General features: G+C 72.1%; 47 protein-coding genes, 1 tRNA gene and 1 riboswitch (1 of these 49 only partly in view). Of the genes, 22 read left to right on the plus strand and 26 right to left on the minus strand.

Going from position 1 to position 57,671, the window contains the following annotated elements:
• Window positions 1-280 carry the 5' end (the start) of an ABC-F family ATP-binding cassette domain-containing protein gene (locus ASF17_RS12210; protein WP_055800150.1) on the minus strand. Its footprint begins 1,436 nt before the window's first position, so only the first 280 of its 1,716 coding nucleotides appear in the window; its start codon is at window positions 278-280; its stop codon lies beyond the left edge, outside the window.
• 198 nt (window positions 281-478) lie between these two features.
• Here ASF17_RS12210 and ASF17_RS12215 point away from each other — a divergent pair, with 198 nt between their 5' ends.
• A complete protein-coding gene (locus ASF17_RS12215; protein ID WP_055800154.1) occupies window positions 479-925 on the plus strand; it encodes a hypothetical protein in 447 nt (148 codons plus the stop codon).
• An 18-nt stretch (window positions 926-943) separates the two neighbouring features.
• Here the strand turns inward: ASF17_RS12215 and ASF17_RS12220 are convergent, their stop codons facing one another.
• From ASF17_RS12220 to ASF17_RS12240, 5 genes are all read right to left on the minus strand, one after another.
• A complete protein-coding gene (locus ASF17_RS12220; RefSeq protein WP_055800157.1) occupies window positions 944-1,744 on the minus strand; it encodes a hypothetical protein in 801 nt (266 codons plus the stop codon).
• A gap of 103 nt (window positions 1,745-1,847) precedes the next feature.
• Entirely contained in the window at window positions 1,848-2,246 is a 399-nt protein-coding gene (locus ASF17_RS12225; RefSeq protein ID WP_055800160.1) for a hypothetical protein, read from the minus strand.
• A gap of 850 nt (window positions 2,247-3,096) precedes the next feature.
• Window positions 3,097-3,498, minus strand: coding sequence for a hypothetical protein (locus ASF17_RS12230; protein WP_156357415.1), 402 nt, complete (start codon window positions 3,496-3,498; stop codon window positions 3,097-3,099).
• Between the two features lie 9 nt (window positions 3,499-3,507).
• On the minus strand, window positions 3,508-9,036 hold the full coding sequence (locus tag ASF17_RS12235) for a DUF6531 domain-containing protein (protein ID WP_055800166.1): 5,529 nt from the start codon (window positions 9,034-9,036) through the stop codon (window positions 3,508-3,510).
• Window positions 9,037-9,190: 154 nt separating this feature from the next.
• Window positions 9,191-9,472, minus strand: a complete 282-nt coding sequence (locus ASF17_RS12240) for a hypothetical protein (protein WP_055800168.1) — start codon at window positions 9,470-9,472, stop codon at window positions 9,191-9,193.
• A 292-nt stretch (window positions 9,473-9,764) separates the two neighbouring features.
• Here ASF17_RS12240 and ASF17_RS15880 point away from each other — a divergent pair, with 292 nt between their 5' ends.
• The 3 genes from ASF17_RS15880 (at window position 9,765) to ASF17_RS12255 (ending at window position 18,668) form a co-directional block, all read left to right on the plus strand.
• Entirely contained in the window at window positions 9,765-12,776 is a 3,012-nt protein-coding gene (locus tag ASF17_RS15880) for a hypothetical protein (RefSeq protein WP_200913479.1), read from the plus strand.
• Complete coding sequence (locus ASF17_RS12250; protein WP_055800174.1) at window positions 12,773-14,254, plus strand: hypothetical protein; 1,482 nt, start codon at window positions 12,773-12,775, stop codon at window positions 14,252-14,254. Before ASF17_RS15880 ends, ASF17_RS12250 begins: the two co-directional genes overlap by 4 nt.
• A 79-nt stretch (window positions 14,255-14,333) precedes the next feature.
• Entirely contained in the window at window positions 14,334-18,668 is a 4,335-nt protein-coding gene (locus ASF17_RS12255) for an FtsK/SpoIIIE domain-containing protein (RefSeq protein ID WP_055800177.1), read from the plus strand.
• Between the two features lie 159 nt (window positions 18,669-18,827).
• Here the strand turns inward: ASF17_RS12255 and ASF17_RS12260 are convergent, their stop codons facing one another.
• Window positions 18,828-20,852, minus strand: coding sequence for a protein kinase domain-containing protein (locus ASF17_RS12260; protein WP_055800180.1), 2,025 nt, complete (start codon window positions 20,850-20,852; stop codon window positions 18,828-18,830).
• A gap of 189 nt (window positions 20,853-21,041) precedes the next feature.
• Between ASF17_RS12260 and ASF17_RS12265 the strand changes: the two genes are divergently transcribed.
• Window positions 21,042-21,224, plus strand: a complete 183-nt coding sequence (locus ASF17_RS12265) for a PspC domain-containing protein (RefSeq protein WP_055800183.1) — start codon at window positions 21,042-21,044, stop codon at window positions 21,222-21,224.
• 12 nt (window positions 21,225-21,236) lie between these two features.
• On the opposite strand, the gene ASF17_RS12270 is transcribed toward ASF17_RS12265, so the two are convergent.
• Window positions 21,237-21,794: a DUF2017 family protein gene (locus ASF17_RS12270; RefSeq protein ID WP_055800186.1), complete on the minus strand. Its 558-nt coding sequence runs from the start codon at window positions 21,792-21,794 to the stop codon at window positions 21,237-21,239.
• Entirely contained in the window at window positions 21,791-22,096 is a 306-nt protein-coding gene (gene clpS / locus ASF17_RS12275; protein ID WP_055800189.1) for an ATP-dependent Clp protease adapter ClpS, read from the minus strand. Before clpS ends, ASF17_RS12270 begins: the two co-directional genes overlap by 4 nt.
• An 80-nt stretch (window positions 22,097-22,176) precedes the next feature.
• Window positions 22,177-22,262: riboswitch (ZMP/ZTP riboswitch) on the plus strand.
• A gap of 38 nt (window positions 22,263-22,300) precedes the next feature.
• Between clpS and glyA the strand changes: the two genes are divergently transcribed.
• Window positions 22,301-23,578, plus strand: a complete 1,278-nt coding sequence (gene glyA / locus ASF17_RS12280; protein WP_055800192.1) for a serine hydroxymethyltransferase — start codon at window positions 22,301-22,303, stop codon at window positions 23,576-23,578.
• 122 nt (window positions 23,579-23,700) lie between these two features.
• Entirely contained in the window at window positions 23,701-24,591 is an 891-nt protein-coding gene (locus ASF17_RS12285; RefSeq protein WP_055800809.1) for a bifunctional methylenetetrahydrofolate dehydrogenase/methenyltetrahydrofolate cyclohydrolase, read from the plus strand.
• A gap of 322 nt (window positions 24,592-24,913) precedes the next feature.
• On the opposite strand, the gene galK is transcribed toward ASF17_RS12285, so the two are convergent.
• Window positions 24,914-26,119 (minus strand): galactokinase, encoded by a 1,206-nt coding sequence (galK, locus tag ASF17_RS12290; RefSeq protein WP_055800196.1) that lies wholly within the window; start codon window positions 26,117-26,119, stop codon window positions 24,914-24,916.
• Window positions 26,116-27,219: a galactose-1-phosphate uridylyltransferase gene (galT, locus tag ASF17_RS12295; RefSeq protein ID WP_055800199.1), complete on the minus strand. Its 1,104-nt coding sequence runs from the start codon at window positions 27,217-27,219 to the stop codon at window positions 26,116-26,118. Before galT ends, galK begins: the two co-directional genes overlap by 4 nt.
• Before the next feature lie 79 nt (window positions 27,220-27,298).
• On the opposite strand from galT, the gene ASF17_RS12300 reads away from it, so the two are divergent.
• Entirely contained in the window at window positions 27,299-28,207 is a 909-nt protein-coding gene (locus ASF17_RS12300) for a DeoR/GlpR family DNA-binding transcription regulator (protein WP_235476596.1), read from the plus strand.
• A complete protein-coding gene (locus tag ASF17_RS12305) occupies window positions 28,204-29,172 on the plus strand; it encodes an aldose 1-epimerase family protein (protein ID WP_082475329.1) in 969 nt (322 codons plus the stop codon). The genes ASF17_RS12300 and ASF17_RS12305 overlap by 4 nt, the downstream gene beginning before the upstream one ends.
• 275 nt (window positions 29,173-29,447) lie before the next feature.
• Here the strand turns inward: ASF17_RS12305 and ASF17_RS12310 are convergent.
• Window positions 29,448-29,523 (minus strand) — tRNA-Lys (locus ASF17_RS12310).
• 117 nt (window positions 29,524-29,640) lie between these two features.
• On the opposite strand from ASF17_RS12310, the gene ASF17_RS12315 reads away from it, so the two are divergent.
• From ASF17_RS12315 to ASF17_RS12325, 3 genes are all read left to right on the plus strand, one after another.
• The gene (locus tag ASF17_RS12315; protein WP_055800202.1) at window positions 29,641-30,270 is read left to right on the plus strand and encodes a hypothetical protein; all 630 of its coding nucleotides are present in this window, start codon (window positions 29,641-29,643) and stop codon (window positions 30,268-30,270) included.
• Between the two features lie 635 nt (window positions 30,271-30,905).
• Complete coding sequence (locus ASF17_RS12320; RefSeq protein WP_082475330.1) at window positions 30,906-31,499, plus strand: sigma-70 family RNA polymerase sigma factor; 594 nt, start codon at window positions 30,906-30,908, stop codon at window positions 31,497-31,499.
• On the plus strand, window positions 31,496-32,374 hold the full coding sequence (locus tag ASF17_RS12325; protein WP_082475331.1) for an anti-sigma factor: 879 nt from the start codon (window positions 31,496-31,498) through the stop codon (window positions 32,372-32,374). The genes ASF17_RS12320 and ASF17_RS12325 overlap by 4 nt, the downstream gene beginning before the upstream one ends.
• A 160-nt stretch (window positions 32,375-32,534) precedes the next feature.
• Here the strand turns inward: ASF17_RS12325 and pstB are convergent, their stop codons facing one another.
• From pstB to ASF17_RS12370, 9 genes are all read right to left on the minus strand, one after another.
• Window positions 32,535-33,314 (minus strand): phosphate ABC transporter ATP-binding protein PstB, encoded by a 780-nt coding sequence (gene pstB, locus ASF17_RS12330; RefSeq protein ID WP_055800203.1) that lies wholly within the window; start codon window positions 33,312-33,314, stop codon window positions 32,535-32,537.
• A gap of 23 nt (window positions 33,315-33,337) precedes the next feature.
• A complete protein-coding gene (pstA, locus tag ASF17_RS12335; protein ID WP_055800206.1) occupies window positions 33,338-34,444 on the minus strand; it encodes a phosphate ABC transporter permease PstA in 1,107 nt (368 codons plus the stop codon).
• Complete coding sequence (gene pstC / locus ASF17_RS12340) at window positions 34,444-35,406, minus strand: phosphate ABC transporter permease subunit PstC (protein ID WP_055800210.1); 963 nt, start codon at window positions 35,404-35,406, stop codon at window positions 34,444-34,446. Before pstC ends, pstA begins: the two co-directional genes overlap by 1 nt.
• A gap of 107 nt (window positions 35,407-35,513) precedes the next feature.
• Window positions 35,514-36,608: a phosphate ABC transporter substrate-binding protein PstS gene (locus tag ASF17_RS12345; RefSeq protein WP_055800215.1), complete on the minus strand. Its 1,095-nt coding sequence runs from the start codon at window positions 36,606-36,608 to the stop codon at window positions 35,514-35,516.
• A 266-nt stretch (window positions 36,609-36,874) separates the two neighbouring features.
• On the minus strand, window positions 36,875-37,816 hold the full coding sequence (locus ASF17_RS12350) for an NUDIX hydrolase (protein WP_055800218.1): 942 nt from the start codon (window positions 37,814-37,816) through the stop codon (window positions 36,875-36,877).
• Window positions 37,813-39,981 (minus strand): RNA degradosome polyphosphate kinase, encoded by a 2,169-nt coding sequence (locus tag ASF17_RS12355; RefSeq protein WP_055800221.1) that lies wholly within the window; start codon window positions 39,979-39,981, stop codon window positions 37,813-37,815. Before ASF17_RS12355 ends, ASF17_RS12350 begins: the two co-directional genes overlap by 4 nt.
• Window positions 39,982-40,158: 177 nt before the next feature.
• Window positions 40,159-40,377: a hypothetical protein gene (locus ASF17_RS12360; RefSeq protein WP_200913480.1), complete on the minus strand. Its 219-nt coding sequence runs from the start codon at window positions 40,375-40,377 to the stop codon at window positions 40,159-40,161.
• Between the two features lie 179 nt (window positions 40,378-40,556).
• Window positions 40,557-41,885: a glycosyltransferase gene (locus tag ASF17_RS12365; protein WP_200913481.1), complete on the minus strand. Its 1,329-nt coding sequence runs from the start codon at window positions 41,883-41,885 to the stop codon at window positions 40,557-40,559.
• Window positions 41,882-42,961: a hypothetical protein gene (locus ASF17_RS12370; RefSeq protein WP_055800223.1), complete on the minus strand. Its 1,080-nt coding sequence runs from the start codon at window positions 42,959-42,961 to the stop codon at window positions 41,882-41,884. The genes ASF17_RS12365 and ASF17_RS12370 overlap by 4 nt, the downstream gene beginning before the upstream one ends.
• A 111-nt stretch (window positions 42,962-43,072) precedes the next feature.
• Between ASF17_RS12370 and ASF17_RS12375 the strand changes: the two genes are divergently transcribed.
• The 3 genes from ASF17_RS12375 to ASF17_RS16030 are packed head-to-tail and all read left to right on the plus strand — an operon-like array spanning window position 43,073 to window position 47,435.
• Window positions 43,073-44,242 (plus strand): glycosyltransferase, encoded by a 1,170-nt coding sequence (locus tag ASF17_RS12375; protein ID WP_156357418.1) that lies wholly within the window; start codon window positions 43,073-43,075, stop codon window positions 44,240-44,242.
• Window positions 44,239-45,444, plus strand: coding sequence for a glycosyltransferase (locus tag ASF17_RS12380; protein ID WP_156357419.1), 1,206 nt, complete (start codon window positions 44,239-44,241; stop codon window positions 45,442-45,444). Before ASF17_RS12375 ends, ASF17_RS12380 begins: the two co-directional genes overlap by 4 nt.
• Complete coding sequence (locus ASF17_RS16030) at window positions 45,441-47,435, plus strand: glycosyltransferase (protein WP_235476598.1); 1,995 nt, start codon at window positions 45,441-45,443, stop codon at window positions 47,433-47,435. The genes ASF17_RS12380 and ASF17_RS16030 overlap by 4 nt, the downstream gene beginning before the upstream one ends.
• A gap of 22 nt (window positions 47,436-47,457) precedes the next feature.
• Here ASF17_RS16030 and mshD read toward each other — a convergent pair whose 3' ends face one another.
• Entirely contained in the window at window positions 47,458-48,324 is an 867-nt protein-coding gene (gene mshD / locus ASF17_RS12395; protein ID WP_055800229.1) for a mycothiol synthase, read from the minus strand.
• Between the two features lies 1 nt (window position 48,325).
• Window positions 48,326-49,006, minus strand: a complete 681-nt coding sequence (locus tag ASF17_RS12400) for a winged helix-turn-helix domain-containing protein (protein ID WP_055800233.1) — start codon at window positions 49,004-49,006, stop codon at window positions 48,326-48,328.
• Window positions 49,007-49,105: 99 nt separating this feature from the next.
• Between ASF17_RS12400 and ASF17_RS12405 the strand changes: the two genes are divergently transcribed.
• The 4 genes from ASF17_RS12405 (at window position 49,106) to ASF17_RS12420 (ending at window position 52,583) form a co-directional block, all read left to right on the plus strand.
• A complete protein-coding gene (locus ASF17_RS12405) occupies window positions 49,106-49,399 on the plus strand; it encodes a hypothetical protein (protein WP_082475332.1) in 294 nt (97 codons plus the stop codon).
• Between the two features lie 182 nt (window positions 49,400-49,581).
• On the plus strand, window positions 49,582-50,217 hold the full coding sequence (locus ASF17_RS12410; RefSeq protein WP_055800235.1) for an FABP family protein: 636 nt from the start codon (window positions 49,582-49,584) through the stop codon (window positions 50,215-50,217).
• On the plus strand, window positions 50,210-51,445 hold the full coding sequence (gene ygfZ / locus ASF17_RS12415; RefSeq protein ID WP_055800239.1) for a CAF17-like 4Fe-4S cluster assembly/insertion protein YgfZ: 1,236 nt from the start codon (window positions 50,210-50,212) through the stop codon (window positions 51,443-51,445). Before ASF17_RS12410 ends, ygfZ begins: the two co-directional genes overlap by 8 nt.
• 7 nt (window positions 51,446-51,452) lie before the next feature.
• Window positions 51,453-52,583, plus strand: a complete 1,131-nt coding sequence (locus tag ASF17_RS12420; RefSeq protein ID WP_156357420.1) for an FUSC family protein — start codon at window positions 51,453-51,455, stop codon at window positions 52,581-52,583.
• A gap of 55 nt (window positions 52,584-52,638) precedes the next feature.
• On the opposite strand, the gene ASF17_RS12425 is transcribed toward ASF17_RS12420, so the two are convergent.
• Complete coding sequence (locus ASF17_RS12425; RefSeq protein ID WP_055800243.1) at window positions 52,639-53,415, minus strand: class I SAM-dependent methyltransferase; 777 nt, start codon at window positions 53,413-53,415, stop codon at window positions 52,639-52,641.
• Between the two features lie 41 nt (window positions 53,416-53,456).
• Between ASF17_RS12425 and ASF17_RS12430 the strand changes: the two genes are divergently transcribed.
• Entirely contained in the window at window positions 53,457-54,200 is a 744-nt protein-coding gene (locus ASF17_RS12430) for a phosphoglyceromutase (RefSeq protein ID WP_055800246.1), read from the plus strand.
• Window positions 54,201-54,278: 78 nt separating this feature from the next.
• Here the strand turns inward: ASF17_RS12430 and ASF17_RS12435 are convergent, their stop codons facing one another.
• Together ASF17_RS12435 and phoU are read right to left on the minus strand one after the other, a co-directional pair.
• The gene (locus ASF17_RS12435; RefSeq protein WP_055800249.1) at window positions 54,279-54,812 is read right to left on the minus strand and encodes an AAA family ATPase; all 534 of its coding nucleotides are present in this window, start codon (window positions 54,810-54,812) and stop codon (window positions 54,279-54,281) included.
• 117 nt (window positions 54,813-54,929) lie between these two features.
• The gene (phoU, locus tag ASF17_RS12440) at window positions 54,930-55,583 is read right to left on the minus strand and encodes a phosphate signaling complex protein PhoU (protein ID WP_055800254.1); all 654 of its coding nucleotides are present in this window, start codon (window positions 55,581-55,583) and stop codon (window positions 54,930-54,932) included.
• 195 nt (window positions 55,584-55,778) lie between these two features.
• Between phoU and ASF17_RS12445 the strand changes: the two genes are divergently transcribed.
• Both ASF17_RS12445 and ASF17_RS12450 read left to right on the plus strand, forming a co-directional pair.
• Window positions 55,779-56,987, plus strand: a complete 1,209-nt coding sequence (locus ASF17_RS12445) for a sensor histidine kinase (RefSeq protein ID WP_055800256.1) — start codon at window positions 55,779-55,781, stop codon at window positions 56,985-56,987.
• On the plus strand, window positions 56,984-57,667 hold the full coding sequence (locus ASF17_RS12450) for a response regulator transcription factor (protein ID WP_055800259.1): 684 nt from the start codon (window positions 56,984-56,986) through the stop codon (window positions 57,665-57,667). The genes ASF17_RS12445 and ASF17_RS12450 overlap by 4 nt, the downstream gene beginning before the upstream one ends.
• Window positions 57,668-57,671 lie beyond the last annotated feature (4 nt).

Raw genomic sequence — 57,671 nt, forward strand, 5'->3', positions numbered from 1 at the left:
CGGTGCGGCGACCGATGTACTGGGCGACGGTCTCGCCGGGGATTCGCTCGTGCTCCTGCGGGAGCCAGCCGACGAAGGCGTCGCCCGGGTTGAGGGTGATGGTGCCGCCCTGCGGCTCGTCGACGCCGGCGAGGAGGCGCAGCAGGGTCGACTTGCCGGCCCCGTTCACGCCCACCACGCCCACGACGTCTCCCGGTGCGACCGTGAGGTCGAGGTCGTCGAACAGGGTGCGGTGGCCGTGGCCGCCGGCCAGGCCCTTGGCCACGAGTGAAGCGCTCATCGGGCCATTCTCGCGTACCGGCCGGGGTGTGCGGGTGGGGCCGTCGACGTGACGCTTCCCGGGCGGTCCCGGCCGGTCGGGTACCCGTTCGCGTCACCTGGATGCAGGAGGCGCGGGGACGTGGGCCGCGCCTCCTCGGCTTGGTAGCGTCGGGGCACGCGAGGGCCGGATGTCGGCGCCTCGAGTCAGGGGGATGACGTGTTCGGACTGTTCCGCAAGCGTGACGACGACGAGCGCGCGGTGCTCGTCGAGCCGTGGCCGCGCATTCCGGTGGCCCCGTGGGCGGGGGGCGGGGCGACGGCCGAGGCGGCCGCGCTGGCGATGCCGTCGAAGCGGCGGCCGAGCGTGCCGGGGGTGGTGTTCACGGTGCCCGAGGGGAGGGCTGGGGTGCCGTTGGCGGACGTGCTGAGCTTCATGGAGGACGAGACGATGGTGCTCGACACGACGCACGGGCCGTCGTTCTACGCGGTGTGGACGCAGGCGTGGCCGAAGAAGTCCGGCACGGGGGTGGGGGACATGCTGGAGGGTGAGGCTCCGGGTGGGCTGGCGTTCCTGTCCGCAGCCGTCGAAGCGCCGCCCACCGTCGTACTGCGCGACGCGGAGCTGGCGTCGTTCAGGGCGTGGGTCGCGGCACTGCCGTCGTGACCGCCAGGTGCGTCGCTCTCAGCGGCGGGTGCTCGGAGCCCAGGGGGCCGAGGGGGACGGTTCGCCGGTGCGGCTGAAGTGGACGGCGGCCTCGGTGGTGCGATCGAGCAGCACGGCGGTGGAGGGGTTGGCCGGGATCGGCTGACCGGGCCCGGGGGCGACGATCGGGTCGATGATCTCGTACCAGGGGCCGGTGCCGACGTCGCCGGCGTGGAGCACCGCGATGGGGACGTCGCCCGGTCGGAGGATGTCGAGACCCGCGGTGCCGCGGCGCAGCTCGATGCTGGTGGGGATGTTGCCCTTCGGCCCCTTGATGACGGTGCGGAGACGCTTCTCGGAGGGGTCGAGCACTTCGAACTGCTCACGCCCCATGCGCCACAGCAGCACGGTGCGACCGGGCACGCTCGCGGGGTCGGTGGGCAGGATGACATCCTCGCGCGCCTCCTTACGGGCTCTGATGGCGGTGCCGAAGGTGTGGCCGAAGAAAGCCGCGCCGGCGAAGGCGAGGACGATCCAGATGTTCGGGGCGCCCGACGAGATCATCGAGACGCTGGCGACGGCCGTCAGCGTGATCGGCATGATCGCGGCGCGAACGCGGTCGCGAAGAGCGCCGAGGAGGAGCGAGGCGACCATCACCACGAGGCTGAGGCTGATCGCGAGACCCGTGTTCGCCCCCGCGAGCAGGGGAGCGGCGAGACCCAGCACGAAGGCCGCCGGCGCGAGGATGCGACGTGTCGAGGACGGCATCGCGACCGCACTGGTCGACGACAGCCGGCGGGGCTTCGTCTCGGCGGGCGCGGCGGTGCGGTCTGTGCTCATGGAGTCCCCCTGTGCCGGCGATCGGCTGCTCGGTGGACATCCTGGCACGAACCGGTCTGTCGGCGACCGCATCAGGAGACGGCCGAGAGGCGGCGGCCGTCGGTCACGATACGAGAGCGCCCCCGGAGATGAGGTAGTCCCGAGCCATGAAGAACTGGGCACCCACGAAGAAGGCCAGGAACGGCACGAAGATCGCGATGAGGAAGACGCGTTCCTTGGGGGGCAGCGGCTGATCCTCAGCCTTCCTGGTCTGCCACCACAGTGTCAGGAGCAGGGCGGGGGCGGCGAACAGCGCGAAGATCGGGATCTGCCACTCGTTGGAGACCCGCGTGTAGGAGATCGTCGTGTCGAGGGGTACCTGACTGAGGACGAAGCCAGCGACGACGAGATCGACCAGTACTCCTGCGGCGAGGAGACGCCGCAGCACGACGGCGGTCCTGCCGCCGAGCGGCTTCGTCGCCTCGAAGGCTGCTCCGTCGTCACGGGCGCAGTCGTCGTCCACGGAATGATCTCCTGTTTTCATCTTGGGAATTTTGTCGGGCGCGTTACTGTCCTTGCTTGGCTGCAATGAGTACAAGATTATCCCAGGGGCGCGCCTCTTGTTCCCGAACGAGAACATCAGTGATTCCCGTACGAGACACGTCGGTGAAGTCTCAGGTATAGCTCAATTGACTTCGCAGGACTTCTCTAGTGGATGCGAATCATCAGAGTTCTCGAGGATCGACGAGATCGCAACAGCAATCCTCTTATTGCGTCTTTGTACGGTGTGAGCGCGTTGCTTAGTTTTTGTGATGGCCATCTCGTGCGACTATTCGTCGTGATCGAATCGATGCGCTAGACCATGTCTCGTTCAACAGGCCGTCGACGGCGAAGGTGCGTACCGACAGAGTTGCCGCTACGTCAGGATAACGAACCACTGACTACGAGGATCGACGCCTATCGACCATGATTAGATATCTCAGGTGCGAGCCGAAAACAGTGCCAGCCAGGGTTCCGAAAAGCCAAGCTATCTGACCGGTTGCCCAGGGTCCAGGGAGCCAATTCATAAGACTCAAGATGCTGAGTAGGCCGAGTAACATAACGGGATAAGCCCATTTCATTTTCAGCAGTGTAAAAATGAGCGAGCTGAAGACGACTCCTGCGAATAGCGCCCCGACGACAATGGCTAAGACAGAAAAAGTCCTGAAACCCCCGACCATGAAGACCAGCACGATACCAGCGAGACACATGGCGCAGGCAAAAGTCAGTCGGCCTCGTGATTGTTGCTGACCGAGATCATCACTCATTTTTCACGGCTCAGAATCTCCATAGGTCGAAGACCCCGGTCGAATACGACCCTCGGATGCTGACGTTTATCGGGGATCGAGGGGCGAGTTCTTGCCTCGAACGACTTTCTTCGCGACGCTGGCTCGCGACCAGGGCCATGCGTACCCGCCTACGATGCCCCCGGCTATGAAGCCGAAGATCCAGGCGTACTGGACGGATCCGATGATGTCCTGGTTCGCGACGATGACGATCAGAACCACCGGAACGAGTACGAGCAGACCGAGGCCGATCGCTCTGTTCCGGGGCGGGAAGCCGAAGAGGAGCAGGCCGTAAACGAGGCCGGCGACCAACGTGATGACGGTTGCGAGCACGCCTGCGCCCGCGACCGCTGTGCTGACCCACACTCCGAGCACAAGGCCTACGACGGCCAACACGGCCGCCACCGCGTTGATCGGTCGCTTCGACTGTCTTGATGCCGCCATCGTCATCACCGTTCTCTAGTCGACGGTCAAGCCGACACTGTCGCGGAACACATCCACCCCGCCTCCCACGACCGTACCGCCGACAGCGGATCCGAAGAGACCGGCCGTGTTGTGCGCCCCGAGGTTGAGCGCTCCAGTCAACGACCTCGGGCTGAAGTAGGGCATCTGCGCAAGCGTGTTGACCCCGTGTTGGCCGGGAATCACACGGTCGAGTGGCAGGGCTGAGAGCCCAGATCCCACGACTCCGTTCACGGCGACCTCGAGAGGGTTCACGTCCTCGCCTGCCACGATGCTCTGCACCGCTGTACCCGCAGACGACCCCACGCCGGAGAGAACGACCGTGCTCGCCGTCGCCACACCACTGGTTGCCGTATGGCCCAGATTGCGAGCGATCGTGCCACCTGCCGGTCCTGCCAGTCCGCCGACTGAGCCAGACACGCCTCCACCGACGATCGCACCCGCGAAGTCCCAACCGTTCTCGATCCGCCCGCCATGGCTGGCCAGATAGGTGGCGCCACCGCCGACCGCGCCGACTCCGCCGTTGGCCGCGACGTTGACTGCCACGGCTCGTCCGGCCTGAGCCGCAGGAGCCGATGCCATCGCTGCCTTGCCGAAGGCACCCGCCGCGCCTCCAGCGCCCCCGAGCACACCTCCTATGGCCGCGTCCGTGGCGACCTTGCCCCAGTCGACTTCTCCTGTCTGAGCCTTCTGCGAGACGACTGAGACACCACCGCCGATGAAAGCACCGGATGCCGCGCCGATCAAGGCCATGCCGACAGGGCCGCCGACACCGGTGAACATGAGACCGACGCCGACAGCGATCGCAGCTCCCGCGGCGACGTACTCCCAGTTCTCGCCCCACCAGTCGCCCGCATCCGCCAGTGCGCCCTGGTTCGCTTTCGCGTAGGCGTCGAGGTCCGCGTCCGTCGCCGGGCGAAGCCCGAGCGGGTCGAGAGCATGCAGCGGGTCGTTGCCCGCATACGAGTACGGGTTCCCGGCCCACCCCGCACCCAGCACGGGCGTCAGCGGATCGGTCGACAGGAAGCCTCGAGTCGAGGGGTCGTAGACCCGCGCCCCGAGCCAGTCGAGGCCGGCGACCGCGAGGCCACCCGACGCGGACAGCTCCACACCGGCAGGCAACTCGAGACCCGGGATTCCCGACGAGGTGCGAAGCGCCTCCCACGGATCAGTGACATCCGTCGCCCGCGCACCCCGCCAGGTCGGCTCCAGCGGCGAACCGCCGACGGTCGTGGCCCCACCGGGCATCGTCACGACCGATGCGTCACCGATCGACACGAGCGACGGCACAGCACTGGCGGTGTCCCACCAGGTGTCGACATCGTCGATGGTGGCGAGCTCGCCGAGCACATCCACCCAGAGACTCGTCTGCGAGACGATGCCCCCGTCGCGGTCCCGGACGGTGATCGCCGTGGGCCAGCCGAGGTCGCTCCAGGCGTACTCGGTGAACGAGCCGTCGGTGTCGATCCGGCGGATCCGACGACCGAGACCGTCGTGCACATACTCGACGGAGGCGACCACGACCGTGTCGAGGGCGTCCGTCGACGACCCGACCCGCGCCTCCTCGGAGACCAGCTGACCCGCTGCGTCGTACCGGAAGGTGCGCACTCGACCGTCGACGAGCTCATGCGTCAGTCGGCCGGCGGCGTCGTACGACCAGGTGGAGGTGCGGCCGTCACGCTCGAGTCCGATGAGCTGGCAGGCGGCGTCGTAGGCGTAGTCGACCCGTCCGTCGACGGTGTCGAGGGCGACGATGCGGGCGTCGTCGTCGCGGATGATCCGAGTCGTCGACGAGCCCTCGGGAGTCGTGCTCGTGTGTCGGGAGAGATGCCCCTCCGCGTAGTCCCAGGTCTGGAGGTCGCCATCGGTCGTGGCCTCGACGACCCGACCAGCGGCGTCGTACGAGACGTGCGCGCCGTCCTGTCCGTCGCGGACGACGGAGACCACGCGACCCGCGGCGTCACGCCGATAGTCGAGACGGCTGCCATCGGGATCGATGCGCGCGGTGCGTCGGCCGTCGGCGTCGTACTCCCACGAGACCGCCTCGCTGCCGCGGGCACGGCGGATGAGGAGCCCCCGCCGGTCGAACGTCAGCTCGTGCTCGACGTCGACCCCGTCGGAGCGCGTGTGATCGGTCACCACGATCGTCCGCGAGAACGCGTCGCGACTGAACGACGACCGCAGTCGTCCGTCGACGCTCATGCCCGAGGGGTTCCCTGCAGCGTCGTGGGTCCACGTGGTGGTCGTGCCGGTGGGGTCCTGCTGCGAGACCTGGCGGCCCGCAGCGTCGTACGCGGCGGTCGTCGCCCGGCCCAGGGGGTCCGTGACGGCGACGATGCGGTCGGCGGCGTCGTACTCGCGCCGTGTCTCGCGGCCGAGCGGGTCGGTGATGGAGACGACGCGTCCGCGCACGTCGTACTCGAAGCGGGTCACGCCGCCGAGACCGTTGATCGCCTCGATCAGCTGACCGGCCGCGTCGTAGCGGAAGCGACGGCGACCGTAGCGGGTGTCCTGGGTGCCGATGAGGCGCCCGGCTGCGTCGTAGTCGAACCGCGCCTGTCCGTGACCCGGGGTCGACCTGCTGACAACACGCCCCACGGCGTCGTACCGGACGCGCTCGACGTCGCCGGTCGGCAGCGTGCGCGCGACGACCCGCGAGTCGGCGTCGTAGGTCAGAGTGGTGCGCGCGCCGAGGGGGTCGATGCTCGCCGAGGCGCGACCACACGAGTCGTACTCGTAGGTCGTCCGGGCTCCCGAGGGGCTGACGACCGCGATCACGCGCCCGCCGGCGTCGCGCTCGAGGCGCGTCAGACCGCCCTCGCCGTCGACCAGCTCGACCGGCCGGCCGCAGCGGTCGTACGTCGTCAGCTCCGCCGAGCCGTCGGCGGCCTCGGTCGCCACCGGGCGCCCGAACTCGTCGAAACGGAGGGTCGTGGTGCCGAACGCATCACGCAGGGTGCCGGTGCCGTCTGCGCGGTCGACCCGCGCCTCCTGCCGGACACCCGTCGGGTCGACGGTCGCGGTGAGCGCACCGGTGACGTCGTACTCGCGGGTCCAGTCGTGACCCGCGGGGTCGGTGATGGTCCGGAGGCGCGAGAGACCGTCGTGCGCGAACGCCCACGACGAGCCGTCGGGCAGCTCCAAAGCCGAGACGTCGCCCTGGTCGTCGAAGCGACGCGACACGACGCGACCGAGCGGATCGGTCGTGGTCTCGAGGTCGCCGTGCGGGCCGTAGCCGAACTCGGTCCGCGCGCCCAGCGGATCGACGATCGCCGTCACCCGGGCACCCGCGCCGTGCTCGAAGCGCCAGATGGCGCCGTCGGCGTCGCGACGCGAGACCAGCAGCCCCGCGGCGTCGTAGGTGTAGGTCGTGCGAGCTCCCGACGGGCTGACCGCCGCCGACGGCCGACCGGCGTGGTCGCGCTCGATGCGCGCGACGTCGCCGACCGCGTTCTCCGTGGCGACCAGGTCGCCGAACTCGTCGTAGTGGCAGCGGACGACGACGCCGGTCGGATCGACGACGCTCTCGAGCAGTCCGTCACGCCAGCGCATCAGCGTGCGGCCGCCCTCGGGGTCGACCAGCGCCGACGGGTTGCGCTCGGCGTCGTCGGCGTACTCGTACTCGACGACGGCGCCCGACTCGGTCACGACGGTGGTGACGCGGTCGCGGGCGTCGTAGCCGTAGGTCAGATCGGCGCCCGACGGGGTCACGGTGCGGATCTTGCGCCCGCGCTCGTCGAAGCCGTTGACCGTGATGGAGCCGTCGCGCTCGGTGACCGAGACGAGGTTCCCGCTGGGGTCGTAGCTCATCGACTGGCGCCGGTCGTCGGAGTCGACGACGCCGACGAGCCGCCCCCGGGAGTCGGCGATGTAGGTGTTCGAGCGGCTGCCGTCGACGTCGGAGACGACCGTCACCCGACCCGGCAGATACGCGAAGCGCACCGTGCGGCCGTGCGGCGACACCTGCAGCGTCACACGCCCCTGCTCGTCGTACGTGTTGAGGGCCTCGACCACGCCGGAGGCGCTGGTCACCCTCTCGACGAGACCCGCGTCGTTCCAGTCGTACCGTCGCGTGCCCACCTCGTTCGCGGCGCCGGTCAGGCGGCCGGCCGAGTCGTACGAGTACTCGACCCGGCGACCGTCGGAGGCGGTGAGGGTCGCGACCCGACCGTCGACGTAGTCGATGTCGATCGTGCGACCACGCGCGTGGGTCAGGCGCGACGGGAGTCCGTCGGGGGCGCGGGTGACCCGGACGACCGTGCCCGCGCCTCCTCCGCTCGCCAGCCAGACGCCCGCGGGGGAGAACGCCCACCAGCCGCCGGTGTTGTCGCGAACCACGAGGAGGGTCTCGGCACCCGTGTCGCCGAGTCCGGGCAGGGTCGACGCGACCTCGGCCGCGAGCCAGAAGTTCTCGCCGACGGCGCGATCCCACGAGCTGCCGAGCCGGGGGAACGTGACGACACGGCCGTCGTCCATCGTGAAGGCGGCGCCCTCGTCGTCGAGGGCGAGACCGAGCTCGAGCACGGAGCCCCAGCCAAGGCCGAACGGACCGACGTGGTCGTCGAGCGAGTTGTAGGTGCGCGAGACCCGCAACGAGGAGGCGGCACCCGCGAAGGCGAGATCGACCTCGGTCTCGAGGAAGTTGCCCGTGGTGGTGTTGACCGGGTCCATCGTGAAGCCGGTCGTGGGCGGCGACCCCCAGCCCTGGGCGGGAGGGACGACGAGGTCGTCGCGCTGACCCTGGACCCCGGCGGCCTGGAGCGCGGAGGCGAGCGCGGAGTCGGCGACGGTCGAGACGACCCCGGAGCCGCCGGCGGCCTCGAAGGCGGCGGCGACCGTGTTCGCCCACGCGACGTCGGTGGCGTTGGCGTTCAGCCAGGTGGTGAAGCTCGCGACGACGCCGTCGGCCTGGATCACGCCCCACTGGCAGTCGGACGCGAAGTCGGCGAGCTTGCCCGAGAGCGTGGAGGGGCGGCCGGTCAGCTCGCCGTCGAGGGCGGCGCTGCCCGTCGCGAAAGAGCGCAGGTCGTCGGGCCTCGCCGACGAGGTCCCGCCACCGCCGCCGCCCGAACCGGGGGCGGGCGTCTCGCGCGTTCCGACGTTGGCGTCCTGCGGCTCGAGCCGGGGTACCGGTTCGGGCTGCTCGCGGGGCATCTCCTCGCCACCGAAGAGGTCGTCGCGCCGCTCTTCGAGCCAGTTGCGGTCGTCCTGACGCTGCTTCCACTCGCGTGCCTTGCGGCGGCGGTCGTTCTCCTGCTCGGCCGCCTCCTTCAGCTCGCCCGCGAAGTCGGCGATCGCCCGGAAGCTCGTGGCGAGGGCGCTGGCGCCCGTCGCCGCCGTCGCCGCGTTCGCGGTGAAGAGCTCGGAGAAGAGCCCGCGGAACTCCTGAGACGCGGTCGTGACGAGCGACGAGCGAGACCCGCTCTGCCCCTCGATGTCGGACGCCGCGTCGTTGAACGCGGTGATGAGCGCATCGGCCGTGCCGTCGTCGAACGGTACGGGCTCGTTTCCACCAGGATCTGCCATGGGACTTCCTCCCCCTCAGGAGTTCTTGTGATGCTGCTGTCGTCGCCCCGCGCGGTTCAGCCGCACGACGGCCCCCCGGGCGACGAGTGACCGTCGCCCGACGCGAACGCCCCCGCCGCCCCGTGATCGAGGAGGCGGGGGCGTTCGGGTGCTGCTACGCGCCGCCGCCGGCGGAGAAGATGTCCTGCGAGATCTTGTCGAGCTGCGTGCGGAGCTGCTCGAGCTCGGTCTTGGCCTTGTCGAGGGCGGCCTTGGTCTCGGGCCAGGTCGACCCGCGGAAGGTCGCGGCCAGGGGGCCGTCCCAGACGTTGGGGTCGGACAGGATGCGGCCCTGAGCGTCGAGCTGCGAGATCTGGTCGGTGAAACCGCCGTTGACGATCGACTGGACCTGGCGGATGGCGGTCTTGGCCTGCTCGGTGGAAAGTACGCGTGACATGAGTGATGTCCCCTTCATCTGGATGTAGCCCCCGTGCGAGACGCCCCCGGGGCTCGAACATGACGAGACTATCCCGTCGCGACCAGGATGCACCCGTCGTGACCGATCTGTCGGTCCCCATTCGGGGGCCGTGGGCCCCGGGGAGCACCGATCCGTCTGTCGTCCGGTCGTCGGGGACCCTGTTGGGGGTCATCGCCGCCGTCCGGTGTGCCCCTATCATGCTGAGGAGGTACGGCACTTTCTAGGGGGAACGGTCTTCATGACCCGGGGCGAAACGACACACGGCACGGCTATGCGATCACGACGAGGGGGGCGCGCTCTCGGCGTCGTCGCCATGGCGGGGGTCGTCGCGCTGCTCGCGACGGCCTGCACGTCCGAGCCGACAGTCGTCGAGAACCCGTCGAAGATCCTGCAGACCGTCGACACCACGCTGGCCTCCGACGGGTCGATCACGGCCGTCTCGAGCACGGCCATCTCGGTCGACGACGCGACCCGCACCTCCTCGTCGGCCACCGCCGAGCACGTGCCCGCCGACGTCGCAGGCGACCTGCCGCTGCGCATCAGCACGCAGTACCGCACCGCGGACGGCACGGGCACCGACCTGGCCGACCTCGACGGCTACGACGGCCGAGTCGAGATCGAGCTCACCGTCGAGAACCTCACCGTCGCCCCTCGAGACCTCAGCTACGACGTCGCGGGCACCTCGCGCACCGACGCCGCGCTCGTCGGCGCCCCGATCAGCCTCGCCGCGTCGACCGTGCTGACCGGCGTCTCGCCCAGTCAGATCATCGCCGACTCCACCGGCGGCGACTCGAGCGCCGGCACCGACGGCATCGTCAGCACCACGAAGGACGGCGACGCCGTCGTGCAGTGGGCCGCCCTCCTCGCCCCGCCGCGGTCGGGCGCCAGCACGACCCTGCACCTCGTCGCCGACGTGAACGACTTCGCGACCCCCACGATCGAGCTGGCTGCGCAGCCCGGCATCTCGACCGACCTCACCGTCGACGGCGTGCTCGGCTCGGCCTTCGACTCGTCGACGACCTCCGAGCTGGCGCTGCAGCAGCGCACCATCGACCTCGTCGGCGACGTCAACACCGTGCTGAGCCGCGCCGGCGAGACGATCACCGAGGTGCGCACCAACCTCGAGAGCACCTCCGAGACCCTCGGCGTCCGCACCGCCGAGCAGCTGAAAGACAGCAGCTCGTCGCTCGCCGCGACCATGACGGGCCTGAACAGCCAGCTCACCTCGCTCGACTCGGACCTCACCGCGACGGTCACCGGCACCGAGTCGACCGTGCTGAGCCAGCTCCAGCAGACGGTCGCGAGCGTCGACTCGCTGCTCGGCGACACCGACGCGGGTAAGCCCACCGTGACCATCGACGGCGAGGGCTGCGCCGCGATCGTCGCCGAGCCCGGGCAGACCACCAGCGTCTACGGCAGCCTGCTGCAGGTCTCCGCCCAGCTCGACGGGTACGCCCAGTCGACCGCCGGCTGCCGCGACCAGGTCGCCGCCGAGCTGCAGCGCACCGTCGGCCCGACCGCCCCCGACGCCGAGAGCTGCGCCACGGCCCCGTCGCTGACCTGCGCCCTGTTCGCCTCGTCGCTCACCGTCACGGCCGCCCTCATCGGGCTCGTCACCGACGGTGCCGCCCTCGCCGACGAGCTGCAGCCCGAGCTGGCACAGCAGGCCATCGAGAGCAACGACTCGCTGACCGCCGAGCTGGCCGAGCTCGACGAGCAGGTCGACGCCCTCGCCGAGGACGCCTCGTCCGACGAGGTCGCTCAGGCCCTCGAGTCGCTCCGTTCGACGGCGGAGTCGGTGTCGGTCGGCGTGCCCACCCTGCGCGACCAGGTCGACGGCCTGCACGATCAGGCCCAGCGTGCCCGCGACCGGATCGGCAACGTGCCCGAGCCGTCGTCGACTAACCCGTTCTTCTCGGAGACGATGCAGGGGCAGAACGCCCGACTGGCCTTCGAGCTGTGCCAGAAGATCGAGACCCGCTTCACCGACGGGCTCTCGCGCGACGAGGTCGAGCGGCTGAGGTCGTTCCTCACCGACGTGCCCTGCGACGCGCCCGACGACGGCGGCGAGGGCGGCGACGACGGTGACGACGGCGAGCAGCCGCAGCCGACGCCGACGCCCACCGCGACGCCGACCCCCGCGCCCACCGCCCCGCCGACGACCCAGCCCACCGCTGCGCCGACGAGCGCGCCCACGGCCGAACCGACCGCGGAGCCGACGACCGACCCGACCTCCGACCCGACGACCGACCCGACGACGGCCCCGGCCTCGGTCGGCGCCGCGAGTCGCATCGACGCGGGCGCGCAGGCCCTGCGCCCGCCGTTCCCCTACGAGTTCCCGATGAGCGAGCGACTCGCGAACCAGGCCTCCGAGTGGGAGGCGCTCATCAGCGCCACGGACGTCGACCGTGATCGACTGCCCGGCGGCGTCGGCGACACCATCGCGACCTTCCAGACGACGACGGACAACCTCGACGAGGCCATCGACCGGCTCGAGCGGACGATCCGGGCCGGCGACGGCGGGATCGACTCGGCCGTCTCGGCGCTGCAGGAGCGCGTCGCCGTCGCGCAGGGGCAGAACGCCACGGTCACCGAGCGCCTCTCGTCGCTGAAGGATCAGCAGGACGCCCTGGCCGACCAGGTCGAGGAGGCGTTCGCCGACGCGTCGATCGACGCGTCGACCGAGATCCAGGGGCTCATCGGCTCGCAGGTGCGGGTCGTCGCCGAGCAGGGCGCCGCGACCCGCCAGACCGTGATCGACGCGTTCGATCGCTCGATCGTCGGTCTCTCGACGACGTCCGACGTCGTCGTCGGCGACGCGAAGGAGACCATCGAGGGGCAGCGCGCCGACCTCGACGAGCAGACCTCGGGTCTGGCCGCAGCGATCGACGAGCAGACGGCGTCGACCCTCGAGCGCATCTCGCAGAGCACGGCGAACTCGACGCGCGACGTCGAGGGCGCCTCGACGCTGCTGGCCGGCGACCTCGCCAAGGTGATGCTCGACCTCGGCGACCGCGAGGTCGAGGGCTCGGGGATCCTCGGCGCCATGGCCACCAGCGCCGCCAAGGCCGACACCGCCGACTTCCAGCTCGCGTTGGCGACGCAGAACGCCTCCGGCTACGCCAACGTGCGGGCCGAGGACATCGCCGGCATCATGCTGCGCCAGGCGCAGTTCACGGCCTCGCTCGAGGCGGCGACGGCGCTGCCGGCGTTCCACCTCGACGTGCCGTCCGGCGCGACGTCGACCACCCTGTACGCCTTCACGATCGGCGGCACGCGATGAGCGACGCGACCCCGCGACACAGCGAGGCGACCCCGGCCGAATCGACCGGAGCCACGACGCTCGGCGCCGTCGGCCCCTCGGACGAGTCCGGCGACGCGACCGCGACCCGACCCCGACGCCCCCGGCGCGGTCGCACCATCGCGATCGTGGCGGGCGCGCTCGTCGTCGCCGCGGCCATCGTCGTCACCGTGATCGTCGTGCAGCCCGACGACGAGCCGGCCGGAGCTCCGGTCGCCGCGACGCTCCCCGTCGCCCTGCCCGCCGGCGATCTGCCTGAGGGCACCACGGTCGGCGTCATCGTCACCCTCGGCCCCGGAGCCGAGGGCGCCGACTGGAACGGCGCGGCCCAGGGCGCGCTCGTCGCCGAGCGCCGTCTCGAGCTCGGCGGGGCCGACATCGCCCTCGCCACCGAGAACGACGGCGGCACCGAGGCGGGTGCGGCCGACGCCGTCGCCGCCCTCGTCGAGCGGGGTGTCACCGGCATCGTCGTCGCGAGCTCCGGCCCGCACATCGTCGGCGCCCTGAGCGCCGCGGCCGACGCCGGTCTCCCCGTCGTCCTGCCGTACGCCCCGGTGCCCGACGGCGCCGAGGGCTCCGTCTGGTCGACCGCCCCCGACACCGCCTCGACCGGCGCGGCGCTCACCGAGGCCCTCGCCGGCGCCACCCGGACGCTCCTGGTCGACGCCGGTGGCGGAGCGCCCGTCGGCGTCGAGATCGGTCGCACCCTCGCCGCCACCTCGGCGGCCGGTGACGACGGCCTCGCCCGCGATGTCGCCCGCCTGACCGGCTCGACCCCGCCCGCGACCGAGACCGGCGACGACGTCTCGGCCACCGCCTCCCAGGAGGAGGACCCGGTCGCCGACCCGTCCGACGCCGTCCTCGTGAGCGGTTCCGCCGCGCGCCTGGCCGACGTCGTCGCGCTGCTCCAGACGGCGGACCTGGCCGTCCCCGTCGTGCTGACCCCCGACGCCACGAGCCCGGCGTTCTCGTCGGGTCTGACGGCGGACGGCGCGAGCCTGTCGGGCTCGCTCGTCACGGTCGGCCCCGAGACCGGCGACGCGACCGCCCTCCGTGGCGACGCCGCCGGGCGCTCGGTGTCGGCGTTCCTCGGCGGGGTCCGTGTCCTCGCCCAGGACCCCGACGCGGTGAACCTGACCGACGATCAGCCCTTCACGGCGGTCGCCGGAGCCGCCGACGCCCGCAGCCACGACGCCGTCGTCGCGCTCGTCCGAGCCGTCGAGGCCTCCGGGTCGATCGAGCCCGGCGCCGTAGGCGACGCCCTCGGCGACCTCGCCCTCGGGGCCTCCGACGGCATCGCCGGCCCCGAGCTCGACTTCTCGTCGGCCCAGGCCCTCGGCGGCGAGGTGACGGTGCTCAACGCGTCGTCGCAGGACCTCGGTCTGCGCCCGGCATCCGACGACGGCTCGACGAGCCTGATCTGGTTCGCCGGCCCGGCCACGACCCCCGCCGCAGGCTGACCCGCACCACCACAGCACCACAGCACCGCAGCACGACAGCACCACCGCGACCCACACCACCTCCGACCGAGGAGCCCCCATGCGCGTCCTGATCGATCTCGACGGCGACCGACGGAGCATCGACGTCGACCGCTGGCAGGGCTCGGCCACGCTCGGCGAGCTCGTCGCGGCGGCCGGGGGAGACCCGCGGGCCACCGACACCGACCTCTTCGTCGACGAGGCCGCCGTGCCGCTCGACACGCCCCTCGACGACCTCGTGCTGCTCGAGGGGTCGCGCATCGCCCGCACCCCGGGCACGCGACGTCGCCAGCTGTCCGGCTGGAGCGTCACCCTCGCCGGCGGTCTCGCCGTGGGCCAGGTCGTCGAGGTGCCGCGCAGCCGCCCGCTCGTCGTCGGCCGCGCCCCGCAGGCCGACCTCGTGCTGCCGACCGCCAGCGCCTCGTGGGAGCACTGCACGATCGAGCTCGACGGCGACGGCGTGCGCATCCGCGACGCCGGGTCGACCAACGGCACCCTGATCGGCGGCGAGCGGGTCGACGCCGAGGGCGTCGAGATCACCGAGGCGACGACCGCCATCGTCGGCGGTGCGGTGCTGCTCGTCCGCCCCGCCCTGGCCGAGGTCACCGTGCCGGCGCCCGGGTCGCTGCACAACCTGACCCCCGCCTCCACGGCTCCCTTCAACCGTCCGCCCCGGCCGGGCCGCACCGACGACGGCGAGCCCGTGCAGCCCCCCGAGCGCAAGGAGGTGCCGCCGGCCTCGAAGTTCAGCTACATCACCGTGCTCGCGCCCCTGCTGCTGGCCGGCGCGATGGTGGCGCTGCTCGGCGACGCCCGGTTCGCGCTCTTCGCGCTGCTCAGCCCCGTCACCGCGATCGGCATGTGGCTCGAGCAGAAGCACCGTCGCACGAAGAACCTCCGCGAAGAGGAGGAGCGCTTCGACAAGGCCGTCGACGACTTCTCCGCCGACATCGCCGAGGCGGCGGCCGAGGAGGCGCGGCGCCGCTTCGATCTCGTCCCCGACCCCGCGACGGTGCTGCGTCGTCCGGAGCTGCCGACCACCCTGCTCTGGCAGCGACGGGTCGGCGCCGACGACTTCCTGGCGCTGCACGCCGGCATCGGCGACGTGCCCTGGCGCCCCGAGCTCGACGACCGCGGCTCGACGCGTCGCGACGACCGGGTCAAGGAGGCGCTGGCCGCCGGGCGGCTCGCCTCGGCGCCCGTCGTGGTCGACCTGACCGACGCCGGCGTCGTCGGGATCGTCGGAGACCGCGCCGGCGCCCTCGCGCTCGCCCGCAGCCTGCTCGCCCAGGCGGCGGTCCACTGCGGCCCCGCCGACCTGACCATCGGCACGTTCTGCGACCCGGGTCGCGACGCGGACTGGGAGTGGGCGTCGTGGCTGCCGCACACCCGTCAGGTCGGCAGCAGCACCGGCGACCGCTGGATGTCGGCCCGTCGCGAGGCGAGCGTGTCCATGCTGCGCGGCCTCCGCGAGACGGTCGACGAGATGCCCACCCCGGCCCTGCTCGTCGTGCTCGACTCCGAGGTGCTGACCGAGGGCCGTGACGCGCCCGCCCGCGCGATCCTCGGCCACGGACGCTCGGTGCCCGGCGTGACGCTGCGTCCGAACGAGCGGAGCGTCCGCGTCAGCGGCATCGTCATCGCGACCTCGGAGGAGCAGCTGCCCGCCTCGTGCACCACCGTCGTCGTGGTCGGCGAGGACGCCGCCGCGACCGTGCACCGCCCGGAGGACCGCACCCGGGTCGACGACGTCGTGCTCGCCGGCGTCGACGTCGCCACCGCCGAGGAGTGCGCGCGGCACCTCGCCCACTTCGACGACCCCGAGCTGATCGTGCCCGGGGCGTCGCTGCCCTCGCTCGTGCGTCTGCCCGAGCTCTTCGGCGTGCCGCGCCTCGACGCCGAGTCCGTCCAGTCGATGTGGCGGGCGCGCACGGGCGTCTCGACCCCCATCGGCTCGTCGGAGTCGGGCGTGCTCACCCTCGACCTCGTCGCCGACGGCCCGCACGGCCTCGTGGGCGGCACCACCGGGTCGGGCAAGAGCGAGTTCCTCCGCTCGCTCGTCGCCGGCCTCGCCGCCCGCAACGACCCGACCCGCCTGAACTTCATCCTGATCGACTTCAAGGGCGGCGCGGCCTTCGCGGCCTGTGAGCGACTGCCGCACACCATCGGCACGATCAGCAACCTCGACGAGCAGCTCGCCGACCGCGCCCTCCGCTCGCTCGAGGCCGAGATGCAGCGTCGGCAGCGCGTCTTCGCCGAGGCGGGCGACGACATCGACAACCTCGAGGCCTATCTCGCGACGTCGCCTGCGGAGCCGATGCCGCGCCTCCTGCTGGTCGTCGACGAGTTCGCGATGCTCGCGAAGGACTTCCCCGACGTGCTCAGCTCGCTCGTCAGCGTCGCCGCCGTGGGGCGGACCCTGGGGGTCCACATGATCCTCGCGACGCAGCGTCCCGCCGGCGTCGTGAACGACGACATCCTGGCCAACACGAACCTGCGGGTGGCGCTGCGCGTGCAGAGCCGCGAGGACTCCAGCAACGTGATCGGCGTGCCCGCGGCCGCCGGCATCTCGCGCGCCCAGACGGGCCGCGCGTACGTGAAGCTCGGTCAGGACGACATCACCCCCGTGCAGACCGCGCTCGTCACCGGGCGGGCCCTCGAGGCGGCCGCCGAGGCCGTCAGCGTGCGCGACATCGGGCAGTTCGGCGTCCCGGCGCCCCGCCCGGCCCCGCCGCGCGCCTCGGCGAAGGACAGCACCGACCTCGACGAGCTGATCGACGCGATCGTCGCGGCCGATGCGGAAGCCGGCTTCGCGCCTCCTCGGCAGGTCTGGCCGGAGGCGCTGGGCGAGTCGGTCGCGCTGGCCGGGTTCCCGACGGCGAGCGTCGGCGACGGCTCGGCGGGCTCGGCCGGCGACGGCGATGCGGCGACCGCGACCGCGCCGGAGGTCGGCGGTGTGCAGGGCGACCGCGTCGTGGTGGCCCTGGCCGACGAGCCGGATCTGCAGCGGCAGAGCCCCGCCGGCTGGGACATGGCGCAGGGCAACCTGCTCGTCATGGGGATCCCCGGCAGCGGCACGAGCACGACCCTGGCGACGCTCGCCCTCACGCTGGCCCGCGACACCGCCCCCGCGGACCTCGACCTGTACGTGCTCGACCTCGGCTCCCGCGACCTCGCGCCCCTGGCGGATCTGCCGCACACCGTGGCCTACGTCGGACCGGGCGCCGGGGCGAAGGAGCAGCAGGCGAGGTTCCTGCGGCACCTGCGCACCGAGCTCGAGGCCCGCCGCGCCGATCCGGTCGGCCGCCGTCGCGCCGTCGTGCTGCTGGACGGCCTCGCGGCCCTCCGCGACGAGCTGCAGGACTACGAGGGGCAGCAGCTGCTCGACCTCCTCTACCGCGTCTACGCCGACGGCCCGGCCCTCGGTCTCTCGTTCGCCGTGTCCACCACCCGCGCCAAGGCCGTTCCGTCGGCGATGGACGAGGTCACGACGCAGAAGTGGCTGTTCCGCCTCGCCGACCCCTACGACTACGCGTCGCTCGGGGTGAAGGGCAAGAGCATCCCCGCGCCGGTGCCCGGTCGCCTCGTCGACGTGACCAACCGGCTGCAGATGCACGTCGCGACCCCGGCCGGTCCGCTCGCCGATGCCGTCGCCCATGTCGCGTCGATCTGGCACGACGTCGCCCCCAAGGCGAACGCCATCGGTCAGCTGCCCGACGACGTCCGCGTCGACGAGCTCGGACTCGCCCCCACCTTCGACGGCGAGCCGTGGCGGCTGCCCATCGGCATCGGAGAAGACGACCTCACCCCCGCCGTGCTCGAGGTCTACGAGGGCGAGCACGTGCTCGTCGCCGGGCCGGCGCGGTCGGGCAAGTCGACGCTGCTGCTGGCGATCGCCGAGTCGATCCGCGGGGTCTCAGGGTCGACCCGGCCCGTCGTCTGGGGCATCGGCGACCGCCGCTCGCCGCTCGCGCACGCCCCGCTCGACCGCGTCGCCGTCGGAGCCGACGAGGTGCCGGCGCTCCTCGCGGCCCTCCGCCTCGAACGCGGGCCGGTCGTGCTGCTGATCGACGACGCCGAGCGCTTCGACGACACCGATCAGTCGATCGCGAACCTGCTCGCGTCGAACCGGCCCGGGCTCTGCGTCATCGCCGCAGGGCGCTCGGTCGACCTGCGGAGCCTCTACGGCCACTGGACGAAGACCGTCCGCAAGTCCCGGTGCGGCGTGCTGCTCCAGCCCGACGTCGACTACGACGGCGAGCTGCTCGGCGTCACCCTCCCTCGCCGCTCGCCGGTCGCGCTGACCCAGGGACGCGGCTACGCCGGTGCCGGAGGCGCGGTGCGGCTCGTGCAGGCCATGAGCCCGAGCGTCGCGGAGCCGGCCCGCACGGCCTGACCCGCGCCTCCCCGGTGCCGAGCCCGCGCTCGTGCCCGCGCCCGCGCTGCCGCGCTGCCGCGCTGCCGCGCTGCGCCGCGCGTCGTGCACGGTGGTCAGAAGACGCCCTTCCGGGCCCCGCGGAGGGCGTTTTCCGCCCACCGTCCGTGGCCGACCCCGTCAGTCGCGCGTCGTGATGCTGAAGGGCGAGCTCTCGAGGTTCGTGAAGTTCCCGACGGTGGCCCGCAGCACGCACGCCGGAGCGACCGACAGCGCCGTGACGACGAGCCCGTCCGACGACACGGCCAGCGCCCCGCCGCAGCCGTCGGCGAAGCGGACGCCCGCCTCGCCGCCCGCGACGTCGACGAGCATCTGCGACGGCGACCCCGTGCTCGGGCTCGAGTAGAGCGGGTTGAGCTCGTCCGGTCCTCCGGCCCAGACCGGCACGAGCGTGACGGCGAGCGGCGTCTGGCTGACGGTGCGCGACGGGGTCACGACCTGCACCCCGAGGAGGCGCTGCGCCGGATACGCGGACCCGGTCACGGTCTCGTCCGTGGTCGCCTCGGTCGTCGCGGCCGCCGCCTCGTCGAGCCAGGCGTCCAGCGCCGTCGCGTCGGCGAACGAGGCCGGCATCGTCGCGCCGACCTCGATCTGACCGCCCGCGGGCACCTCGACGCCGGTGAGGGTCCAGCCGCAGTCGGCGGTGACGCCGGTCACGGACGGCTGGTTGCGGCTGCCGGTCGCGCCGGTCCAGGTGACGGGAGGGCAGCCGTCGGCGTCGCCGGGCGCGGGCAGCACCTCGAGCAGCGCGCCGGTCAGCGGGGCGCTCTGCGCGGCGTACGCGATGGTCAGCGAGACCGTGCCGGCGTCGGGGTCGTAGCTCGCGTCGCGGACGATCGACAGCCCGGTCGGCAGGGCCGGGTCGCGCTGGCTCGCGGTGGCGGCATCCGGCGACGTCGGCGCCTCCTCCTCCGTCGGACCGCCGGGCAGCAGCACGACGAGGCCGACGACGAGCGCCGCGATCAGGACGACGCCGAGGCCGGCGAAGGCGAGCGCCTTGTTCGTCAGCCACTCGGGGCGGCGGCTCCGTGGCTTCTCGTCGTCGACGGCCCGGGTGGGAGGCGCGGTGCGGCGGGGCATCGGCCGCACGATCGTCGCCGAGCCGGCCTCGCCCAGCTCGGGGCCCGGTTCGGCCGGAGCGGCGGCGGTCGCGTCGGAGCCGGCGCCGTCGGCACGACCCGCGCCTCCGGGGATGGTGGCCGGTGAGACGGCGCCGGCGGCGGCGCCCCGGACGATCGTCGCGGGTCGCTCGACGTCGTCGAAGCCCTCGGGAGCGGCGGCGCGTTCGAGGGCCGGCAGGTCGGCGTGGGTCGCCGCGAGTCGCCGCATCGCGCTCGCGGCGTCGGCGGCCGACGGACGCGCCGCCGGGTCCTTCGACAGCACCGTCTCGAGAGCGGCCCAGAGGTCGGCGGGCACATCGAGTCGCGGGGGAGTCGACGTCACGTGCCGGTAGGCCACGGTGAAGTCGGTTCCCGGACCGGCGAACGGCGTGCGCCCCGCGAGCAGCTCGTAGAGCATGACGCCCGTGGCGTAGACGTCGCCCGCCGCCCCCGAGCGGCCCTGGCTGATCAGCTCGGGCGACATGTACTGCGGGGTGCCGAGCAGCCCGGTGGTCTGCCGCATCTTCTCGTCGACGACGGAGGCGATGCCGAAGTCGCTCACCCGCACGGCGCCGGTCAGCCCCGGGCTCCACGGTTCGGCCAGCAGCACGTTGTCGGGCTTCACGTCGCGGTGCGTGACCTGGCGGGCGTGGGCGGCGGCCAGCGCGTCGAAGACCTCGGCGACGAGCGTGAGGGCGTCGTGAGCGGGCAGGGGGCCGGTCTCGGCGAGCAGATCGCGCACCGACCCGCCGGGCACGAGGTCCATCACGATCGCGAGACGGTCGCCCTCGACCACGAGGTCCTGCACGCGCACGATGCTCGGGTGGCGCAGCGACAGCAGCACCGAGCGCTCGCGGACGAACCTCTCGACCAGCCCGGCGTCGTCGGCGTGCTCCGGCTTGAGGAGCTTGGCCGCCGCGACCCCCGTCTCGCCGGAGTCGCCTCCGACCGAGACGCGCCAGACCTCGCCGACGGCCCCCGTGCCGATCAGCTCGACGAGTCGGTAGGACGCCCCGAGAGCCTCCCCTGACCTCGACTGCGCCACTGACTCCCCCTCGGGGACGAGCGGACCCCGCGCCAGGTCGTCCCATCTCTCATCGTACTGACCGCATCGGCGGTCCGACGCCGATCGACGCCCCTCGTCGGAGGGGTGACGGCTCGGTCGGCCGGGTCGCATCGCGCGTCGCCCGCGCCACGGTGGACGGCTGTCGGGGGTCGCTGCCATGCTCGGGTCATGGCTACCCTCACTCGTCCCCGTCGCGGCAAGGTCATCGCCGGCGTCTGCGCCGCTCTCGCCAACCGATTCGGCATCAGCGCGTTCCTGGTGCGACTGCTCTTCGTGCTGTCGATCGTGCTGCCCGGGCCGCAGGTGCTCGTGTACATCGTGCTGTGGGTCGTCTTCCCCAAAGAGCGGTAGGGCGACGCGCGCTCAGCGGCGCGTGAGCGTCTGCAGCAGAGACTCCTGCAGGTAGCCGAGCCAGTCGAAGACCGCGTGCATCGCCTGGAGGTGCGACTCGGCTCCGCTCGGCAGCCCCTCGTCGGTGATCCCGAGACGGGTGCCGAGGGTCAGGCGCAGATCGGTGAGGCTCCGCAACCAGGCCTGCTGGGCGGCGGTGTCGAGCCGGCGCTCATCGGCGCGAGGTCCCTTCGATCTCGACCCGCGCCTCCTCGGTGTGGTGGCGTCGTCGCTCGTGGCGCCCTCGGTCGCGTCGGCGGAGGGGGCCGCGAGGGTCGCGAGCACCACCTGCGCGTTGGCGATCTTGCGTCCGGTCAGGTCGTCGGCCGTGAACCGTCTGAACTCGGCGGCCGCCTCGTCGTCGTCCGGGTAGGCCGACGGCAGGAGGCGCACCATGGCCGGATCCGCGGCGTCGCCGTGCTCGAGCATCTGCACGACCTGCCGCGTGAGGTCCATCAGCAGCGCGCGCTCGTGCTCGGGCAGGGTGAGCAGCACGTCGTCGCCGTCGCGATCGCGCCGGAACGGGATCATTCGCCGGCCTTCGAGACGGTCGCCCAGAGGCCGAAGTCGTGCAGGGCCTCGACGTGCCGCTCCATCGTCTCGCGCGGGCCCGTCGCCACGGTCGCCCTGCCGGTCGTGTGCACCTGCATCATGAGCCGCTCGCACTGGGCGACGGGGTAGCCGAAGTAGGTCGAGAAGACGTACGTGACGTACGACATCAGATTCACCGGGTCGTCCCAGACGAGGGTCACCCAGGGGGTGTCGGGGGCCTCGAGGAGGCGCAGGTCGCTCTCGGCCTCGGTGCCGGTGCGTTCGTCGAGATGCGTGTCCACGCCACAAGGGTGTCACGGCGCCGGTCCCGCAGGCCGACGGTCGCCCGGGCCTACCCGGTGTCAGGCGGCCGCGTTATGCTGGGGGCTGTCGCGACTGGCGTTCAGATGGTCGACCATCGGGGAGCGACTGACACACGGTTGGTGGCCGTACGCCTGGGCCACGACACCAGATCCCGTCCGTCCCGTGTGCCGAGGAGCAGCCCCATGACCGTCAACCAGAAACTCCCGTCGACCTTCAACGAGCCGCTCTCGGTCGTCGACCCCGAGATCGCCGCCGTGCTCGAGCAGGAGCTCGGTCGCCAGCGCGACTACCTCGAGATGATCGCCTCCGAGAACTTCGTGCCCCGCGCGGTGCTCGAGTCGCAGGGCTCCGTCCTCACCAACAAGTACGCCGAGGGCTACCCGGGTCGCCGCTACTACGGCGGCTGCGAGTACGTCGACGTCGCCGAGAACCTCGCGATCGAGCGCGCCAAGTCGCTGTTCGGCGCCGACTTCGCCAACGTGCAGCCCCACTCGGGAGCCCAGGCCAACGCCGCCGTGCTCGCCGCGCTGGCCGACATCGGCGACACGATCCTCGGTCTCGAGCTCTCGCACGGCGGTCACCTGACCCACGGCATGAAGCTGAACTTCTCGGGCAAGATGTACAAGGCCGTCGCCTACGAGGTCGACCCCGAGACCTACCTGATCGACATGGACGTCGTCCGCCGTCAGGCCATCGAGCACAAGCCGAAGGTCATCATCGCCGGCTGGTCCGCCTACCCGCGTCAGCTCGACTTCGCCGCCTTCCGAGCGATCGCCGACGAGGTCGGCGCCTACCTCTGGGTCGACATGGCCCACTTCGCCGGTCTCGTCGCCGCGGGCCTCCACCCGTCGCCCGTGCCGCACGCGCACGTCGTCTCGTCGACCGTGCACAAGACGCTCGCCGGCCCGCGGTCCGGCGTCATCCTGTCGAACCACGAGCCGCTGTTCAAGAAGCTCAACTCGGCCGTGTTCCCCGGGCAGCAGGGCGGCCCCCTGATGCACGTCATCGCCGCCAAGGCCACGGCCTTCAAGCTCGCCGCCGAGCCCGAGTTCAAGGACCGCCAGGAGCGCACCATCCGCGGAGCCCAGCTGCTCGCGGCCCGTCTCATGCAGGCCGACGCCCAGGCCGCGGGGGTCGACGTGCTCACCGGCGGCACCGACGTGCACCTCGTGCTCGTCGACCTGCGAGCCTCCGAGGTCGACGGCAAGCAGGCCGAGAACCTCCTCCACGAGGTGGGCATCACCGTCAACCGCAACTCGGTGCCGTGGGATCCTCGCCCGCCGATGACCACCTCCGGTGTCCGCATCGGCACGTCGGCCCTCGCGACCCGCGGCTTCGACGACGTCGAGTTCACCGAGGTCGCCGACATCATCGCCCTCGCCCTGATGCCCGAGCCCGACATCGCCGCGCTCGCGTCGCGGGTGAAGGCGCTGACCGACGCGTTCCCCCTCTACGCGTGACGGCGGGCGTGACCGGGTCGACCCGCGCCTCCTCGGGGGCTGCCGGCGACCCGGCGATCGGCGATGCGTCCGCGGGCGATGCGGCTGCGGGCGCCGTGACCGGGCCGCCGCGGGAGCGGTTCGTGCCGGGCGACGAGTCGACGGCGATCCGCATCGACGGCACTGCTCTGGCCGCCGCCGTCAAGGACGATCTGCGGGTGCGGGTCGATGCGCTCAAGGCGCGCGGCATCGCGCCGGGGCTGGGGACGATCCTCGTCGGCCAGAACGCCGGATCGCTGTCCTACGTCGCCGGCAAGCACCGCGACTGCGCCGAGGTCGGCATCGAGTCCATCCGCATCGACCTGCCCGAGACGGCGTCGGAGGCCGACATCCGCGGCGCCATCGAGACGATGAACGGCGACCCCGCGGTGACGGCCTTCATCATCCAGCTGCCGCTGCCCGCCGGGATCGACCCCACGGCGATGCTCGAGCTGATGGACCCGGCGAAGGACGCCGACGGCCTGCACCCCGTCAACCTCGGCGAGCTCGTGCTCGCGGTGCCCGGGGGCAAGGGCTCGATCGACACCCCGTTGCCGTGCACGCCGCGCGGCATCGTCGAGATGCTCACCGCCTACGACATCCCGATCGCCGGGCGGCATGTGACGATCATCGGTCAGGGTCTGACGGTCGGGCGGCCCCTGGGTCTGCTGCTGACCCGTCTCGAGGCGACGGCGACCCTGACGCACTCGCGCACGGTCGACGTCGCGGCCGAGGTGCGCCGGGCCGACATCGTCGTGGCGGCCGCGGGCGTCGCCGGGCTCGTCCAGCCCGACTGGATCGCGCCGGGCGCCGCTGTGATCGACGTGGGCATCACCCGGGTGCTGAACGAGGAGACCGGCCGGTACCGGCTGCGCGGCGACGTCGACCCGGCCGTCGCGTCGGTCGCCGGGTTCCAGTCGCCCGTCCCGGGCGGGGTCGGGCCGATGACGCGGGCCATGCTGCTGAAGAACGTCGTCGAGGCCGCCGAGCGCTGACCCGCCCGGCGCCGGCCCGCCCCCGGCTACGCCGCCACCGTATCGACACGCCGCCACGCGATCCGGTGGCGGCGTGTCGAGTTCGTGGCGGCGTGGTCGGCACCACGCCAGGAGGTGGACGCGACGCCATGGTTAAACCGGGCGTCGTGTCCACAACCTGCGCTGGCGCGATCGTCGCCCCGGCGCTGGCCCGCCCTGGCTACGCCGCCACGTTTAAACCGGGCGTCGTGTCCACAACCTGGCGCTATAGCGCCCAGCGCCCAGCGCCCAGCGCCCAGCGCCCAGCGCCCAGGGCTCAGCGCCCAGCGCCCAGCGCGCGGGGCTACGCGTCGCGGCGGGCACCCTCGGCGGCGGTCACCGTGAAGACGGTCGGTGCAGCGTGTCCCGCCTGGGCGAACGCCTCGACCACGGCCTGCTCGATCGCGGCCCGCGACTCGCTCGGCACGAGGGCGATCGCCGAGCCGCCGAAGCCGCCGCCCGTCATCCGCGCGCCGAGCGCACCGTTCGCCTGGGCCGTCGCGACCGCGAGGTCGAGCTCGGGCACGGAGATCTCGAAGTCGTCGCGCATCGAGACGTGCGAGGCGTCGAGCAGGTGCCCGATCGCTCGTGCGCCGTCCGTGCGGAGCGTGCGGACCGTGTCGAGCACGCGCTGGTTCTCGGTCACGACATGGCGGACGCGGCGGAAGGTCTCATCGTCGAGCACCTCCCCGGCGCGGGCGAGGTCGTCGACGTCGAGGTCACGCAGCGACGTCACCCCGAGGGCGGCGGCGCCTCGCTCGCAGGAGGCGCGGCGGTCGACGTACCCGCCGGTCGCGTGAGCGTGCTCCACCCGCGTGTCGACGACGAGCACCTCGAGGCCGGCGGTCGCGAAGCCCAGTTCGACGACGTCGGCGTCGAGGCTGCGGCAGTCGAGGAAGACGCCCGAGTCGAGCCGACCGAGCAGCGACGCCGACTGGTCCATGATGCCGGTGGGGGCGCCGACGGCCTCGTTCTCGGCGAGCTGCCCGACGGCGGCCAGCGTCGAGCGGTTGACGTCGATCGACCAGAGCTCGGCGAAGGCGAGCGCGACCGAGCATTCGAGGGCGGCCGACGACGAGAGGCCGGCGCCGACGGGCACCTCGGACTCGACGAAGAGGTCGAGCCCGGTCGCCGTCGACAGGTCGATGCCCGTGGCGTCGCCGCCGGCGGCGGAGAAGGCGGGGGAGTCGGCGCGGGTCGGGGCGATCGAGAGCGCCCAGGCGATGCCGAAGACGTAGCTCGACCAGCCCGACATGCCGGCCGGGTCGAGCGCGTCGAGCGAGATCTCGTGGACGCCGGCCTCGAACGACGACGAGACCCGCAGCAGGCGGTCGTCGCGCCGCCCCACGGTGACGGTCGTGCGCCGGTCGATGGCGAACGGCAGCACGAAGCCGTCGTTGTAGTCGGTGTGCTCGCCGATGAGGTTCACCCGGCCGGGAGCCGACCAGCGGCCGACGATCTCGGTGTCGAACACATCGGAGAACCGGCGGGGTGCGGTGGTGTCGGTCATGCTCGTTCGATCGCCTCTCTGATCAGTTCGGCCTGGCCCTCGGGGACGAGGTCGCCGATCCAGGCTCCCATCGCCGCCTCCGAGCCGGCCAGGAATTTGAGCCGGGACTCGGCCCGACGAGGCGACGTGATCTGCAGATTCAGTCGCACGGTGTCGCGGCCCACGGTCACGGGCGCCTGGTGCCAGGCCGCGATGTAGGGGGTGGGGTCGTCGTACAGGGCGTCGACACCCCTCAGGAGGCGCCGGTACATGATCGCGAGCTCGTCGCGCTCGTCCGAGGTCAGCCCGGCGAAGTCGGGCACGTGACGGTGCGGCAGCAGGTGGATCTCGATGGGCCAGCGCGCCGCGAACGGCACGAACGCCGTGAAGTGCTCGCCGGCGAGCACGACCCGCGGGCCGTTCCGCTCGCTGTCGAGCAGATCGGCGAAGAGGGTGGGCCCGTACGAGTCGATGCTGCGGAGCAGGCTCAGCGTCCGGGGGGTGACGTAGGGGTACGCGTAGATCTGGCCGTGGGGGTGGTGCAGGGTGACGCCGATGGCCTGACCGCGGTTCTCGAAGGGGAACACCTGCTCGATGCCGGGCAGCGCCGAGAGGGCCTCGGTGCGGTGGGCCCACGCCTCGACGACCGTGCGGGCACGCGACTCGCTGAGGTCGGCGAACGACCCCTCGTGCTCGGGGCTGAAGCAGACGACCTCGCAGCGGCCGACGCTTCGCCGGGTGCGGCCCATGCCGAGACGGGCGAGGTCGTCGACGCCCTCGGGGGCCTCGTCGTCGGTGAGGAGGGGCCCGAACGAGGGCGACCGGTTCTCGAACACCGCGACGTCGTACATGTCGGGGATCTCGGAGGGGTTGGCGGCCGTCGCCGGCGCGAGCGGGTCGAGCTCGGCCGGGGGCAGGAACACCCGGTTCTGGCGGGAGGCCGCGATCGACACCCAGTCGCCGGTGAGGACGTCCTGACGCATCGTCGCGGTGTCGGGGCGGGGGTCGAGCACGCGCGCGTCGGCCCGGCGGTCCGGCCCGAGGGTGGTGTCGGCGTCGTCGAAGTAGATGAGCTCGCGCCCGTCGGCGAGCACCGTGGTGCGGGTGGCGATCGACGCCATGGGGGAGCCTCCTCGATCGTGCTTCGCACAGCGGGATTTGCATTTGCGAAAGCACCTGAAAGCATACGAAAATGACGGGGTGAACGCCAACCCGAACGACGAGCAGCTTCCGGGCGAGCGACGTCGCGACCGCATCGCCGATCTCGTCGGCCGTCGCGGGTTCGTGCGAACTGCCGAGCTCGCCCGCGAGTTCCGGCTGTCGGAGGTCACGATCCGCACGGATCTCGAGAGTCTCGCGTCCGACGGTCTGCTGTCGAGGGTGCACGGGGGTGCGCTGTCGCTCGACCGGCCGGTCGTCGAGCGCCCGTTCGAAGAAGAGAGCTCGGTGGGCATCGAGGCCAAGCGGGCGATCGGGGTGACCGCCGCCTCCCTGGTGCGATCGGGCGACTGCGTCGTCATCGACGTCGGCACGACGACGACCCAGATCGCCCTGGCTCTGCTCGAGCGCGACGAGCTGCACGATGTCGTCGTCGTCACGAACGGGCTGACGATCGCGCTCGCGCTCGAGCAGGCGGTGCCGCGCTTCACCGTCATCGTGTCGGGCGGCACGCTGCGGCCCCTGCAGCACTCGCTCGTCAATCCGCTGGCGACGAGCGTCTTCGCGAACATCACCGCCGACGTCGCCTTCATCGGCTGCACCGGCGTCGACACCGCGCACGGCGCCACCAACGTGAACCTCCCCGAGACCGACCTCAAGCGCCTCATGACGCAGACCGCCCGGCGGTCGTACCTCGTGGCGGACGGCGCGAAGCTGGGCGAGGCGCATCTGGGCGTCATCGCCCCGCTCGGCACGTTCGAGGCGCTGGTGACCGCGGCGGCGGAGCCCGAGCACGTGGCGGCACTCCGGGCCTCGGGTCTGACGGTGATCGAGGCCGATCGAGACGACGACAGACTCGAACCCGAGCGGGCGGGCCCGCATCGTGCCGATCCCGGCCGGGCGCACGACGACGACACCGAGCAAGCTGGCGACACAGGAGGCGCGACATGAGCGACGCATCGACCGAGAGCCGTACGACGGGCCGGCCCCATCCGCCGACGGGTGCGCAGTACCGTCTGGCGCTCGACGAGGCCGGGCACGAGGTCTCGGCGATCGTGACCGAGGTGGCGGCGGGCATCCGCGCGCTGTCGGTCGACGGGCATGCGCTGACCGAGACGTTCGCCGAGCACGAGACCCCGCCGTCGGCGTGCGGCATCGTGCTGTTCCCCTGGCCGAACCGGGTCGACGGCGGCCGGTGGCTGCTCGACGGGGTCGAGCAGCGACTCGACATCACCGAGGTCGCGAAGGGCAACGCCAGTCACGGCCTGCTGAGGTACACCGCGTACCGGCCGGTCGCGGTCGAACGTCACGCGGTGACCCTCGGTGCGACCGTCCACCCGCAGCACGGCTACCCGTTCCAGCTCGACACGACCGTGCGGCACGAGCTGGTGAGCGACGGCATGGTCGTGACGCACACGGTGACCAACGTCGGTCGCGGACGCGCTCCCTTCGCCGTGGGCGCGCATCCCTTCCTCCGGGTGGGCGACCACGACGTCGCGACGCTGCGGGTCACCCTCGATGCGGCGACCCGTTACGAGGTGGACGAGCGGAGCATCCCGACGGGCACGACGCCGGTGGCCGGAACGTCGTACGACCTCTCGGGCGGGCCGCTCGTCGGCGACCTCGACATCGACGCCGGCTACCGCGACGTCGCGCCCGACGCCGAGGGCATCCGGCGGACCCGTCTCACGGCACCCGACGGCTGCACGACCGAGCTCTGGCAGGACGCTGCGTTCCCGTACGTCCAGGTGTTCACGCCCCGCAGCTTCCCGCGCGGCGGCGTCACCGGTCTGGCGGTCGCGGCCGAGCCCATGACGGCCCCGGCCAACGCGCTGGCGACCGGCGAGGGGCTCGTCTGGCTCGACGAGGGCGACACCTGGTCGGCCCGGTGGGGCATTCGGCGGACCCGGGGCTGACCCCGGTCGAGTCGATTCTGTCCTTTATGCGCAGTCTGGCCGTAAGGATTCCTCTGCATCGGAAATCGCGATAGCGTGTTGGCGTCCGGCTGGTTACCGGACGACAGTCGCCCGGCATGGCTGGTGGTCGCTCTTTTCCTGATCCGAATGGCGACCCCGCACGCCTGGTGCATCGTGCCCCTGGTCTCGACGCTCGCGCTGGGACCGGGGGTGCGGTCTGTCGAGCCGTGCGAGGCGACGCGCGCACGGAGACCGATGTCGATCCGACGGCGGGATGGTGGGCCCCATGGGGCTCGAACCCATGACCCGCGGATTAAAAGTCCGATGCTCTACCAACTGAGCTAGAGGCCCTCGGCGTCAACAATACGGGATCGCACACGCCGTCGCCGCCTGGTCGCCCTCCGGGTCCGCGGGCCCGGCGAGCGGCATCTCGACCGGGTGTCAGGGGTCGCGCCTATCGTTGACGCGATGTCCAGAGACTTTCACCGCCCCACCCAGTTCTCCGGCGCCGAGTTCGAGGCCTTCCAGGGCGGAGACGACCCGGCGACGATCAACCGCGTCGCCCACGAGTCGGCCGCGGCCCTCGTCGCGCGCGTCAAGAACGACCCGTCGCCCGAGATCCTCGATCGCCTCGTCACCTACACCGATCTGCACGGCATCGACGCGGTCGCCGAGCTGTGGGCCCATGCCGGCGCCCACACGCTGCCGGGCGCCCTGTGGCGCATCTACCTCGTGCGCGCGGTCATCCGGCAGAACCCGGCGGACATCACGTTCCTGTTCGAGCGCGGGGTCGAGACGTCGTCGACGATCGACCCGGTCGTGGCGGGGGCGCCGGCGCCGGCCAGCCCCGAAGAGATCCTCGAGCTCGCCGACCTCATCCTGCGGGGGGTCTTCGTGGGCGACTTCGCGACCGCGCTCGAGCGCGGCGCCGCGTTCTGCCGACTGGCCTCGGCCGGGGCGACGAGCCTCGCCGACGACCACGACTCCATCGGCTCGGATCACGCCTCCGACCTGACCCGCCGGGCCCTCCGCCTCTCCGAGCTCGGTGTCGATCTCGTCGCCTGCGCGCACCTCTGGCGCTCCGAGAGCCTCGACTGACCCCTGCCTCGCGCTGCCCGCCCGACGCAAGCCGTCAGACGGATCCTGTCGCCGATTTCGCACCCGGCGAACGCCGAGGCGAGCACGCGATCCAGCGGGTAACATCGATCCTCGTCGGGCCGCAGTAACCCCGGGCTCCAAATTTAGCCGCTTCGAGCGGCCTCGCGCCGAGAGGCGTTTCTGCGGCCCGGCACCCTCGTCTCAGGACCGACGGGGCTCGCCGTCTCCGCCGCGTCAGGGCTCGCCGTCCCCGCCCCGTCAGGGCTCGCCGTCTCCGCCACGGATGATGTGCTCCGAGACGACGCGCTCACGCGTCCGCCGCCGTGGCTCACCGGGTGTCGATCACAGATCCGCCCAATCCGCGTGCGAGCTCGTGCCGAACCATAGACGTGAGGGAACGAGCTTCCCCCGCCGGTCGGGTTCTCCCTAAGTCCCGGTCGGTGGTCCGCTCCCTCCGCGGGGCCTCCGGCGTTCTTACCATCCCAGACGGTCCGCTCCGCGGGGGGACGGTCACCTCCCACGCTGCCCGGCGTGAGTGCACAGACCGTGGGCCGACCAGGCCCGCACGACTCGGATCCGGATCGCGATCACGTTGCGATCCACCCGATGAGACGAATACGGAGGTGAACCCTGACATGCTGAAGCTCGTGACCCGAGACACCGAGATGCCCGAGGCTGCGACGCCGTCGACGCCTGATGAGCTGCTGCACAGGGTCGCCGGCGGAGACCAGGTCGCCTTCGCCGAACTGTACGACCAGACGGCACCCCGGGTGCTGGGTCTGATCAAGCGCCTCCTGAAAGACCACTCGCAGTCCGAGGAGGTCGCCCAAGAGGTGTTCCTCGAGATCTGGCAGACCGCCGCACGGTTCGACACGACGCGCGGCAGCGCTGCGAGCTGGATGCTCACCATGGCCCACCGGCGGGCCGTCGACCGCGTCCGCGCCTCCCAGGCCGGCCGCGATCGCGACCTGCGCATCGGCGTCCGCGACATGTCGCCCGAATTCGACTCGGTCACCGAGTCGGTCGAGATCCGCATCGAGCACGAGCGGGTCGAACGGGCGCTGGCGCGACTGACCGAGCTCCAACGACAAGCCGTGCAGCTCGCCTACTACGGCGGCTACAGCCACAGCGAGGTGGCGACCATGCTGGGGGTGCCGATCGGCACCGTCAAGACACGACTCCGCGACGGAATGATCCGACTTCGCGACGAGATGGGGGTTGCCTCATGACGAACCGCGACGAACCGACCGGCACCGATGGTGTCGGCGACGCGCCCGAGAACCTCTCCGGCGCCTACGTGCTCGACGCTCTGACCGACGACGAGCGTCACACCTTCGAGGAGTTCCTCGAGGGGTCAACAGACATGCAGAGAGAAGTGGCCGAATTGCGCGAGACAGCACTGTTGCTCGCTCACGCGGCACCGCCGGTGACACCTTCGGCCGAGCTGCGGAGCTCGCTCCTCGAGAAGATCGCCCGTACGGCGCAGCTGCCCCCGCAGCAGATCGTCGCCCCCGAGACCGCAGGAGGCGCGGGTGACGACCACGAGCGGGTCGCCCCCCAGCGTCGTCCCGTCCCCGAGATGGAGCCGAGCGAGACCGAGGCGCGGGTGCTGCGTCCGACCGGCGCCGCCGAGCGTCGGTGGTTCACCCGTCCCGCCGCCATCCTCGGTGCCGCAGCCGCGGCAGCGGCCCTGTTCTTCGGCGGTGGCGCCGTCATCTCGGCCGTCAGCGGTCCGGGTCAGTCCCAGGAGGCCACCGCGTCGGCTCTCGACGAGATCTACGCGGCTCCCGACTTCCAGCGCGCCGTCGCCGACGTCAGCACCGGCGGCACCGCCACCCTCGTCTGGTCGAACGAGCTGCAGCGCAGCGCGATCGTGGCCGACGGTCTGACGTCGCTGCCGGGTGACCGCACCTACGAGCTCTGGTACATCGGCGAAGACGGCGCGGTCCCGGCCGGCACGTTCGACACGACGACCGACTCCGCCGTCACCCAGGTGCTGAAGGGCGAGATGTCGCCCGGCGACGTCGTCGGCATCACCGTCGAGCCGGTCGGCGGATCCGACCAGCCGACGACCGATCCGATCGTCGCCCTGCCGAGCGCGTGACGACGAGACGATCGACCGGCCGCACCACCTGAACCACCCAGCACTGCCAGAACCGCCCCGTCGCGCGAGCGACGGGGCGGTTCTGCGTGACGCGACCACCGAGACGACGGGAGGCGCCCCACCTGCCGGTGGGGCGCCTCCTCGGCTCAGCGGGCTCGGATCAACCGAAGCGACCCGAGACGTAGTCCTCGGTCGCCTGGACGCTGGGCTTCGAGAACATCGTCGCGGTGTCGTCGTACTCGATGAGCTTGCCGGGCTTGCCCGTGCCGGCGATGTTGAAGAAGGCCGTCTTGTCGCTGACGCGGCTGGCCTGCTGCATGTTGTGGGTCACGATGACGATCGTGTACTCCTGCTTGAGCTCCTCGATGAGGTCCTCGATGGCGAGGGTCGAGATCGGGTCGAGGGCCGAGCAGGGCTCGTCCATCAGGACGACGTCGGGCGAGACCGCGATGGCGCGCGCGATGCAGAGACGCTGCTGCTGGCCGCCCGAGAGACCCGAGCCGGGCTTGTCGAGGCGGTCCTTGACCTCGTTCCACAGGTTGGCCCCCTGCAGCGACTTCTCGACGAGGGATTCCTGGTCGCCCTTGGACATGCGGCGGTTGTTCAGCCGCACGCCGGCCAGCACGTTGTCGCGGATGCTCATCGTGGGGAACGGGTTCGGGCGCTGGAACACCATGCCGACCTGGCGGCGGACGAGCACGGGGTCGACGCCGGGGCTGTAGAGGTCGTTGCCGTCGATCAGCACCTCGCCGTCGACGTACGCGCCGGGGATGACCTCGTGCATGCGGTTCAGCGTGCGGAGGAAGGTCGACTTGCCGCAGCCGGACGGGCCGATGAACGCCGTGACCGTGCGGGGCTCGATGGTGATGTTGACGTCTTCGACGGCCTTGAACTTGCTGTAGAAGACGTTGAGGTCGCGGACCTCGATGCGCTTGGACATGGTTCCTCCGGGTGGTTCCTGGCCTAGCGGCCGAGCTTGGGGGCGAAGAGTCGGGCGATCAGTCGGGCGAGCAGGTTCAGCGCCATGACGATCAGGATGAGGGTGAGCGCCGAGGCCCACGCACGGTCGATGTACGCGGCCGCGTCGGTGCCCTGGCTCACATACGAGCTGTAGGCGAAGACGGGCAGCGACTGCATGCGTCCGTCGAAGAGGTTGTAGTTCATGCTCGCCGTGAAGCCCGCGGTGATGAGCAGCGGGGCGGTCTCGCCGATGATGCGCGCGATGGCGAGCATGACGCCGGTCGTGATCCCGGCGATCGAGGTGGGCAGGACGACCTTGAGGATCGTCAGCCACTTCGGCACGCCGAGCGCGTACGCCGCTTCGCGCAGCTCGTTCGGGACGAGCTTCAGCATCTCCTCCGTGCTGCGGACGACCACGGGGATCATCAGCACGGCCAGGGCCACCGAGCCGGCGGCGCCCATCCGGACGCCCTCGCCGAAGAAGATGACGAACAGGGCGTAGGCGAACAGGCCGGCCACGATCGACGGGATGCCGGTCATGACGTCGACGAAGAACGTGATCGCGCGGGCCAGACGGCCCGTGCCGTACTCGACGAGGTAGATGGCCGTCAGCAGGCCGATCGGCACCGAGATGACGGCGGCGAACGCGGTGATGAGCACGGTGCCCGTGATGGCGTGCAGACCGCCGCCGCCCGCGCCGACCACGTTGCGCATCGACTGGCTGAAGAAGTCGGCGTCGAAGCGGCCCGACCCCGCGGTGACGACCGTGATGAGCAGCGACACGAGCGGCACGAGCGCGATGATGAAGGCGGCGCCGACGAGGGTCGTGACGACGCGGTCCTTCGCGCGGCGGACGCCCTCGACCTGCAGGGCGACGACGAAGACGAGGGCGGCGTAGAGGACCGTCCCGAGGATGATCGCGGGCACCCAGTTGAAGCCCTCGGTGACGCCGGCGGCCTGCAGCAGGGCGAAGACGACGCCCATGATGACCCAGCTGCCGAGCAGGATGACCAGCGGGGCGAACTTGGGCAGGCGACCGGTCGTCAGCGTGTTGACGGCCTGGCTCTCGCGACGCACGCCGCTCGCGGTGGGGGTGGTGGTCGTGGCCATCAGTTCGCTCCCGAGAAGGCCTTGCGGCGGTTGATGACGAAGCGCGCGATCGAGTTGACGATCAGGGTGATGACGAACAGCACGAGGCCGGTCGCGATGAGGGTGTTGATGCCGATGTCGTGCGCCTCGGGGAACCGCAGGGCGATGTTGGCCGCGATGGTCGACGAGTTCGTCGAGGTCAGGATGGCCGGGTTGATCACCAGCGCGGGCGACAGCACGAGGGCCACGGCCATCGTCTCGCCGAGCGCGCGACCGAGTCCGAGCATGGCGGCCGAGATGATGCCCGGGCGGCCGAAGGGCAGCACGGCGATCTGGATCATCTCGAAGCGCGTCGCGCCGAGGGCCAGCGCCGCCTCTTCGTGCAGCACGGGGGTCTGGAGGAACACCTCGCGGCTGAGCGCGGTGATGATCGGCAGGATCATGACGGCCAGGACGATGGAGGCGGTGAGCAGCGTCCGTCCCGTGCCCGACACCGGCCCGGCGAACAGCGGGAACCAGCCGAAGGTGTCGACCAGCCAGGTGTAGAACGGCTGGATCGCGGGGGCGAGCACGATGCTGCCCCACAGCCCGAAGACGACCGACGGCACGGCGGCGAGCAGGTCGATGATGTAGCCGAGGCCCTGGGCGAGGCGACGGGGCGCGTAGTGCGAGATGAAGAGCGCGATGCCGATGGCGACGGGCAGCGCCATGAGCAGGGCGAGGGCCGCGGCGTAGACCGTTCCGAAGGCCAGAGGGCCGACGTACTGCCAGAACGAGTCGGGGAACCCGGACAGCGAGATGTCCTCCGGGTCCGCGGTCAGAGCCGGGATGCTCTGCACGACGAGGAACAGCGCGACGGCGGCGAGGATCGCGAGGATCAGCCCGCCCGCGACGATCGTGCTGCCCGAGAAGATCCGATCGGCGGGACGACGCCGGGGTCGTGGCGCGTGGGGAGGCGCCGAGGTCGTAGCGGGGGCGGTCATCGGACGGATCCTCCGGGTGATCGGTGTTCGAGTCGAGCGGGGCGGTTCAGGCCGACGGCCCGGGAACGCACTCGGTGCGTCCCCGGGCCAGTCGTGTGCAGCGGGTGCTACTTGATGAGCTCGATAGCACCGGCGACCTGCGTCGACAGCGTGCTCGAGATCGGGGCCGAGCCGGCGGCGTCGGCGGCGACCTTCTGGCCCTCGTCGCTGGTGACGTAGCTGAGGTACGACTTCACGAGCTCGCCCTGCTCGGCGTCCTCGTAGGACTCGCAGGCGATCAGGTAGCTGACGAGCACGATCGGGTAGACGCCGGCGGCGTCGGTGGTGCGGTCGATCGCGATGGCGATGTCGCCCTCGGTGCGGCCCTCCTCCTCCGGCGACTCGTCGACGATCGCGGCGGCGGCCTCGGGGGAGAACGAGACGAACTCGTCGCCGACCTTGACCTTGACGACGCCCAGGTCGCCGGCGCGGGAGGCGTCGGCGTAGCCGATGGTGCCGGTGCCGTTGCCGACCGCGTCGATCACGCCCGAGGTGCCGGTGGCGCCCTCGCCGTCGGTGGTGGGCCAGACGCCGTCGGCCTCGGTCGTCCACACGTCGGGTGCGGTCTTGTTCAGGTAGTCCGTGAAGTTCTCGGTGGTGCCCGAGTCGTCGGCGCGGTGCACGGCCGTGATGGGCGTGCTGGGCAGGTCGACGCCGGGGTTGTCGGCGGCGATCTCGTCGGCGTCCCAGCTGGTGATCGACAGGTTGAAGATGCCGGCGATCGTGGCGGGCGACAGGTTCAGCTCGGTGATGCCGTCGAGGTTGAAGACGACGGCGATGGGCGAGACGTACGCGGGGAGCTCGACGATGCCGGTGTCGGGCGTGCAGCCCGCGAAGGTGCTCGACGAGATCTCGTCGGTGGTGAAGGGGCGGTCGGAACCGGCGAACGCCGCCGCGCCCGAGATGAAGCTCTCGCGGCCGCCGCCGGAGCCCTGGGGGTCGTAGTTGACCGTGACGCCCTCGTTGGCCGTCTGGTAGCCGGCGACCCAGGCCTCCTGAGCGGCCTGCTGCGACGACGCGCCGATGCCCGAGATCGTGCCGGAGAGGTCCGAGCCGCCCTCGGAGCCACCGGCGGAACCGCCTTCGTTGGTGGCGCAGGAGGCGAGGAGCATGGTGCCGACCGCTGCGATGGCGACGAGGCTGCCGGTGCGCTTGAGATTCAAGTGTGAGGTCCTTTGCGGGGTGGTGGTGACTGCAAGGGGCCGCTTTCCGGCCCCGGCGCGACGTTACGTCGGCTGGTTGACCACGGTCGCCCGTCTCGGTGAACGGCAGGTGAACGACGGGCCAACATCGGCACCGCCGACAGCCCGTCGCGAGCACCTCGGGTAGGGGGCCTCGAAGCGGCGCCCGCAAGGCACCTCCGCGAGCCGTGCAGCACCGATGCCGCGCACCCCGTCGGCGGCCCCGCCCACCCCGGCGCGCGACCGGGTCAGGCCACCGGGCCGTGCGTCTCGACGGCCACGAGCGACGCGTCGTCGGTCGAGACGTGCAGCACCGTGTACTCGCCGGTCGACAACGAGGAGGCGCGGCGCAGGTCGAGCCGGTCGCCACCCTTGGTCGCGAGGGCGATCTGGCGGATCAGCTCGGGCAGCACGGGACCGTGGCTGCAGAGCACCGCGGTCGTCCGCTTCTTGAGTCGTTTCGCGACCACGCCCTGGACGTCGTCCGACCCGCGCTCGAAGCTGTCCTGGCTGATGGCGTCCGTCTGCTTCACCCCGACCCTGGTCAGGGCCGACAGCGGCTCGAGCGTGGCGAGGCAGCGGGCCGCCGTGCTGCTGACGATGCGCTGCGGCGCCCAGGCGGCGATGCCGGGCGCGATCGACTTGGCCTGTCGGCGACCGGCGGGCAGCAGGGGTCGTGTGGCGTCCGAGCCGCTCCAGTCGCCGGGGGCGGTGGTCTTGGCGTGCCGCAGCGCGACGAGTGCGAAGGTGCGGGCGCGCTTCGTGGCGACCCGATCCGCGAAGCGGGCGAGCACGTCGGCGTCGCGTTCGTAGGTCAGCTTGGCCCGGGCCTTGTCGAGGCCGACCCACTCGATCGCGCCGACCTCGCTGTTCGGGGTGAAGTCGCCGGCGGCGACGAAGGCCTCGTCGGTGACCTCGGCGGCCCAGTAGTGCACGATCTTGTCGCGGCCCCCGGGCATGACGTACTCGACGTGTCCGAGCGGCGCCCCGAGCGCGACCCGGTAGCCGGTCTCCTCGCGGATCTCGCGGACGGCCGCCTGCGGCGTCGATTCGCCGGGGTCGACCTTGCCCTTGGGCAGCGAGACGTCGCCGTGGTGGTCGCGGTGGATGAGCAGGACGCGCGCCTTGCCGTCGACGAACCGGAACAGGACGGCGCCGGCGGCGACGACGGTCGTCGGCGTGATGGTCACCGGCTGCTCCGCTTCCGCTGGTTGATCTGCTTCATGAGGGCGTTCTGCAGGTCGATCAGGGGCTTGCCCGTCTCGTCGCGCGAGTGACGCGTCCACGTGCCGTCGGCCTCGAGCCACCAGGACGCGGTCTCGTCGCTCATGGCGCTCTCGAAGAGCGAGGCGACCTCGTCGAGGTGGTTCTGCTGGGTGAGTCGGACGAGCGCCTCGATGCGGCGGTCGAGGTTGCGGTGCATCATGTCGGCGCTGCCGATGAAGAGCTGCGGGTCGCCGTCGTTCGCGAACCAGAAGAGCCTCGAGTGCTCGAGGTAGCGCCCGAGGATGGAGCGCACCCGGATGGTCTCGCTGAGACCGGGCTGACCCGGCTTGATCGTGCAGATGCCGCGCACCCAGACGTCGACGGGCACCCCGGCCTGGCTGGCCTTGTAGAGGGCGTCGATGATCTGCTCGTCGACGATGGAGTTGATCTTGATCTTGATGCCCGAGGGGCGACCGGCCTGAGCGTTCTCGATCTCGTTCTGGATCTGCTTGAGCAGACCGCGGCGCAGATAGCGCGGGGCGACGAGCAGACGTTTGAACTTCTTCTCGATGGCGTAGCCGGAGAGCTCGTTGAACAGCCGCGTCAGATCCTTTCCGACCTGGTCGTCGGAGGTGAACAGCCCCATGTCCTCGTAGATGCGGCTGGTCTTCGGGTTGTAGTTGCCCGTGCCAATGTGCGTGTAGTGCTTCAGCGTGCCCTTCTCCTGGCGGATGACCAGGGCGAGCTTGCAGTGGGTCTTCAGACCGACGAGGCCGTAGACGACGTGCACGCCGGCCTTCTCGAGCTTGCGGGCCCAGGTGATGTTGTTCTGCTCGTCGAACCGGGCCTTGACCTCGACCAGCGCGAGCACCTGCTTGCCCGACTCGGCGGCGTCGATGAGAGCCTCGATGATCGGCGAGTCGCCGCTCGTGCGGTAGAGGGTCTGCTTGATGGCGAGCACGTTCGGGTCGGCCGCCGCCTGCTCGAGGAACGCCTGCACGCTGGTCGCGAACGATTCGTACGGGTGGTGCACGAGGACGTCCTGACGGGCGATGCTCGCGAACATGTCGGGCTTCATGTTCGGCTCGGTCGGCTGCAGCTGAACGGCCGTCGTCGGCAGGTGCTTCGGGTACTTGAGGTCGGGGCGCGACATCTTGGTGATCTCGAACAGGCCGGTCAGGTCGAGCGGGGCCGGCAGCTTGTAGACCTCCTGATCGGTCACGTCGAGTTCGCGGATCAGCAGCTCGAGGGTGACCGGATCCATGTCGTCGGTGATCTCGAGACGGATCGGCGGACCGAAGCGGCGACGCAGCAGCTCCCGCTCGAGGGCCTGGATGAGGTTCTCGGATTCGTCCTCGTCGACCTCGACGTCCTCGTTGCGGGTGACGCGGAAGACGTGGTGCTCGACGACCTCCATGCCCGGGAAGAGGTCTTGGAGGTGGTTCGCGATGAGGTCCTCCAGGGGGATGAACCGCACGCGCCCCGACTCGTCGTCGGGCAGCTGCACGAAGCGCGGCAGCATCTGCGGCACCTTGAGACGGGCGAACTCCTGTCGCATGGTCTTGGGGTTGCGCACCCGCACCGAGAGGTTGAGCGAGAGCCCCGAGATGTAGGGGAACGGGTGGGCCGGGTCGACGGCCAGCGGCATGAGCACGGGGAAGATCTGCTCGGTGAAGATCTCGCGCATGCGGACCCGGTCGGCCTCTTCGAGGTCGGACCACTTCTCGACGTGGATGCCGGCCTCGTCGAGGTCGGGCTTGACGATGTCGAGGAACGCGCGCGCGTGGCGCTCCTGCAGCTCGTGCGCCTTCTTGTTGATGTCGGCGAGGACCTCGGTGGGGCCGCGGCCGACGTTCGTCGGCACGGCCAGACCCGTCGCGATGCGGCGCTTCAGGCCGGCCACGCGCACCATGAAGAACTCGTCGAGGTTGCTGGCGAAGATCGCCAGGAAGTTCGCCCGTTCGAGCAGCGGCGTGGCCGGGTCTTCGGCGAGCTCGAGCACCCGCTGGTTGAAGGCGAGCCAGCTCAGCTCCCGATCGAGGTACCGCTCGGCGGGGAGGGTGCCGTCTTCGAAGCTGACGATCTCGTCGAAGTCGTCGAGGAAGTCGGGGGTGACGCCGGCGCCGTCGACTCGGGGTTCGCTGTCCATCGTCCTATCGTGCCACCGCCCGGGCCCCTTCCGCCGCCGCCCAGGTGAACGGTGGATGACGCGGTGCGACGCTCAGGTGGGGAGGGCGTGTTCCGGCACCGCGCCTCCTGGACGACGACGTCCCACCGGAGGACATCGCCGAGGCGGTGTCGTCCGATGGGACGAGGAGGGTGCGGCCTACTTCTCCTCCTGCTTCAGCGCGAGGCCGAGGGCGAAGAAGGTGGGGGCCCAGTGGCCGATGAAGATGCCCCAGCGGTCGGACTGCGCCTTGTCGGACGAGTCCTTGCCCTGCGAGGCCGCCCAGGCGACGAGGGCGATGACGATGGAGGCGAAGCCGCCCCAGTAGGCGTGCTTGCTCTGGACGCCGAGGTCCGAGATGAATTTGACGGGGTTCATGATGATCTCCTGATGCTGCGGTCGAGGTCCGATGCGATGCGGTTCCGTGCGAGTCCCAATCCACTCCTCGGTGCTGAGAGCGGGGTGCCAGATCCCGTACCCCGGGGGGAGTAGCGCCTGCCGAGGCGAGATGTACCCCGTTCTGTACCCCTGGCCGAGGGTCGACCGCACGGCGGCGGCTATCGCCAGCCGCCGACGTACCCCTCGACGTCGGGCTCGTCGTCGATCCGGGCGATCGACGGGCTGTGCCGCACGACGGTCTCGGCGAGCCCCTCGACCTGCCAGCGTCGACGCCGGTTCGCCCCACGTCGCGAGGCGACCGTCAGCAGCGCGACCCCCGATCCGTCGACGTAGGTGATCGAGCCCGGGCCGCGGCCGTCGAGCTCGTCGACCGCCCGGCGGAGCTCGCCGTCGCGCACCCGAACAGGGTCGCCCTCGACGACGACGTCGACCCGCACCCGATCGAGCGACCGCCCGTCCACGGCCTGCCCGGCGTCGGCCCGCCCGACGCCCGCCGCTCCGATCTCCGCGACCACCGACGCCTCGGGCAGCTCCGCCGCGATCGAGTCCACGCAGACGAAGCGCGCGGCGTCGCCGCCCGTCGTCGGGCCGTGCACGGCGACGTCGACGTGCCGCCCGCGCAGCCCCCGGCCGCGCGAGCCGGGCACGGGCACGAGGTCGGCCAGCAGCAGCGTCTCGGCGTTCTTGGCGCGCTGGCGGTCGGCGAGGTCGCGCCCCGACCACTCCGGTCCGTCGTGCCAGGCCACGGCGGACGGCACGTGGGCGAGCACGCCGCCGGCGAGCCAGGCGCGGTAGGCCCACTCCCAGTCCTCGCCGCCGTACCGCGTGAAGCCCTCGTCGTAGCCCCCGGTGTCGGCGAACAGGTCTGCCGAGCACGCGGTCACCGCGCCGATCACGAAGCGGTACGAGCGGTCGTCGGCGTCGAGCAGATCGCGGGACTCGGCGTGGGCGCGTCGCAGCCAGCCGGGCTCGTCGAGTTCGAGACCCGGCGCGACCTCCTCGACCCGCGCCTCCTCGGCTGCCCGGTCGAGGGCCGCGTGACGGCGACGGCCCGCCGCGACCACGTCGGAGGCGAGGGCCGGCAGCCTCGTCAGCTCGCGCACGTAGCCGGGTTCGGGTGCGGTGTCGGCGTCGAGGAAGCACAGCACCTCGCCGTCGGCGACGGAGGCGCCGAGGTTGCGGGCGGCCGCGAGCCGGAAGCCGCGGTCCTCCTGCACGACGAGGCGCACGCCGTCGGGCACGCGCGGCGTCTCGGGCGACCCGTCGTCGACGACCACGATCTCGAGGCGCGACGCGGGGTGGTCCTGCCGCGAGAGGGCGAGCAGGGTGCGGTCGAGCTGCGCCTGCTGCCGGTAGTGCGCCACGACGACGGTGACCGAGGGAGGCGTGGGCGGCGTCTCGCCGTCGAGGAGGTCCCAGCGGTTCCCCGGCAGGGCCCGCCCCCGCCCCCGTCGTGGCATGGGCCCGAGGTCGATCGACCGGGTCACGGGGCGACCTCGCGCCACCAGGCGAGGTGGGCGGCGGCGACGTCGTCGAGGTCGGGGGCGAGCGAGGTGCCGGTCGGCAGCGCGGTCGACGAGGGGTCGCGGTGCGCGGCGAGCAGGGCGGCGGCCAGGGCGCCGGGCGCTTCGGGGTCGTAGAGGGCGATGCTGCCGGGTCGGAGGGCGTCCATCTCGCGGGTGTAGCGGGTGTCGGCGACGACGGCGCGTCGGCCCTGCTCGGCCCAGTCGAGCAGCGACCGCGAGGCCGACCAGTGACGGTGGGCGACGAGCGGCACGACGGGGGCGTGGAACGCGGCCGCGTACGCGTCGTCGTCGAGTCGGCCGGTCACCTCGAAGCGGACGCCGAGCGCCGAGGCGGAGTCGGACAGGACCTCGACGTCGCGCTCGTGCCCGGTCGACGGGCCGCCGAGGGCGACCACCGTCGCGGCCCCGACGTCACCCCGGCGCACGAGCTCGGCGCAGGCGGCGATCGCGTCGTCGTGCCCCTTGCCCGGGTAGACGTACCCGGCGATCACGACGCGCAGCCCGACCCCGTCGGGGGCGGAGGACGCGGGAGGCGCGGGTCGGGGCACCGCGCCCGTCGCCCCGTCCGCCGCGAAGGGCGCGCCGGGCCGCGTGCCGAGCGGCACGACGAGCACCCGGTCGAGGGCGTCGTCGACGTGCTCGGCCAGCAGCGACCGCTCGTGCTCGCTGCTGACGACGACGCCGTGCGCCGCCCGGGCCATCCGCCGGTAGGCGGCGGCACGCCGGTGCACGGCGGTCTCCCCATCCGAGGGCTGGGGGAGGTCGTGCAGGGTGATCGTGAGCGAGGTCGCCGCGGCGATCCGCTCGATGCGCTCGGCGGCGCGCTCGAGCGACGACCCGAAGAGCTTGTCGGTCACGTGCAGGTGCACCCGCTCGGGGCGGCCCTCGACGACCGCGGCCTCGGCGAGACCCGCCGTGGCGACGTCGAGCCTCGGGGCGTCGGGGTCGAGGCGGATCAGGGCGTCCGCGACGTCGGACGCGTACGCGGTGACGCCGTGCGACGGGGGTCCGACGACGATGCAGAGAGGGGTGGGCACGCGACGGACGTTACACGCGGGGCCCCCGGGCCGAAGCGGCTCCCTGGGAGTACGTTCCACACGTGGCCCGACTCGTCGTCGACGCGGCGGGCACCGAGAAGCGGAGGAAGCATGACGCGCCCCTTGCGCGTCGTCGCCGTCCCCGCCTCGCACCCGTACGTGCGTCGGGTGACCGCCGACGACGCGATCACCCTGAGCCACGACCCGCGCCCCGACGGCGCCGGCCCCGGCGTCTGGTGGCCACCGGTCGCCCTCGACGCAGCCTGGATCCGCGCCCACGCCGACGAGGCCGATCTGCTGCACGTCCACTTCGGCACGGAGTCGTTCGACGTCGAGCACCTCATCGCCGCCGTCGACGCGGCGCACGACGCGGGCTGGGCCGTCGTCCAGACGGTGCACGACCTCGACCACCCGCAGCTCGCCGACGACGAGCAGGCCCCGTACCGGGCGCAGCTCGACGCCCTGCTGCCCCGGGTCGACGCGGTGCTGACCCTGACCGCCGGAGCAGCCGCCGAGATCGCACGCCGCTGGGGCGTCGAGGCGACCGTCGTGCCGCACCCGCGCCTCCTCGACCCGCGGACGACCGCGGCGACGGCCCCGATCGGCCTCGCCGGCGACCAGCGCCTGATCGGCCTGCACCTGAAGGACCTCCGCCCGGGGGTCGACGGCCCCGGGGCCACGGCCGCCCTCATCGCCGCCGTCGAGAGGCTGCGGTCGGGCGGACTCGCGGTCGCCGCCGAGGTCCGGCTGCACCGCTCGGTCCGAGACGAGGCCGCCCGGGACGACGTCCGCCGACTCTGCGCGACGTCCGAGGCGGTGTCGCTCGTCGAGCACGACCGCCTCGACGACACGGCGCTCGCCGCCGGTCTCGCCCGTCTCGACGCCTGCGTGCTGCCCTACCGGCACGGCACGCACTCCGGCTGGCTCGAGCTCTGCTGGGACCTCGGGGTGCCCGTCGTCGCGCCCGACACCGGGCATTACGCCGACCAGCACGACGACCCCACCGTGACCTCGGCGCGCTTCGACGACGACGGCGCGGCGCTCGCCGAGGCCCTCGAGCGGGTGCTCCGCGAGGGCGCGCGCCCCGGCACGACGCATCGACGTGACATCATCACCGCACGACTGGCCGATCGGGCCCGTGTCGACGCCGGCGTCGTCCGTTCCCATGTGGCCGTCTACCGCGCCGTCCTGGCGCATCCGCGCATCCGGCCGACCCCGTCGGGACACCCGATCGAGTCCGCCGCATCACCCGCCCGACCCGCCGAGAGGACCACCGCGTGACGATACCCCGACCTCTGCGCATCGCCACCATCGCGCCCCTCCGGTTCCCCATCCGCCAACCCCACGCCGGCGGCGTCGAGTCGGCCCTGTGGAACGAGGTCGCGACCCTCCGCCGTCGGGGTCACCGCGTCGATCTCGTCGCGCCCGGCGGCTCGGACTTCATGACCGGCGGCCCCGCCGAGTACGTCCTGCCCCCGGTGGCGTGGTCCGACGACGAGCTCGCGGCCGACGACACCTACCCGGCCGGTTACCTCGACGTGGCGCTGCCCCGCCTCGACGCCGCACTGGATCGCATCCGGCGTCACGCCGACGACTACGACGTGGTCGTCAACCACTGCCTGCACGGTCTGCCGCTCGAGCGCGCGGGCGGGCTCGGCGTGCCCGTCGTCTCGACGCTGCACACGCCGGTGCTGCCCGAGCTGCTCGCCGCCGACCGCGCCTCGGTGGGCGGCCGCAGCTCGTACCTCTCGGTGAGCAGCCACACGGCCGACGAATGGGCGGCCGCCGGCATCGACTCGGTCGTCCTGCCGAACGGCGTCGACCAGTCGCTGTGGCCCCTCGGCCCCGGAGGCGCGGGTCTGGTCTGGTTCGGACGTCTCGTCCCCGAGAAGGGCACCCATCTCGCGATCGAGGCGGCGCGCCTCCTCGACCTGCCCCTGACCATCGTCGGCCGCATCGGCGACCAGGCCTACTTCGACCGCGCCGTCGGCCCGGCCCTCGGCGACCGCGTGGCGTACGTCGGCCCGCTCGGGCAGAGCGAGCTGGCCGAGCTCGTCGGCCGGAGCGCCTGCTCGCTCACCACGCCCGTCTGGGCCGAACCGTTCGGTCTCGTCGTGCCCGAGGCGCTCATGACCGGCACGCCGGTCGCGGCCCACGACGTCGGCGGGGTCACCGAGATCGCCCGCGGCTCGACCGGCATCACGACGGTCACGCCCGGCGACCCGGCCGCGCTCGCCGTCGCCGCGCGCGATCTCATCGAGGCGTCCCGCATGCCCGGCGGTCGCGAGGACATCCGCGCCAGCACCGTGGCGAGGTTCTCGCTCGAGGCCCGGGTGGACCGCCTCGAGGAGTTCCTGCGGGCGGCCGTCCACCGGGACGCCCTGGGGCTGCCCGGTCCCACGAGCGAGGTGCTCGCCGGCGGTCCCCTCGCCGCCGGTGCCCTCGCCTCCCCGGTGCTCGTCGAGCCCGAGGCGGCGGCGTGACCCGACCCGTCGTCGGCTGGTACCTGCACCACCACGGGGGCGGGCACGTGGCGCGGTTCCGCGCCGTGCGCCCGTCCGTCGACGCCGACGTGATCGTCTTCAGCTCGCGTCCGGCCCCGGCCGATCTCCCCGCGGGCACGCGCTGGGCGACCCTGCCGCCCGACGTGGGGCTCGAGACGCTCGACGACGGCGCACCGCTCGACCCCGCCGAGGCCGACCCGACCGCGTCGGGGGCCCTGCACTGGGCGCCCCTCGGTCACCGCGGTCATCGCGATCGCCTGGCCCTGATCGCCGAGACGGCCGCCCGTGAGCGGATCGACGCGATGGTCGTCGACGTGTCGGTCGAGGTCGGACTCCTGGCGCGCCTCCTCGGCGTCCCGGTGGTGCTGTTCAGTCAGCCCGGCGACCGCGACGACGACCCGCACGCCCTCGTCGAGCGGGTGGCGTCGGCGATCGTCGCGCCCTGGCCCCGCGACCTGATGGAGCCCGCGCACCTCGCCGCACGTCGCGACGTCGTCGTGCACACCGGCGGCATCAGCCGACACGACGGACGCCCGGCGCCCACCGCCCCGGCGCCCGCCCGACCGGCCGACGTCACCCGGGTGCTCGTCCTGGCCGGCGGCGGCGGACACGAGGTCACAGCCCGGGACGTCGAGGAGGCGCGGCTCGCGACCCCGGGGACGCACTGGACGGTGCTCGGCATCGACGGCGTCGACGGAGAGCCCGCCGTCGTGGTCGCCGACCCGTGGGTCGCCCTGCACGACGCGGACGTGGTCGTCACCTGGGCCGGGCAGAACGCGATCGCCGACGTCGCCGCCGCGGGCGCCCGGGCGATCGTCGTGCCGCAGGCCCGACCCTTCGACGAGCAGGACGCGACCGCCTCGGCCCTCGACCGGGCCGGTCTGGCCGTCGTCGAGCCCGTCTGGCCGACCCCCGCGCGATGGCCCGGCGTCATCGCCCGTGCGCTCGACCTCGACCCCGACTGGTCGCGCTGGCGCACCGTCGGCGCCGCACGCCGCGCCGCCGACGTGGTCGAGCGCGTGGCCGGGGCGGCCCCTCGCGTCGGCGGGGAGACCCTCCGCATCGGCGAGCACGTCGTCGTCGTCACCCTGTGCTCCGCCGCCCGGCTCGATCACCTGAGGCACCAGCTCCTGGCCATCGTCCGCGACGCGGGTGCCCCCGGGGCGGGCGCCCCCGGGGCGGGCGCGCCTGCTTCCGACGAGGCCGCCCCCGCCGCGGGCCGTGTCTCGACCGTGGTCGTCTGGCTCGACGACGACCCGGCCCCCGACGATCTCGGCGTCGACGTCGTCGTGTCCGTCCCGCCCGCCGCCGAGGGGTTCCGGCTCGCCGCAGCCCGGAACGCCGGCGCCGACGCCGCGGTCGCGCTGGGCGGCGACCTCGTCGTCTTCCTCGACGCCGATTGCGTGCCCTCCCCGGGACTCCTCGGCCGGTACGTCGCGGCCGCGCGCGCCGAGCCCGACGCCGTCCTCTGCGGACCGGTCACCTACCTCGCCCCCGGGGTCGACGTCGACGATCCGGCCGTGCTCGCCCGACTGACGGCTCCGCACGCGGCTCGACCCGCGCCTCCCGCCGGAGAGCTCGCCCGCGCCGACCCGAGCGAGTACACGCTCTTCTGGTCGCTGTCGTTCGCACTGACGGCGCGCGCGTGGCGTGCGGGCCCCCGCTTCGACGAGCGCTTCGTCGGCTACGGCGGGGAGGACACCGACTTCGCGTTCGCGTTCCGTCGCGCCGGTCGACCGCTCGTCTGGGTCGGCGGGGCCGACGCGTACCACCAGCACCACCCGACGTCGTCGCCGCCCTGGCAGCACCTCGACGACGTGCTGCGGAACGGCCGACTGTTCGCCGGGATCTGGGGGGAGTGGCCGATGACCGGATGGCTCGAGGCGTTCGAACGCGGGGGAGCCGTCCGCCGTGGGGCCGACGGGTGGGAGCGCGTCCCCGGGTGGACGGGCGTCGACCGGGCCTCGTGAAGGAGGCCCGCCGCGGTGGTGCTCAGCGCGTGAGCGTCCACTGCACGTCGACGGCGTGGTCGGTGAAGCCGCGTGCCGCGTACAGGCGGAGCGCCGACGTGTTGTCGCCTTCGACGTAGAGAGCGGCCGTGTCGACCCCCCGCTCGGCGAGGCGCGTCAGACCGGCGTCGACCACCGCGCCCCCGAGGCCCTCGCCCTGGTGCCCGGGGTGGACTCCGACGGCGTAGAACTCACCCGGCTGCCCGGTCTCGACCTTGAGCCAGCAGAAGGCGATCACTTCGTCGCCGCGCCAGAGCAGCACGAAGTCGTCGGCGTCGAACCAGTCGTCGCCCTGGCGGGCGTCGAGGTCGCTCTGATCGATCGAGCCCTGCTCGGGGTGGTCGGCGAAGGCCCGCGAGTTGAGGTCGAGCCAGGCCGCGTCGTCGACTCCCGGGCGGAAGGCGGCCAGGCGGTCGCCGTCGATCAGCCGCGGCGAGCGGGGTCCGACGGGGGCCCGCTGCTGCAGCAGGCGCCGCGTCTCGACCGCGTCGAAGCGGGCGGCGAGGGCACGCGCCCCGGGCAGGTCTCCGTGGGCCCAGAAAGCGATCGGACCGGTCGTCGCGTCGAGCACCGTCTGCACGAGTCGCGCACCGAGCCCCCGCCCCCGGTGATCGGGGTGCACGGCGAGCTCGGCCTCGTCGTCGCGCACGAGCGCCGCCGCCCGGCGGTCGCCGAGCACGCGGGCCTCGCCCGAGCGCAGCTCGACGAGCGCCTGGTCGTTGAACGGCGGGCTGCCGTCGGTCGTCGAGGCCGCCGCCGCGAGCGACAGCACGTCGTCGACGCCGGCTGCCGGGGTCGAGTCGGTCGGATCCGCCGAGGAGGCGCGGGTCGTGTCGTCGGGGCCGGTCACGTCAGGCGCCGGGTGCGGGGGTGTCGTCGTCGTACACGTTGAAGCGGTAGCCGACGTTCCGGACGGTGCCGATCAGCGACTCGAGGTCGCCGAGCTTGGCGCGGAGGCGTCGCACGTGGACGTCGACCGTGCGGGTGCCGCCGAAGTAGTCGTAGCCCCAGACCTCGCTGAGCAGCTGCTCGCGGGTGAAGACGCGGGAGGGGTGGGTCGCGAAGAAGCGGAGGAGCTCGAACTCCTTGAAGGTGAGGTCGAGCGGACGCCCGTGGACCTTGGCCGAATAGCTGGCCTCGTCGATCACGACGCCCGAGGCGTGGATCTTCGAGCCCGTCTGCGACTGGGCGAGACGACCCGTCACGAGGCGGATGCGGGCGTCGACCTCGGCCGGGCCGGCGCCTTCGAGGATGACGTCGTCGACGCCCCACTCGGCGTTGACGGCCGTCAGACCGCCCTCGGTCAGCACGAGGACGATCGGCACCGTGACCCCGGTCGTGCGGAGGATCTTGCAGAGCGACTTCGCGCTGGCGAGATCGGCCCGGGCGTCGACGAAGATGAGGTCGCTCGACGGGGCGTTCACCAGTTGCGCGGGTTCGGCGGGGATCTGGCGGGTACGGTGGCTGAGGAGCGCGAGCGCGGGCAGGACGTCGGGCCCGCCCGCGGAGGTCAGTACCAAGAGCTGCGCCACACGACCTCCAGTGAATGTACTGTCGAGCAGTCTAAAACATGAGCCCGGCCCATCCCGACCACCCGATGCTAGGGGAGGTCTCGAACGGAGAACGACGAAGTGGCAGATCCCCTGACCCCCGCCCCGGTCGACACGGCGCGGCTCAAGCCCCTCACGATCGTGCCCGTCTGGCTGGCCGCGGTCGTCGCCGCCGTGCTGATCGTCGCCGTCGTGCCGCGCGACGAGGCCTTCACCTGGCTCTCGCTCTCGCTGGGCGGCGCCATCGTGCTCTCGTTCGTGCTGCAGCTCGCGGCGAGCCAGAAGGACGGCCTCGTGTCGCGCACGATGCTCGCCCTCTGCGGCAGCCTCATCGTGCTCGCCGCGGCGACGCTCGTCGTCGTCCTCACGAGCTGAGCGTCCACCGGCCGGTCCCGACCGCCCCTGCCGCTGTCGGTGGTCGGCGGGTAGGCTGACCGCATGGATTCCTTGCTCGCTCTCGAGTTGTTCTTCGTCGGCCTCCTCGCCCTGGCGTCCCTCGGCATCGGGTTCGTGTCGGTCGTCGTGCTGGTGAAGCTCTTCAAGGGTCAGCGCTGACCTTGATCGACATCCCCACCGACCTGCCGTCGGAGCTCGTCCCCCTGTCCTGGCTCATCGGCGTGTGGGAGGGCACCGGCGTCGTCGACTACAAGATCGGCGACGGCGACCCCGACCTCCCCGCCGACGGCGCCGAGCCCGCCGAGCGCCGCATCCACGAGTTCGGGCAGCGCATCAGCTTCAGCCACGACGGTCTGCCGTTCCTCAACTACAGCTCGTTCACGTGGCTGCTCGACGACGAGCGCACGCCCCTGGCGAGCGAGACGGGCTACTGGCGGCTCGAGCGGCCGGCCGAGGTGGGCGACCGCGGCCCCGGCATGCTGCCCGGCGTCGGCGTCCAGCCGTACACGTCGGCCCGTGCCGTCGAGATCCTCCGCACCCCCGACGACGGCTTCGGCCTCGAGGTGCAGATCGTCCACCCGACGGGTGTCAACGAGCTCTACCTCGGCCGGGTCAAGGGCCCGCGCATCGACCTCGCCACCGACGCGGTGCTGCGTTCCAGCAACGCGAAGGAGCACACCGCCTCGACCCGCATGTACGGGCTGGTCGAGAACGACCTCCTCTGGGCATGGGACATCGCGGCCCTCGGCCAGGAGCTGCGCACGCACGCCTCCGGACGGCTGTCGCGCGTTGACTGACGCCTCCGCCGGCGGCGAGACCACCGCCTCCCCGGTCGACGCGGCGTCGCGATCGCCCTTCGCGACGCGCGACGGCTTCGTCGACGACGGCTCCGGCGTCGCCGCGCACTACGGCGAGCTGATCCGCGAACAGCGCCGCCTGTCGCAGGGCGGCGCCGTCGTCGATCTCTCGAGCCGCGGCGTGCTGACGGTGACCGGCCCCGACCGGCTGAGCTGGCTCAACTCGCTGACGAGCCAGAGTCTCGTCGGGCTGGCCCCCGGCGCCTCGGCCGAGACGCTGCTGCTCGACGCCAACGGCCGACTCGAGCACGCGGTGCGCCTGGTCGACGACGGCGAGACCGCATGGCTGCTCGTGGACGGCGACGAGACCGAGCCCCTGCGGGCGTGGCTCGACCGCATGCGGTTCATGCTGCGCGTCGAGGTCGCCGACCGCTCCGGCGACGTCGCCACCCTCGGGTCGATGCACGAGATCGCCGACGCCGACGGCATCACCCCGCTGACGTCGAACGGCGTGGCGATCGTCTGGGTCGACCCCTGGCACGACGTCGTCGCCGGGGGGCACAGCTACGCGGATTCCGAGAGCCACCCCGGTCGCGAGTGGTCGTACCGCGAGACCCTCGTCGCCCGCGACGATCTCGCGGCCCTGGCCGGGTCCTCCGCCACCGTCCCCGAGCTGGCGGGCACGCTCGCCCTCGAGGCCCTGCGCATCGAGGCCTGGCGCCCCCGGCTGACGACCGAGGTCGACGAGCGCAGCATCCCGCACGAGCTCGACTGGATGCGCAGCGCCGTCCACCTGTCGAAGGGCTGCTACCGCGGCCAGGAGACGGTGGCCAAGGTCCACAACATCGGGCACCCGCCCCGCCGACTCGTGATGCTGCACCTCGACGGCAGCGACGGCGTGCTGCCCGCGCGCGGTGCCGACGTCGTGCTCCCGGCGGCGCCCGCCGACGCGTTCGGACGACCGGCCGAGTCCCCCTCCGGCCCCGAGGCCGTCGCCCCGTCGGCGACGCCGACCGTCGTGGGGCACGTCACCAGCGTCGCGCTGCACCACGAGCTGGGTCCCGTGGCCCTCGCGCTCGTCAAGCGCACCACCCCCGAGACCGCGGCCCTCGCCGTCGTCGCCGACGACATCGTGGTCGCCGCCTCGCAAGAGGTCATCGTCCCCTCGTCCGCCGGCGCCGCAGCGGGGGTCCCCCGCCTGCCCCGTCTCGGCGCCGTCCGACGCTGACCCGGCGGTGAGCGGGATCGAGGGGGCGGGCGCCTCGTCGACCGGGCGGGCGCGATCGATGCTGACCCGCGCCTCCGGCGGTTTCGATCCCCGCCTCGCGACCGCGCGCACGATCGCGTCCGGCCCCGCGGTCGTGCAGATCGTCGTCGCCGTATCGCTGTCGTACGCGATCACGCACTACCTGCTCGGTCATGCGATCCCGCTGCTGGCCGTGACGATCACCATCTCGTCGCTCGGTCTGGCCCGCGACGCCCGCCCGCGACGCGTGCTCGAGAACGCGGTCGGGGTGCTCATCGGCATCGCGCTCAGCGAGGTGCTGCTGCTGATCGTCGGCAAGGGGCTCTGGCAGATCGCGCTCGTGCTCGCCGTCGCCCTGTTCGTCGGGCGGTTCTTCTCGTCGAGCAGCGCCTTCGCCGCGGCGGCCGCCACCCAGTCGATGCTCGTCATGCTGCTGCCCGACCCCGAGGGCGGGCCGTTCGTCCGCAGCATCGACGGGGCGATCGGCGGGGTCGTCGCGCTGCTCGTCACGGCGATCATCCCGCGCGATCCGATCGGCCTCGCCCGGGCCGACGCCCGTCTGCTCTTCGCCGAGGTCGAGCACGCCTTCGCGTCGCTGATCGCGGCCGTCCGCACCGACGACGTCCGCCGGGCAGACGACGCCCTCCGACGACTCCGGTCGACGCAGCCGCTGCTCGACGACTGGTCGTCGACCCTCGAATCGGCGCAGTCGATCGCGCGCCTCTCGCCCTTCCTCCGCTCGCGTCTGCCGCATCTCCGACAGCAGGCGACCGTCCGGCGGTACGTCGATCTGGCGGTGCGCAACCTCCGGGTGATCGCCCGTCGGCTCGACACGTCCATCGGCGACGGCGTCGACCGGAGGGCCGTGGGCGATCTGCTCGAGAGCACCGCCCGGGCGGTGGCCGTGCTCGGCGAGTCTCTGCACGACGTCGAGAGCCGGCCGGTCGCCCGCGAGGCGCTCGCGGCGGTGGCCCGCCGGCTCGACCCGGGTGCGGTGCTGCCCGGGGCACCCGTGACCGAGGCGATGATCGTGCTGATGATGCGGCCGCTGCTCGTCGACCTGCTGATGGCGACGGGCCTCGAGCACGACGAGGCCCGCGCCCTGCTCGCCCCCGTCTGACCGCCTCCCCGCGGTCACGTGATCACGGGCCCGGCCTCTCCCGCCGGGCGGCAGGTCACGGGAGGGGTGCGACCGACTCCCAGGGGAGCGAGAGCTCGCCGAGCCGCCAGCGCGAGGGTCCGTGCCGCACGGGCCAGCCCGTGTCGCGGAGTCCCCGCACCGTCGCGAGCCATCGCTGCACCGGGCCGTAGACCGAGAGCGGCGCGGCGACGGCCCACTGCCGGTCGAGATCGACGAGCAGGTCGTGCACCCGCTCGCCGGCGACGTTGCGGTGGATCAGCGCCTTCGGCAGCCGTTCGGCCACGATCGACGGGACGTCGAGGTCGGCCAGACGCAGCGAGATCGTGAACGCCTGCGGGCCCTCGGGGGTGACGTCGACCCAGCTGGCGACCCGTCCGACCTCGTTGCACGTGCCCTCGACGAGGACGCCGCCGGGTTGCAGCCGGGCGGTCATGAGGCCCCAGGCGTCGGCCACCGCCGACTCGTCGTACTGCCGCAGCACGTTGAACGCCCTGATCACGGCCGGTCTCCGGCCCGCGTCGAGGGGCACCTCGAATCCGCCGCGACGGAAGCTGACGCCGGGCCGTGCCGACCGCGACGCGAGCCGCACGCGCTCGGGGTCGATCTCGATCCCCACGACCTCGACGTCGCCCCGGACCTTGAGGAGGCGCTGGTGCAGTTCCAGGGGAGTGGTCGCGCTGGCCCCGTACCCGAGATCGACGACGAGCGGGTCGTCGGCCCGGAGGAACGCGGGGTGCGCCGCGATCCAGCGGTCGACGCGACGCAGCCGGTTGGCGCCGGTCGTGCCGCGGGTGATCGAGCCGATGGGCATGAGGCGAGTCTGCCAGGAAGCCGTCGCGATACGCTGGTCGCATGACTTCGACCCTCATCCTCCTGCGTCACGGCAACAGCGAATGGAACGCGAAGAACCTGTTCACGGGATGGGTCGACGTGCGGCTCACCGAGCAGGGCCGCGCCGAGGCCAAGCGCGCCGGCGAGCTGCTGCGCGAGAACGACCTGCTGCCCGACATCCTCTACACGTCGCGCCTGACGCGCGCCATCCAGACCGCCGACATCGCGCTCGAAGAGGCCGACCGCCTCTGGATCGACGTGAAGCGCTCGTGGCGTCTCAACGAGCGTCACTACGGTGCGCTCCAGGGCAAAGACAAGGCCCAGACCCTCGAGCAGTACGGCCCCGAGCAGTTCCAGACCTGGCGCCGCTCGTTCGACGTGCCGCCGCCCCCGCTCGACGACGACAGCGAGTTCTCGCAGGCGCACGACAAGCGCTACGCCGAGCTCGGCGTCGACGCCCCGCGCACCGAGTCGCTCGCGCTGGTCATCGAGCGGATGCTGCCGTACTGGCACAGCGACATCACCGAGAGCCTCGCGGCCGGCGACGTCACCCTGGTCGTGGCTCACGGCAACTCGCTGCGGGCGCTGGTGAAGCACCTCGACGGCATCGGCGACGACGAGATCTCCGAGCTGAACATCCCCACGGGCATCCCGCTCGTCTACGAGCTCGACGACGACTTCGCCCCCACCGGCCCGGGCCGGTACCTCGACCCCGAGGCCGCCGCCGCCGGGGCCGCCGCGGTCGCCAACCAGGGCAAGAAGTAGCGGCCGCACCCCGCGGAACCGCCGAGACCCCCGTGCGCGCACGGGGGTCTCGGCGGTTCTCCGGGGTGTCAGCGGGCCCTAGACGAACTGCGCGCTGATCTCGAGCACCAGCGCGTCGATGTCGACCGGGGTGCTCGTGTCGACGCGGATCACGGGCCAGAGCCCCAGGGGCTCGGCCGCCCCGGCCCACGCGCTCCACGACGCGCGGGTCGACTCGACGGTGCCGTGCGCGGGGTGACGACCCCCGCCGGCGATCCGGTCGACGCTCCGCTGCAGCGCGACCTCGGGGTCGACGTCGCACCAGACCTCGACGGTGCGCGGGGACCCGGCCCGGGCGACTCCGGCGCGGGCGCCCTCCAGATCGTGAGGGCGATCCCAGAACGAGTCGACCACGACGCCCGCCTCGACCTCGGCCGCCATCGACCAGACGGTCTCGTGGGCGATGCGGCCGACCGCCTCGGGGGCGACCATCGGGCCGGCGAGGTCGACCAGCGCCTCCGTGACGGGGTCGTGGGCGAGGAGCGGGCAGCCGAGCACTCCCGCGAGCGTGGCCGAGAGGGTGGTCTTGCCCGACCCGGGCAGACCGTTGACGAGGATCGCGACTGAAGCCATCCCGCCATCCTCTCGCACTTCACGGACCCGCGACCCGCTCGTGCCGACCGCGGAGGAGACGACGGAGGCGCGGTGCCCGTCGGACGGGAACCGCGCCTCCTTCGGAGTCGCCCGGTCTCAGACCTCGGACGCGACCCAGTCGCCGGTCGCCAGGTACTGGACCTTCTTGGCGATCGAGACGGCGTGGTCGGCGAAGCGCTCGTGGTAGCGCGAGGCGAGGGTCGAGTCGACGGTGTCGACGGCCGCGCCCTTCCAGGTCTCGCCGAGCACCTTGTCGAAGACGCTGAGGTGCAGCTCGTCGATGCGGTCGTCGTCGTTGCGGATCTCCTCCGCCAGGCGGACGTCCTCCGTCGTCAGCAGCTGGGTGAGCTTCTCGGCGATGGCGACGTCGAGCTCGCCCAGCTCCTTGAAGGTCGGGCGAAGCGACTTCGGCACGACCTTCTCGGGGAACCGGTAGCGGGCCAGCTGAGCGATGTGCTCGGCCATGTCGCCCATGCGCTCGAGCGACGCGCTGATGCGCAGGGCGCTCACCACGATGCGCAGGTCGCGGGCGACCGGGTTCTGGCGGGCCAGGATGTCGATGGCCAGCTCGTCGAGGGCGATGGCGCGCTCGTCGATGGCGTCGTCATCGGCGATGACCTGCTCGGCCAGCGAGACGTTCGACTCGTTGAAGGCCGTCGTCGCGTTCCTGATCGAGACGGCGACGAGGCCGGAGATCTCGACCAGGCGCTCCTGGACCTCTTGCAGCTCCTGCTGGAATACCTCGCGCATGTCGTTGTCGACCCTCTCGTAGCTTCGCGGGGGCGTGGACGCCCGGCAGCGGGGGCACAGTCGCCCGCACAGTCCAGTCCAGCCTCATGGGTGAAGGTTAACGACCGGTGCCGGTGACCTGAACAGTGACCAAAGTACAGGCCGTCGCAGCCCCTCCCGTTCATCATGCCCCTCCCGGGTCACTATCGTGATGGCATGGACTCCGCCTGGTTGGTGCCCGTGTCGCTGGCCTTCGGGGCCGTGGCGGGTGCCGCGATCGTCATCGTCGTCGTGGCGGCGCACGCGCGATCGGTGAAGGTGGCCCGGCTGGTCGAGGTGTCGCTGCCCGACGGCATCGACGCGGTGCTCGACGCGCTCGAATCCGCCGGCGTCGTGGTCGACCCGTCCGGCAACGTGCTGAAGGCCTCGCCCCGGGCTCTGCAGCTCGGACTGGTCTCGGCGCAGCAGCATCTCGTGCACCTCGAGATCGAGGACCTCGTCGCGACGGCCCGCCGCGAGGGCGAACCGCAGGCCGACGAGCTCACCCTCGCGCGCCTCCCCGGCAGCGACGCCACGTTCGTGCTCGGCGTGCGGGTGGCCCCCCTCGGCGGACGCTTCATGCTCGTCCTGGCGGAGGACCGCAGCGAGGGGCGCCGCCTCGACGACATGCGCCGCGACTTCGTGGCCAACATCAGCCACGAGCTGAAGACGCCGATCGGCGCGGTCGGGCTGCTCGCCGAGGCCCTCGAGTCGGCGTCGTCCGACCCCGATCAGGTGCGCCACTTCGCCAAGAGCCTCACCCGCGAGGCCGGCCGTCTCGGGCGGCTCACCCAGGACATCATCGAGCTCTCGCGTCTGCAGGCCACCGACGCCCTCGAGTCGAGCGAGCCCATCGACGTGCGTCACGTGGTCGACTCGGCGGTCGACCGCAACCGGGTCGTCGCCGACGCGCGGGGCATCACGCTCGTCGCCCGCGGCGGTCGACACGCGATGGTGCTGGGCGACGAGCAGATGCTCGTCACGGCGGTCGACAACCTCATCGCGAACGCGATCAACTACTCGCCCGACGGGTCGCGCGTCGGAATCGGCGCCACCGTCGACGACTCGGGCACCGTCGAGGTCGCCGTCACCGACCAGGGCTACGGCATCCCCGACGACGAGCTCGACCGCGTCTTCGAGCGCTTCTACCGCGTCGACCCCGCCCGTTCGCGGCGCACCGGCGGCACCGGCCTGGGGCTCGCGATCGTCAAGCACGTGATCCAGAATCACGGCGGAGACGTGCGCGTCTGGTCGCAGGTCGGCAAGGGCAGCACCTTCACCCTCCGACTGCCGGAGGCGCGCACCGCCCCCGACACCCGTTCCGTCCCCCTGCCGGTCACGACCCGACACGGCAGCACCACACGACAAGACATCGAGGCACGATGACGACCCACATCCTGATCGTCGAAGACGAGGAGTCGCTGAGCGAGCCGCTCGCGTTCATCCTCGAGCGCGAGGGCTACCGCACGACGGTGGCGGAGGACGGCCCCGCCGCCGTCGCCGCCTTCGAGAAGAACGGCGCCGACCTGGTGCTGCTCGACCTCATGCTCCCGGGCATCCCGGGCACCGAGGTCTGCCGCGTGATCCGCAGCAGGTCGCAGGTGCCCATCGTCATGCTGACCGCGAAGGACAGCGAGGTCGACATCGTCGTCGGGCTCGAGCTCGGCGCCGACGACTACGTGACGAAGCCGTACTCGACCCGCGAGCTGCTGGCGCGCATCCGCGCGGTGCTCCGTCGACGCGTCGACACCGACGATCTGTCGGACTCGATGCTCGAGGCGGGAGACATCCGGATGGACGTCGAGCGCCACGTCGTGACGGTGCGCGGCGAGGACATCGCGATGCCGCTGAAGGAGTTCGAGCTGCTCGAGCTGCTGATGCGCAACGCCGGGCGCGTGCTGACGCGAGGCCAGCTGATCGACCGGGTGTGGGGCGCCGACTACTTCGGCGACACGAAGACGCTCGACGTGCACATCAAGCGGATCCGCTCGAAGATCGAGGCCGTGCCGTCCGAGCCGAAGGCGCTCGTGACCGTCCGCGGACTGGGCTACCGCATCGAGGCCTGACCTG

The sequence above is a fragment of the Frigoribacterium sp. Leaf263 genome (genome assembly GCF_001422285.1).
Taxonomy (GTDB): Bacteria; Actinomycetota; Actinomycetes; order Actinomycetales; family Microbacteriaceae; genus Frigoribacterium.

Bases quoted from the DNA above. Each gene is read 5' to 3' on its own strand.
- ASF17_RS15880 (WP_200913479.1), top strand. From the start codon at position 9,765: ATGCGATCACGACGAGGGGGGCGCGCTCTCGGCGTCGTCGCCATGGCG.
- galT (WP_055800199.1), bottom strand. From the start codon at position 27,219: ATGGCGTCGATCGCCACCCGCACCACGGTGCTCGCCGACGGGCGCGAG.
- ASF17_RS12450 (WP_055800259.1), top strand. From the start codon at position 56,984: ATGACGACCCACATCCTGATCGTCGAAGACGAGGAGTCGCTGAGCGAG.
- ASF17_RS12315 (WP_055800202.1), top strand. From the start codon at position 29,641: ATGTCCAGAGACTTTCACCGCCCCACCCAGTTCTCCGGCGCCGAGTTC.
- ASF17_RS12375 (WP_156357418.1), top strand. From the start codon at position 43,073: ATGACGCGCCCCTTGCGCGTCGTCGCCGTCCCCGCCTCGCACCCGTAC.
- ASF17_RS12235 (WP_055800166.1), bottom strand. From the start codon at position 9,036: ATGGCAGATCCTGGTGGAAACGAGCCCGTACCGTTCGACGACGGCACG.
- glyA (WP_055800192.1), top strand. From the start codon at position 22,301: ATGACCGTCAACCAGAAACTCCCGTCGACCTTCAACGAGCCGCTCTCG.
- ASF17_RS12255 (WP_055800177.1), top strand. From the start codon at position 14,334: ATGCGCGTCCTGATCGATCTCGACGGCGACCGACGGAGCATCGACGTC.
- pstA (WP_055800206.1), bottom strand. From the start codon at position 34,444: ATGGCCACGACCACCACCCCCACCGCGAGCGGCGTGCGTCGCGAGAGC.
- ASF17_RS12435 (WP_055800249.1), bottom strand. From the start codon at position 54,812: ATGGCTTCAGTCGCGATCCTCGTCAACGGTCTGCCCGGGTCGGGCAAG.
- pstB (WP_055800203.1), bottom strand. From the start codon at position 33,314: ATGTCCAAGCGCATCGAGGTCCGCGACCTCAACGTCTTCTACAGCAAG.
- ASF17_RS12445 (WP_055800256.1), top strand. From the start codon at position 55,779: ATGGACTCCGCCTGGTTGGTGCCCGTGTCGCTGGCCTTCGGGGCCGTG.
- ASF17_RS12320 (WP_082475330.1), top strand. From the start codon at position 30,906: ATGCTGAAGCTCGTGACCCGAGACACCGAGATGCCCGAGGCTGCGACG.
- galK (WP_055800196.1), bottom strand. From the start codon at position 26,119: ATGACCGACACCACCGCACCCCGCCGGTTCTCCGATGTGTTCGACACC.
- ASF17_RS12250 (WP_055800174.1), top strand. From the start codon at position 12,773: ATGAGCGACGCGACCCCGCGACACAGCGAGGCGACCCCGGCCGAATCG.
- ASF17_RS12305 (WP_082475329.1), top strand. From the start codon at position 28,204: ATGAGCGACGCATCGACCGAGAGCCGTACGACGGGCCGGCCCCATCCG.
- ASF17_RS12360 (WP_200913480.1), bottom strand. From the start codon at position 40,377: ATGAACCCCGTCAAATTCATCTCGGACCTCGGCGTCCAGAGCAAGCAC.
- ASF17_RS12325 (WP_082475331.1), top strand. From the start codon at position 31,496: ATGACGAACCGCGACGAACCGACCGGCACCGATGGTGTCGGCGACGCG.
- phoU (WP_055800254.1), bottom strand. From the start codon at position 55,583: ATGCGCGAGGTATTCCAGCAGGAGCTGCAAGAGGTCCAGGAGCGCCTG.
- ASF17_RS12425 (WP_055800243.1), bottom strand. From the start codon at position 53,415: ATGCCCATCGGCTCGATCACCCGCGGCACGACCGGCGCCAACCGGCTG.
- ASF17_RS12230 (WP_156357415.1), bottom strand. From the start codon at position 3,498: ATGACGATGGCGGCATCAAGACAGTCGAAGCGACCGATCAACGCGGTG.
- ASF17_RS12220 (WP_055800157.1), bottom strand. From the start codon at position 1,744: ATGAGCACAGACCGCACCGCCGCGCCCGCCGAGACGAAGCCCCGCCGG.
- ASF17_RS12355 (WP_055800221.1), bottom strand. From the start codon at position 39,981: ATGGACAGCGAACCCCGAGTCGACGGCGCCGGCGTCACCCCCGACTTC.
- ASF17_RS12270 (WP_055800186.1), bottom strand. From the start codon at position 21,794: ATGATCCCGTTCCGGCGCGATCGCGACGGCGACGACGTGCTGCTCACC.
- pstC (WP_055800210.1), bottom strand. From the start codon at position 35,406: ATGACCGCCCCCGCTACGACCTCGGCGCCTCCCCACGCGCCACGACCC.
- ASF17_RS12265 (WP_055800183.1), top strand. From the start codon at position 21,042: ATGGCTACCCTCACTCGTCCCCGTCGCGGCAAGGTCATCGCCGGCGTC.
- ASF17_RS12430 (WP_055800246.1), top strand. From the start codon at position 53,457: ATGACTTCGACCCTCATCCTCCTGCGTCACGGCAACAGCGAATGGAAC.
- ASF17_RS12240 (WP_055800168.1), bottom strand. From the start codon at position 9,472: ATGTCACGCGTACTTTCCACCGAGCAGGCCAAGACCGCCATCCGCCAG.